The following is a 56,160-nucleotide window of genomic DNA, read 5'->3' as shown; positions in this document are numbered from 1 at the left end:
TGATGAACACCGCGCTCGACGAGACGGAGAAGAACTTCAAGGGCCTGGTCATCGGCAACGACGGCTCCAACTTCTCCGCCGGCGCGAACATCATGGCCATGCTGATGGCGGCCAAGAGCGAGGACTTCGACTCCATCCGCAAGATGGCGTCGGCGTTCCAGCAGGCCAACCAGCGCATGCGCTACAGCCCCGTGCCCGTGGTGACGGCGCCCTTCAACCTCACGCTGGGCGGCGGCGCGGAGGTCACCATGGGTGGCAACGCGGTGCAGGCCAGCGCGGAGCTGTACATGGGCCTCGTGGAAGTGGGCGTGGGCCTCATCCCGGGCGGCGGCGGCACCATGATGCTGCTGCGCAACGTGTTCGGCGCCTACGCGGCGGACAAGGACTTCGACGCGCTGCCCTTCCTCAAGAAGGTGTTCCTGGCCATCGGCACCGCGAAGGTGGCGACGAGCGCGGAAGAGGCGCGCGAGTTCGGCTTCCTGTCGCAGCAGGACGGCATCACGGGCAACCGCGACTTCCTCCTGTCGGACGCGAAGTCGCGCGTGCTGGGCCTGGCGAACGGCGGCTTCCGCCCGCCGCGTCCCACGCGCTTCCGGCTGCCGGGCCCCAACGGCGCGGCCACCATCGACATGATGCTGTACGACATGCAGCTCAACAATCAGATCAGCGCCCACGACCGGAAGATCGCGCAGAAGCTGGCGCGCGTGCTCTCCGGCGGCGACACCAGCCCCTCCGTGCTGGTGACGGAAGACAAGCTGCTGGAGCTGGAGATGGAAGCGTTCCTGAGCCTCATCGGCGAGGAGAAGACCCAGGACCGCATGATGTTCATGCTCGAGAAGGGCAAGCCCCTGCGCAACTAGCGCGAGGCGTTTACGAATGGGTTTCCAGACACGAAATCTGAAGCATGCCCGGACGCTGTCCGGGCAGGGAGACACCTGACATGTCCGGTCGAGTCGTGATTGCCAGCGCGGTGCGCACCCCCTTCACCCGCGCCCACAAGGGAGAGTTCAAGGACACGCGTCCGGATACGCTCGCGGCCCTTGCCATCAAGGAAGCCGTCGCCCAGGTCCCCGGCCTCAAGCCGGCGGACGTGGAGGACGTCATCCTCGGCTGTGCCATGCCCGAGGCGGAGCAGGGCATGAACGTGGCCCGCAACGCGAGCCTGCTCGCCGGGCTGCCGGACACCGTTCCGGGCATGACCATCAACCGCTTCTGTTCCTCCGGCGTGCAGTCGGTGGCGCAGGCGGCGCAGGGCATCAAGTCCGGCATGCTCCAGGTGGCCATCGCCGGTGGCACCGAGTCCATGACCATGGTGCCCATGGGCGGCAACAAGGTCTCCGCCAACCCGGAGATCATGGAGAAGCTGCCGGAGGTCTACACCTCCATGGGCGCGACCGCGGAGAACATCGCGTCGCGCTACGGCGTCACCCGTGAGGACGCGGACAAGTTCGCGGCGGAGAGCCAGCGCCGCGCGGCCACCGCGCGTGAGCAGGGCAAGTTCAAGGAGGAGATCTTCCCCGTCACCACGACGATGTTCGACGAGGACGGCACCCAGAAGCAGGTGACCGTGTCCGTGGACACCATCATGCGTCCGGAGACGACGGTGGAAGGGCTCGCGAAGCTGCGCCCGGCCTTCAACGCCAAGGGCGTGGTGACGGCGGGCAACGCGTCGCCGCTGACCGACGGCGCGGCCGCCGCGGTGGTGATGAGCGAGGAGAAGGCGAAGGAGCTCAACGTCAAGCCGCTGGGCTACTTCGTGGACTACGTGGTCGCCGGCGTGCCGCCCGAAATCATGGGCGTGGGCCCGGTGCCCGCCATCCGCAAGCTCCTGGAGCGCAACAAGCTGAAGATCGAGGACATCAGCGTGTTCGAGCTCAACGAGGCCTTCGCCGCGCAGGCGCTGTACTGCGTCCGCGAGCTGGGCATCCCCCAGGACAAGGTGAACCCCAACGGCGGCGCCATCGCCCTGGGCCACCCGCTGGGCGTGTCCGGCGCGCGCATGGTGGCCACCATCCTGCGCGAGCTGAAGCGCCGCGACGGCCGCTACGGCGTCGTCAGCATGTGCATCGGCGGCGGCATGGGCGCCGCGGCGCTGGTGGAGCTGGCGAAGTAATCCGCTTCACCTTCGCGCCCCCTGTCGCATGAAGGGGGCGCCGAAGGGGACTGTCAGGAGGCCGGGGCGTCCGGGTCGTGGACCGGGATGCCCGCCAGGCGCAGCACCCGCAGCGCGTTGGTGGTGTCCACCACCCCCTGCCGGAGCCGGTAGTCGAACACCATCTTCCCGTCCTCCAGGTGGTCGCGGAAGTGGACGTTCACCACGTGCGAGCCCGGCTCGTCCGCCAGCACCGCCAGGGACAGGTCATGCGTCGTCACCGCGCCGCACGCGCCGGAGGCGAGCAGCAGCCGCAGCACCTCGCGTGAGGCGATCTGCCGCTCGCGGGTGTTGGTGCCCAGGAGGATTTCATCCAGCAGGAAGAGGGCCTGGCCCTTCGCGGCGTCCGCGGCGTCCAGCACCAGCTTCAGCCGCTGCACCTCCGCGTAGAAGTACGACACGCCGCGCTCCAGCGAGTCCTTCACGCGCATGCTGGTGAGCACCTGCACCGGAGACAGCCGGAAGGTGGCCGCGCACACCGGCGCGCCCGCCAGCGCCAGCACCACGTTGGCGCCCACCGCGCGCATCAGCGTCGTCTTGCCGCTCATGTTGGAGCCGGTGATGAGCAGCGCGTGGCGCGCGCCGGGCAGGGACACGTCGTTGGGCACGGGCGCGTCCAACAGCGGGTGGCCCAGCGCGGTGGCCTCCAGGCGCGGGCCCTGGCCCTCCAGCTGGGGCCAGGCGAAGGCCGGGCGGTCATGGGCCAGCCCTCCCAGGCAGCAGAGGGCCTCCAGCTCCGCCAGTCCCTCGAACCACTGGCGCACGTCGCGGCCGTGCGCGGCGCGCCAGCCTTCCAGGGCGAAGAGGGCGTGGATGTCCCAGAGCGTGAGCCAGTGCACCAGCGGATGGAACTGGTGCCGCTTGAACTCGATGAGCGAGTACAGGCGGCTGAAGCGCCGGAAGAGCTCCGACACCGGAGGGCCCCCTTGCGCCCGCAGGCCGGACTGGAGCTGCTTCAGGCGCGGGTGTTCGAAGGCCTGCCGCTCCACGCGCTCGAACAGGGACGCGTAGCGCACGAAGCCGCGCTCGCCCCGCTCCACGGCCTCGTCCATCTGCCTCAGCGTGCGGCGCGTCACCACCGCGATGACCAGCTGCGCGAGCAGCCCCAGCCACACGGCGCTCTCGGGAAGCACGCCCACGATTCCCAGGACGAACAGGGCGAGCGTCACCGGAGGCAGCAGCACCGCCAGCGGACGGGACCAGCGGATGGTCTCCAGCGAGGGGCCGGCCTCCGCCCACTGGATGAAGAGGCCCGGGTCCGCCTTGTCCTTCGCCACCACGCGGGCCTCCACGCAGAGCTCCTGCCGGAAGTCCACGGCCGGCGCCAGCTCCCGCGCCGCCCCCTGCCGCGTCACCACCGTGTCCGCGCCCGCGGGGGAGGACAGCCACGCCGCCAGCCGCTCCTCGCCCGCGCGGGTCGCCGTCTCGTTGATGAGCTGGAAGAGGCTGCCCTGCCCAAAGACATCCAGGTCCGTCGCGTAGAGGTGGTTGGGGGAGAGGAACCGCTCTCCGGTGTCGGTGAAGGCATGCCAGCCGCCCTCCAGCCTCGCGAGCCCGCGCTCATTGAGGAGCGCGAACAGGCGCGCGCGCTGCTCCTTGAGGAACACCTGGTGGTGCAGCACCGCCAGCAGGCCGTAGACGGCGAGGGCGCCCAGCGCCGCCCACCACCAGGGCTTCGGCAGCCGGCCCAGCAACGTCAGCACCGCGATGCACGCGGCCACGACGAAGGCCACGGTGCGCAGGTTGGCGTACCGGGCGCTGACGCGGTCCAGGTCCGCCAGGTCCGCCTGGGCGGCCGCGCGGCGGTCGGTGTACGTGCGATGGGGACTGGAGGGCTCGGTAGGGGCGGGCACGATGGCCGCGCATGCTGTGCGGCCCTCCGCCCGAGGGCAAGCGCACAACGCACCCCGTCATGCCTCGCCGCCAATCGAGAACAGCCGCCGGACTGGAATAGCGATGAATCCGTCTTTTGCTGTTCTATGACTGATACGGTGTCTCGGTTGTCTCACGCGCGCTCCTCGCGCGTGAAGGGACGGGACACATGACCATGAAGGGTTGGAAGTGGAGCGCGCTGCTGGCGCTGCTCCTGGGCACGCAAGCGGCCTTCGCTGGCACGGCGACTGTCTATTATTACACGCCGTACAAGGGCTGGGGCACGGCCTACGTCCACCACGACGCGGGGGGAGCCTGGACCAGCGTGCCGGGGACGTTGATGTCCACGGAGTGCGCCGGCTGGGCGGTGCGGGTCATCACCACCGGGACGGCCAGCACCTTCCAGGCTGTCTTCAACGATGGGCAGAACCACTGGGACAACGCCGCCGGAAATGGTGGCAACTACCTCCTGCCCACGTCCGGCACGCACCAGGTCAAGAACGGCCAGGTGCTGGCGAACGCCGGCTCGCCCTGCACGTCGACGGGGACCAACAGCGCGGAGGTCTTCTATTACACGCGCACGCGGGGCTGGAGCGCGGTGAACTTCCACTACTCGCCCACGGGGGGCACGTGGACGACGCCGCCCGGCATCCCCATGAACGAGACGGCCTGCACGGACTGGGTGAAGAAGACGGTGTCGCTGGGCTCCGCCACCGGGATGAAGGCGGACTTCAACAACGGCAGCGTCTGGGACAACAACAACGGCGTGGACTACAGCCTGGGCATGGGGCTCATCACGGTGAAGGACGGCGTCGTCACCGCCAACGCCGCGTCGCCATGCGTGGTCCTGCCGCCGGACACCACGCCGCCGTCGGTGCCCACGGGCGTCACCGCCACCGCGTCCGGCACGGCCATCAGCGTCGCCTGGAGCGCGTCCACCGACGACCGGGGCGTCACCGGCTACACGCTCACCCGCACGGGCGGCACGCTGGGCACGAAGAGCGTCACCGTCACGGGCACGGCGTACGCGGACAGCGGCCTGGAGGCCCTGACGACCTACAGCTACACGGTGAAGGCCTTCGACGCGGCGGGGAACACGTCCGCGGCGAGCAGCGCCGCCTCCGCCAAGACGGGCTCCGCGCCTCCGCCTCCCGCGCCGGGGACGCCCCTGGGCGGCGACATCCGCGAGGACTCCATCTACTTCGTGATGACGGCGCGCTTCTACGACGGCGACGCGAACAACAACCGCGGCGGCAGCATGCACGTGAAGTCCGGCAACGCGGCCAACAACGACCCGATGTTCCGGGGCGACTTCAAGGGGCTCATCCAGAAGCTGGACTACATCAAGGCGCTGGGCTTCTCCGCCATCTGGATCACCCCCGTGGTGCTCAACCGCTCCGACTATGACTACCACGGCTATCACGGCTGGGACTTCTACCGCGTGGACCCGCGCCTGGAGTCCTCGGGCGCCACCTACCAGGACCTCATCAACGCGGCCCACGCCAAGGGCCTCAAGATCATCCAGGACGTCGTCTACAACCACTCCAGCCGCTGGGGCGCGAAGGGGCTGTGGACCGCGAAGGTGTATGGCGTCCGCGACAGCCAGTGGAGCTGGTACTACGACGCGCCGGTGGCTGGCTTTGAGTACGACGGCCTCACCGTGGAGCCCACGACCGGCAAGTCCTATTACAACGGCGACCTCTGGTCGACGCCGGAGCCCGCGGGCAACACCTGCCGAAGCTGGGGCGTGCCCACGTCCTATACGAGCCAGGAGGGCTACCGCATCTACAACTGCCAGTGGCCCAACCCCACCACCGGCATGTTCCCCGCGAGCCTCTTCCACCAGTGCTGGATTGGGAACTGGGAGGGGGAGGACTCGCGCAGCTGCTGGATCCACGAGGACCTGGCGGACTTCAACACGGAGAACGCCACCGTGCAGGCGTTCCTCATCGACGTGTACAACCGCTACATCGACATGGGCGTGGATGGCTTCCGCGTGGACACCGCCGTGCACATCCCCCGAGTGACCTGGAACCGCCGCTTCCTGCCGGCCGCGCACTCCCACGCGGAGGCGAAGTTCGGCGCCAAGGGCCGTGACTTCTTCATGTTCGGCGAAGTGGGCTCCTTCGTGAACGACAAGTGGAACCGGGGCTCGCCCAACCACTCCGCGCAGTTCTTCACCTGGAAGGAGCGCAAGACATACAGCAGTGACGACGTGGCGGCGGCGCTGGAGCAGTACAACTACGAGCAGACGCAGGGCACGGCCAACCAGCCCACCTCCACCAATGCCTTCCTTCAAGGCAATGCATGGCACGCGCCGGACGCCAGCCAGTTCTCCGGCATGAGCGTCATCGACATGCGGATGCACATGAACTTCGGCGAGGCGAGCAACGCCTTCTGGAATGGCAAGGACTCCGACGACAGCTACAACGACGCCACCTACAACGTCGTGTACGTGGACTCGCACGACTACGGCCCCAACAAGTCCTCCACGCGCTACGCCGGGGGCACGGATGCCTGGGCGGAGAACATGAGCCTGATGTGGACGTTCCGGGGCATCCCCACGCTGTATTACGGGTCGGAGATCGAGTTCCAGGCGGGCAAGCCCATCGACTGCGGGCCCACCTGCGCGCTGGCCACCACCGGCCGCGCCTACTACGGCGCGAACCTGGAGGGCAGCGTCACCGCCAGCGACTTCGGCGTGGTGGGCAGCGCTTCCGGCGCGGTGGCCACCACGCTGAGCAAGCCCCTGGTGAAGCACGTGCAGCGGCTCAATCAGCTGCGCCGCCGCATCCCCGCGCTCCAGAAGGGGCAGTACTCCACCGAAGGCATCACCGGCGCCATGGCCTACAAGCGCCGCTTCACCGACGCGGCGAAGGGCGTGGACAGCTTCGCCCTGGTGACGGTGTCCGGCGGAGCCACGTTCAACGGCATCCCCAACGGCACATACACGGACGCCATCACCGGCGACGTGAGGACGGTGACGGGCGGTTCGCTGAGCGCGACGGTGTCTGGCAAGGGCAACCTCCGCGTGTACGTGCTCGACCTGCCGGGCAACCCGGCACCGGGCAAGGTCGGCGTGGATGGGCCCTACCTGAAGCCGTGAGGCCCGGGATGTGACGCACCGCCCCGGGGGCGCGCGGTTGACTTTCCGTGCGTCCCCGGGATTTGAATACGACGCGTGGTTCTCCGTCGGGCCGGGCGGTGTCCCACAGAGGGGGTTTCACCCCATGTCGTTTCCCAAGGTCGTGCTGGGCGGAGGGCTGCTCGTGGGCCTCCTCGCCGCGCCTCCCGCCGAGGCCCGCTTCGGCAAGAAGTCGGATGCGTCCGAGACGTCGAAGCCCGTCCACAAGGCGTCCGCCATTGGCGCGGACAAGGACGACGACGACGACGACGACGACGCGAAGCAGGATGAGAACCAGAACCGTCCGGCCAAGCCCCCGAAGACGGTGTCCTCCACGGATGACTGCTGCAGCTCCAGCGCGTCGGATGACGCGGCCGCCATCATCCTCGGCGCCGTCTTCGAGTTGATCTTCCGGGGCCTGGGCGAGGCCATCGCCGCCACCGGCACCCACCACCTCGGCCACGGGGAGGGACCGGATGCGCCGCCTGACCGGGACTCGCTGCGGCACGCCGTTCCCTTCTCCGTTCACCTGGGCGTGCTGGCGGCGCCCCTCCAGTATGGCTCGGGGGTGGACTTCGCCATCGGCTGGGACGTGCGCCGCTTCGGTGTGGACCTGCGGCTGGTGCGGCTGGACAGCGAGTCGCTGATGGGGAACTCCCACGAAGCGCGCACCCTGGGTGAGCTGCACCTGACGTATTCGCCCATCGTCCGCGAGGAGGTCCGCATGCGCGCGGAGGTGGGCATCTCCACCCTGGACCTGCCCCAGCGCCTCTACGTGGGCCCCAGCCTGGGCATGTCCGTGGAGGCGTGCCTCCTGGGCCCCCTGGACGTGGAGGCGCGCATGCAGGTGACGCCCTTTCCCTACCGTCAGGCCGACCTGCGCGCCGGCCTGGCGCTGCACCTGGGCAGCCTCATGCTGCGCGGTGGGCTGCGCAGCCTCTTCCTGGAGTCCGAGCTGAGCCCCACGGGGCAAAGCCAGAACTTCGGCCCCGAGTTCGGCATGGGCTTCACGTTCTGAAGCGCGGGGCCCTGGAAACACCACGGGCCCGGCCGCGGAAGCTTGCTCGCGGTCAGGCCCGTTGGACGTCGCGGTCCCCGGCGGGGGGACGCGCGGCCTACTTCTCCTTGGAGGCCAGCTTGCGCAGGGCCTTCTGGTCACGCACGCAGAGGATGCGGCCGACGTTGCCCAGCACGCCCTCGCGCTTCATCTCGTTGATGAGCGTGGACACGAAGGAGCGCGATGCGCCCACCAGGTCCGCCAGGTCCTGCTGGGTGATGCCGCGCAGGTCCGTCTCACCGCCGTGCGGGCAGCGCTCGCCGTGCGCCTCGACCAGCGTGAGCAGGGTGTCCGCCAGCCGGGCCGGCACTTCCTTGAAGGTCAGGCCCAGCACGCGCTTGCGCAGCGACCGCACGCGGTCCGCGTAGGCGCGCACCACGTCCACCGCCAGGGCCGGACGGGCCTCCAGCTGGGCGCGGAAGTCACGGCCCTCGATGCTCCACACCTCCGCCTCGCCCGCCGCCACGGCCATCTCCTCGATGGGCGTGCCCTCGGGGCGGAACAGCTCGCCGAACAGGTCGCCCGGGCGCAGGATGGACACCACCGAGCGGGTGCTGTTCTTGCCGATGCGCATCAGGCGCACGCGGCCGGACTTCAGCAGGTACACGCGGTCCGACGTGTCGCCGGGGCGGTAGATGGTCGAGTTGTGCGGGAAGGACTCGACCTTGAAGTACCCCTTGAAGTCGATGGCCTCCTGGCCCGGCACCAGCTTGTTCGCCGTCACCATCATCCCGGAGGACGTCGCCTGCAGCGGCGCCACGACATTGGAACCGATGGGGCCGAGAGGGCGGTTGAAGCCGTGCATGGGAATCTCCTGGGAAAGCGAAAGGCGGTGGGGAAGGTAGGTCGCTGTTGCTGCTGCGGACGGACCTTGCCCATTCCAAGAGGCGTGCCATGGGCACTTGAACTATTCCCGGGGGAACAGTTCCAGGAATGCCGGGTACTTAGCGCTACAGCACGGTTCCAACCCTCGCACTGTGTCCGAAACCTGAAACAGAACGTTCAAACAGTCTGATCAGTTTGAACGAAACGTTCAGGCCGGCCCGGGACTGTCGGGCCTGGGACAGTGTCAGGAAGCATCCTTCACCGGATAAGGGTGAACCTGTGGACCATGCCCCTGTGCGAGACCGAACTTTTGAAGCTTTCGTTCAAGGGTCGGACGGCTGATTCCCAGAATCTGACACGTTCGACCTTTGTGGCCCTTGGTCGCGGCCATGGCCCGGGCGATGAGCTGCCGTTCGGCTTCTTCCAGGGTGGGGATGAGGCTCACATCGTCCACGGCGGGCGCGGCGAACATGGCGCTGGCGGCGCCGGGCGCGCGGGAGCCATCCGTTGGGCCGGGAGGGGCGGCTTCCAGGGCGGGCAGGTCGTCGCCCCGGAGCACGTCGCCGGGCGCGAGCACCACGGCGCGGGTGAGGACGTTCTCCAGCTCGCGCACGTTGCCGCGCCAGGGCAGCAGCGTGAGCCGCTCCATGACCTCGTGGGGCACGCGGGTGACGCGCTTGTGCACCTTCTCGTTGATGCGCTCCAGGAGGTGCTTCACGAGCAGGGAGATGTCTTCACGGCGCTCGCGCAGGGGCGGGATGAAGAGGGTGATGACCTTGAGGCGCTGGTAGAGGTCCTCGCGGAAGCGGCCCTGCGCGACCTCTTCGGCGAGGTTGCGGTGGGTGGCGGCGATGACGCGCGCGCGGAGCTTCACGCGCTTGACGCCGCCCACGCGCTCGAACTCGCGCTCCTGGAGCACGCGCAGCAGCTTCGCCTGGAGCATCAGCGACATGTCGCCAATCTCATCCAGGAACACGGTGCCGTCCTCGGCCAGCTCGAACTTGCCGGGCTTGCCGGCGACGGCGCCGGTGAAGGCGCCCTTCTCGTGGCCGAACAGCTCGCTCTCCAGGAGCGTGTCCACGATGGCGGAGCAGTTGATGCCGATGAAGGGGCGGGCTTCGTCGTAGGAGTAGTTGTGGATGACGCGGGCGATGAGCTCCTTGCCCGTGCCGCTCTCGCCGGTGATGAGCACGCTGGCGGTGCTGCCCGTCACCTTGCCAATCTCCTTGACCAGCTGCTGCATGGAGGAGCTGGTGCCCACGATGTCGCCCAGGCGGACGACGGCGTTCTCGCGGTGGACCTCGTCCGCGCGGCGGGAGAGCTGCCGGTACTCCAGGGCGCGCTCCACGACGAGGTCCAGGGCGGCCGGGTCGGGGAAGGGCTTGTGGATGTAGTCGAACGCACCGGCCTTCATGGCCCGGATGGTCGTCTCCATGTCGTGGTAGGCGGTGACGAGGATGATGCGCGCGTCGCCGCACAGGCCCTTCATCTCCTCGATGATCTCCAGCCCCGTCCGGTCCGGCAGCATCATGTCCAGGATGACGACGCTGGGCATGTTCTCCTGGGCGGCCTTGAGGCCCGCGGCGGCGCTGGTCGCGGTCACGACCTGGTAGCGCGGCTGCCCGTCCTGCTCGATCTCCTCGAAGTGCATCGTGAGGGTTTCGAGCAGCGACACGTCATCGTCGACGATGAGGAGGGTCTCCATGGGGTTCTCAGGCGGCGAACGTCAGCGTGAACACCATCCCCGGCTCCGCGCTCCCCTGGGCGGCCACGTCGCCCCCCACGCCCGTCATCACCCGCCGCAGGGCGGCCAGGGACAACCCCGCGCCTCGCGCCAGCCGCGAGCCGAAGGGATCGAACAGCGTGCCGCGCTCCTCGGGAGGCAGGGCCGCCGCGGGATCATCCAGGATGAGGCTCACGTGGCCCGGGGCGGCCTGACGCAGCGTCACCTGGACGCGGCCTTCCTCGGGGAGGCCCATGGCGACGTTGAGCAGGACCTGGGCGAGCACGGGCCTCAACCGGTTGGGATCCACCCGCACGCGGGGCAGGTCCCCTTCTTCTTTCACCTCCACCTCGATGCGGCGCTCGGCGAGTTCGGGCGCGACCATGGCGGTCGCCTCCTGGACGACCGAGCGCAGGGGGTGGGCGTCCAGGTTCGCGGCGCTCTCCCGGCCGTACTCGGAGAGCAGCCAGAGCATGCGCTCCATGGTGCGGATCTCCCGGTTCGCGATGGTGAGCCGCCGCTTGTCCCGGTCCGACAGGCCGGTGTTCCGGGCCAGGGTCTGCACGGCCATCTTCACGGAGGAGAGCGGGTTGCGGATCTCATGGCTGAGCGACGACGACAGCTTGGAGATCTGCACGGGCGGTGCGCCCTCCAGGACGGCGCCCAGGTCGAGCACGCCCGCGGCGGCCTCCTCGCCGTCCATGCCCAGCATGAGGCGCAGGTGGGAGGGGGGCGGGCCGCCGGAGGCTCCTCCGGCGGACACGGTGACGAACTCCACCGCGCGGCGGTTCTCGCGGGCGCGGGCGTCCAGCTCGCGGGCGCGCTCCTGGGTGACGCCGAGCGCCGAGTGCAGGGGCATGCCCACCAGGCTCTTCGCCTCGCGGCGCAGCACCTGGGCGCAGTCGCCATCGGCGCGTGTCACCCGGAGGTGGGGAGACCAGGCGAGCTGAGCGGCTTGCAGAAGTTGGGCGTTCATTGGTGGGCCTGAAACATACCGGTTAACGTCGCGCGCTGTCCTTATGCCCAGCACTCCACGTCCTCCGAAGAACCTTGTGGCTGCCCTCCTGTTCCTGTCCGGGGCGACCGCGCTCGTTTACGAACTGGTCTGGTCCAAATACCTGGGGAACGTCCTGGGGAACAGCGGCCAGGCGCACGCGGTGGTGCTGGCCACCTTCATGGGGGGCCTGGCGTTGGGGGCCTTTGTCTTCGGGCGGACAGCGGACCGGGTGAAGAGTCCGCTGGCGCTCTACGGACTGCTGGAGCTGGGCGTGGGGCTCTATGCGCTGGCGTTCCCCTACGTGCTGGGCGCGCTGGAGCACCTGTGGCTGGCGCTGGCGCCGCACGTCCCGGAGGGACTGCGGGTGGCGCCCAGGCTCCTGGTGTCGTCACTGTCGCTGGTGGTGCCCACGCTGCTGATGGGCGGAACGCTCCCCGCGTTGGTGCGCCACTTCGCGGCGAGCCTCGCCAGCGTGCGGCGGGAGCTGGCGCGGCTGTACGCCATCAACAGCCTGGGGGCGGCGGTGGGGGTCTACGTGGCGGGCACGCGGCTGGTGCCGCTGGTGGGCCTGTCGGCGTCCGCGCAGCTGGCCGCGGGGCTCAACGTGTTCCTCGCGCTGGCGGCGCTGGCGCTGGCGAGGCAGCACCCGCCCGCGGTGGTGGTGGGGGCGGCGCCGGCGGTGGAGGACGTGGCCTATCCACGGCGCGCGGTGCGTGCGGCGCTCATCGGCGTGATGCTGTCGGGCTTCACGTCGATGCTGTACCAGGTGACGTGGATCCGCCTGCTGTCCATCGTGCTGGGCGCCTCCACGTACGCCTTCACCCTCATCCTGACGGCGTTCATCCTGGGCATCGGCCTGGGCAGCTTCTGGCTGATGACGCGCAAGGAGGGCGGGGACTCGCTGAAGCTGTATGGCTGGACGCAGGTGGGGCTGGTGGTGAGCCTGTGCGTGGCGCTGCCCCTGTACGTGCGGCTGCCGCACCTGTTCCGCTGGTCGGAGTGGATGCTGACGCGCGCGGTGGAGACCTGGCCCATCTTCCAGGCGGTGACCTTCGGGTTCTGCTGCGTGGTGCTGCTGGTGCCCACGTTCATCATGGGGGCGGCGTTCCCCGCCGCGGCGCGGGTGGCCACGGCGAAGGTGTCCGAAGTGGGACGCGAGCTGGGCGGCGTGTATCTGTGGAACACGGCGGGCACGCTCACCGGCTCGGTGCTGGGTGGGCTGGTGTTGATGCCCTTCTGGGGCATGCAGGGCAACTTCATCGCGGGTGCCGTGGCGAACCTGGTGGCCGCGGGGTTGGCGTTCAGCGCGCTCAACGCCCGGAAGGAAGGGGAGTCCGCGCCCGCGGTGCCGCTGTGGCGCACGCTGGCACCGGTGGGCGTGGCGGCGGTCCTGGCGGCGGTGGTGTTGGGGAGCATGCAGGGGTGGCCGCAGCGGCTGTCCAACATCGCGGCGGTGCGCGCGTACAAGAAGCCGCCGGAGAGCTACGCGAAGCTGGTGGAGGACACGGAGAAGCAGATCATCCCCCGGTTCTACGCGGACGACACCTTCGCCACGGTGATGGTGGGGGATCTGGCGCACGAGGACCTGCGCTTCATGAAGATCAACGGCAAGACGGACGCCACCAACGGGGGCGACATCGAGACGCAGGTGATGGCGGGCCACCTGGGCGTGCTGCTCCATCCGCGTGAGCCGAAGAACGTGCTCCTGGTGGGCTCGGGGGCGGCCATCACCGCGGGCAGCGTGCTGGCCCACCCGGTGGAGCGGCTGGACATGGTGGAGATCTCCCCGGCGGTCATCGAAGCGGCCCGCTTGTTCAAGGCCGACAACCGCAACGCGGTGGATGATCCGCGCACGCACGTGCACATCGACGACGCGAAGACGTTCATGGCGCTGGCGCCCATCAAGTACGACCTCATCGTCAGCGTGCCGTCCAACCCGTGGGTGACGGGCGTGTCGGGCCTCTTCACGCGCGACTTCTTCCAGTTGGTGGACAAGCACCTGACCGACGACGGCGTGCTGGTGCAGTGGATCCACACGTACGAGAGCAACCGCGAGCTGGTCCGGCTGGTGATGCGGACGCTGCACGACACCTTCCCGCACGCCACGACGTGGCTGGGGCCGGAGGACCTGGTGATGGTGGCCAGCCGCAAGCCTCTGTCATTCGACGCGGCGGCGGTGGCCGCGCGCATGGCCCGCCCGGACGTGAAGGCGGATCTGGCCCGGGTGGAGATCCACGACCTGTTCGGTCTCCTGTCGAAGCAGGTGCACACCGAGGCCGGTCAGAAGGACTTCGCGGGGGAGGGGGCCATCAACACGGACGACCAGAACCTGCTGGAGTATGCCTCGCCGGTGGCCTTCTTCCTGGCGAACCTGGACGTGCGCGTGAAGGACGAGCGCCGTGCGCCGGACAGCGGCCCCGGGCTGCTGTTGCATGACTACATGCGCGAGCACCCGCCCACCGCGGAGCAGGTCGCGGGGCTGTACCGGAACGTGGAGCGTTACCATTCGGAGAAGGATCCGGTGGTCCGGGGCGTGGCGGCGCTGTGGCGCTCCCTGGCTCCGGAGGATCCCGCGTCCGCGTTCGCGCTGGGCCGCGCGGTGCTGGCGCAGGGCGACCTGACGTTGGCCGCGTCGCTGCTGGAGCCAGAGGTGGCCCGGGGAGGGCGCTCACCGGCGCTGGTGACGGAGTACCTGAAGCTGGTGACGGCTCAGGCCTGGTCGACCCGCACGGTGTGGACGCCGCGAAACGCCGAGGGCGCCCTGGCGGTGGGCCGGGAGGTGGCGGCGCGGTATCCCCAGGACGACAAGCTCCAGAAGGCCTTCAAGGCCTACTGCGAGGCCCTCCCTCCGGCCGCCTGCGAAGGCACTTCCGGTGCGCCGACGGCGGCGCCTGGCGCGCCGTGAAACATGCGCTGGAGCGGCTTGAGTGGCTCTAGACCCGCGATATTCCTTGATCCGACCCCCCATCCTCCCGATGACGGATGGAGGTGCTTGCTCGCCCGGTGTACTGTCCGTATCGACCCTGACTTCCCGCAGGGTGTGTCTCTCCACCGCTGCAACGACCCCTGGAGTCTCCCATGAACGCGATCGCGAAGGCCCCGAAGAAGCAGTTCCGCAAGAACCGTGGTCAGGGCATGACCGAGTACATCATCATCGTGGCCCTCATCGCGATCGCCGCCATCGGCGTGATCACGCTGTTCGGCGACAACATCCGCAAGCTGTTCGGCGCCTCGGCCGCCGCGCTGGCCGGTGAGGACAACGTGCAGAACGACGGCGCGCTGGCGACCGACGCTCTGAAGAAGAAGACGATGAAGAACTTCGGTCAGAACAACACCTACAACTGAGCCACCTCGGTTGTGTGGAAATGGCAGGTCCCTCCAAGTGGAAGGGCCTGCCATTTTTCTTTGCGGGGCAGGGGGGCCCGGAAGGGTGCGCGGCCGGCTACCGCGTGCCTGAGGCCGGGCGGGGCATGGGGGAGAAGCCCAGGCGGCGCAGCATCACCTGCCGGATGGAGGGGATGCGGAAGCGGAAGATGAAGGCATCCGCGAAGTAGTGGGCGAGCACCGTCGCGAAGCCGAGGCACGTCAGTCCACGGAGCAGGGGATGCGCCTGCGTGCCCCCGCCGATGCCCAGCGAGCCCTTCATGGGGCCATCCAAGAGGAACCCGTGGACCACGCCCAGCGCGAACAGCGGAAGCATGGACGCGACCATGGCGGGCCAGATGAGCTTCTGGCGGAGGCGGGGGGCGTCACCTTCACGCGGCTCCAGCATGCGGGCGCTGAGGACGTAGTACTCCAGGCCATGCATGCCTGGGAGCATCACGTAGCCCCAGGAGGGGGCCACGAGCGCGAGCCCGGTCGCGGTGGCCATGCCCAGCAGGTAGAGCACCTTGGGTCCGCTGGCGGTGCCGGAGCGGAGCACGGAGCGGAAGAGCAGCAGGAAGTAGCCCAGCCAGAGCGCGATGAGCAGGGGCAGTGTCTGCCACGGGAGGACGGCGCCCTGACCCACGTCGAGGTAGGCGGGGGCGTCAGGGGCGGCGGACTCGGCGACGAAGAAGATGCGCGTGAGGAGGATGGACAGGAGCAGCGGGACGTAGAGCTGCTGGAGCTTGCGCTCGAGCGGTGAGGGCGCAGGCAGTCCCTCCTGGCTGCCACGCAGGCCGTGCAGCGACCACAGGCCCCGGTGCTGGGACAGGGTGTGGTGCATGCCGAAGACGTTGAAGATGACGGCCACGGCGAAGGTGTGGATGGAACGGTCCACGTAGAAGGTGAAGAACAGCGCCGCGCCCACCGCGAGCATGGCGACCGCGCCGGCGAGGACAGTTCGCGGCTGGTTGGGGGCGGCGGTGAGCACGTCGCGGTGCACGCCGAAGAGCAGGAACGTAAGCACCACGTGCGTGGCGTTGCCGAGGAGGTTCTGGGCGGTCCAGCCCAGCAGCCGGTGCGCGCCATCCGCGGCCCCGGGCGCGAGGACGGCGCTTGCGCCGGCGGCGACGAGGGTCAGGGCCAGCGGAATGCCCAGGATGGCGAGGTCGGCCCGGGGAGAGAACAGCCACAGACGGTGAAAGCGAAGGGCACCAGGGGCTTCCGGCGTGGCTTGCTCCTTGGCGGTGGCGACTCCGGTGGGCATCGAGGTCATGGCACGTGGAGTATACCGGGTCATCCCGGCCCCAAGAATCCGCACCCCCATTGGGCCGCCGTGGCTTCAGGGCGAAGAGCTGCGCCGCCATGGAATAGCCATGGATGATAGGGGGCGATGCGAGCTTGTACCGGAGTTTTGGGTGTCTGTGTGTGGGTTGCCTGTGCTGCTGGCCCTGTTGTCGTTTCGCAGGAGGGGGGACGTATTGGCACTGCAGCCGGTTCGGAAGCTGCCCAGGCGACTGGCGTGAGTCGGAGGTGCTTATCGGTGAAGTTGGCATTCCCCCGGTCCACATCGCCTTCACGAACAGACCCAATGACGACACGATTATTTGTGGACGTCGTTGGCGCTGTGGATGTGACGACGAGCAGCCCTGACTCAAGCGTCGGCTAATCGGGCCACTCTCCAGGGGGCGTTATCATGTCGTGAGTGCGTCTTGTGTAGTGACGGTTGTTTGTTGGTTTTGGAGGTGCAGGGTGAGGTGGTCCTTCATTGTTGATGGAATGATGACGAAGATTGGGCAGCTTGATCCAGGGGTGGCGGCGCTGTCGCCCGAGGAGTCAGCGGAGTTTCGTGCGCGCTGGTGGATGGTCTTTTTGCCTGGGATTCCGCCGGACTGGAACGTACGTGACGCAGCGATTTCCATGTCTAAGTACGTGAGTGTGCCAAGGGCCTCCAAGGCAGAGGTTCGATATTCGCGGCAGGTTGGTGGTTCTTTTTATTTGATGTCCGAGCCGCAGGTGCCGGTGTTTCGGTTTTCTTCTGGTGTGCCCCCGAATCTGGGTGGTCTGTCCAGTTTGATCTGGGGGCCGGGCGGGACGCCGTGGGTTGATGGGTGTGTGGTGTGCGATGCCGCGTTGTCCTGGTCCTTGGTCGTTGCCCACGATGGCCCTTTCTTCCTGACGCGGCGAAGCAGTGGCGACGACTCCGCCGATTAGCAGGGCCTCATCTGACGAGATCGTCGAGGCCTGGTCTTCTCGGGAGATGCGCGAAGTGCGTGCCACTCCGGAGCCGCGGCGCCGAGCCATCATGAGGGCCATCCGTGGTGAGGGCTTGTCGTGCATATGCGGATTGCCCACCTGCTGGGCATTGGTGCGGTGACGGTCAGTCGCGTCCTGCTGGTAGCCTTGATGAGACCGAGGAGCCAAATGCTTATGGGAAAATCACAGGGTGCGCTTGAGGGCAGGGTCTAAAAGTAAGTCTCCGAAGGAGTGGTTCGCGGCGAGTGTGATCATCTATTTCGAGTTTGAAGGTAAGTCGGGTGGGGCGCTGTATACATGGGAAAATGTTTATGTGGTGCTTGCGAAGGACGGGAGAGGAGCAGGGCGGAGGGCTGCTGAGTTGGCGAAGGCGGGGTGCTATCCGTCGGTATGGATGATCAAGTTTCGCGGACGTTGGGCGAGGATTGTGTTTGGAGGGGTTCGCAAGGTTGCTTGCTGTATGCTGCCGACAGCTGCGCCGCCTGTGCGGGATGCTTCGGTCGTTGATGGTACGGAGGTTACTCATTCGGCCTTCAGGTTGTCTGGGAAGGCTGGGTTGCGCGCGTTGATTGCGGGCCGGCCGGTCAAACTTCGTTATGAGAAGTGATGTGGCGGGTCGCAATGCTCACGGCTTGGTTTTGCCACTGCCTTCAGCCCAACTGAACCTGGCGTTTGGAATCACGAGGGGCGGGTTGGCTTGTTTCCGCCTACACTGGGGGTCGGTGCCGCATGAATGCAGTGCACGGAATCTCAAAGGATGGCTACTGCGGCCACGCATGCACCTGCTGGTTGCTTTGAAGTGAGACATAAACTGCATGGCCCCTGGGGCATCGGATGAATGCTGATCGTAGCGATGATGGGCTGTGTGTTCGGGAGGGTCGGTCATGTGGCTGATGGTCTTGGGGTTTGCTCTGCTGTTCTTGGCTGGGTTTGGCGGGTGATGGCGAAATCCAAGGCTGGATTGAGGCAGAGGGGGCTGGATTTTCATGTTATGAATGGATAGGGTTTCTCTGGGGAGATGATGGACATGGGAGCATTGCGAAGAACCGTTCTGGGCGTGGCGGGGGACTTCTGCCTGCACCTGGACAAGCGTCAAAACCTTGAGAATGTCCTGGCGAGCGCTTGGCGCTCCTCAACTCACTTCGCGCTCGTCCGACGTGGTCGGATGCCAGTTGACGGCGCGGACGTGGTGGTGCCCACGCCTGAGCTGAAGCGGCTCCAGAAGGACTTCGAGTTGCTCCGTTCCGTGGCCGAGGAGGCATTGTGGGTCTCGTCGTGGCCAGGCACGTCTTCAGGTTCCTCCGCCGTCTTGTGGGCGAAATGCCGCGTCGAGGGACGAGGTGTGCTCCCGCTGGGGGATGCGCTGCTGTGGAAGGGCGTGGAGGGGTGGGATGACTTGCAGTTGTTTGAGGGGCCGAGGTTGAAGTTGTTTGTTTGCAGTCACGAAGGGTTCGGCGCGGTCTGGGGTTCGGAGCGTTTCTTCCAGGGGCTCCCGGGTGTCCCAGCGCGGCGGGGGAGGGAGACGCACGAATTGGTGGGGGCACCCCTGGTCCCCGCGCTCTGGACGTTACTCAACCAGGGCCCCCTGATGGAGGATGGCGGACTTTCATCTTGAGCGAAGCCCTGACTCAAGCCCCGTGGCCGCTGGACGAGCGATGAGCATGGAACACCCGATGGCACAAGCGAGCGCTGTGGAAGCGGCAAGTGAGAGCTGGCCTCGCATCGGTATGCGGTGGCGGACCTGGAGATCCTGACGATGTCAGTTGTTGCCGTGTTGCTCCCCGTGGCAGGTTTGATTCGGCGGTAGAACGCGCAGGTTACGACTGGGGTGTCCCGGCTACTCGTGCGTGAGAAAAGGAAATCGTGAATGCCCAATTGCGCACTTCCACGGACCGACTCTTGTGACAGGTATTGTTGAGGTTGTGACTTGTGCTCTCCCGTTGTGTTGCGCTGTTGCAAGGGAGTTGCAGCGTTTTTTATGGGGTGACATCCGAGTCCACGCTCTTGACTGGGGATCCACCAGCGGCGGACCTCCAGTGAGGCTCCCATGCAGTTCGTCCGGTTCATCTGGGTCTTCGTGGGGGCATTCCTGGGGCTCCAGGCGCTCCTGCTGCTCCTGCTCCTTCGTCCTCGGAGATGGAGCCAGTGGTTGACGGAGGTGGACGTCCCCTGGGGGCCCGGTGGCTTTCCATTGATCGTGCCGGTATGGCTGACGTGTGCGACTTTGGGCGCACTCCTCGCGGCCTGGGGCTGGAGGCGACTGGCGAAACAATCCTAGATTTCACACCTGAGATTGGCGGAACTGCACCGCTGGGGGCGACCTGGCGCCGTGCAAGCCCCTGCTCCTGGCGTGGGTTTGCTCCGAGTCCCAGAGCCGGGGCCGCTTGGAGTGGCAGTCCCCACGCCCGCCGCCCTGCATGGTTCCGCCCCGGCGCGTCTCTAGGTGGAGACGGGGTTCATCCTCCACCCACCCCGTGCTAAAACGGGGATGTCCATGGAAGGCCGACTGCTTCTGAAGAACTGCGCCGTGTTCCGTGCGGACGGTCGCGTCCGCCACGGCATGGCCGTCGTCGTCGAAGAGGGCCTCATCCGCCGTGTCGCTCCAGACGCGGAGGTGCCCGTGCTGCCCGGTGACTGGGAGGTGGCGTGTCGTGGCCGCCTCGTCGCTCCGGGCCTCGTGGATTGTCACTCGCACATGGTCAACGGGCAGCTCCTGCCTCCCAATGGCGACTTCCTCCTGCGCCAGCCCCGCTCCCGCCTGGATCGCATGCGCCAGGTGGCCAACCTCCTCACCCCCGAGGACGTCGAGGTCCTGACCCGCTTCGCCGCCGCCCGCGCGCTGCTGGACGGCGTCTCCCTCGTCGTCGACCACCTGTCGAGCCCCACGGATGTCGCGGGCTCCCTGGAGGCCCAGGCCCGCGCCGCGGACCGGCTCGGCCTTCGCCTCGTCGCGTCCCACTCCACCCACAGCCTGGACGGCTCCGCCGCCGCTGAAGCCCAGGCGGACGCCAACGCCGACTTCGTCCGCCGCTACCGGGAACACCCGCGCGTGCGCGGCGCCCTGGGCTTCCATGCGTCCTACACCTGCGAGGACGCCCTCCTGTCCCGCATCTCGCGCCTGCGCGAGGAGCTGAACGCCTCCGTCGTCTTCCACCTCGCGGAGAACGAGGACGACCTCTCCACCACCTACGCCACACACGGCCGCCGCGTCGTGCCCCGCCTGGATGCCCTGGGCCTCCTGGGCCCCCATGCCATCGCCGGCTACCCTCGCGCCGTGGAGCGCTCCGAGGCCGAACGGCTGGCCACCTCCGGCACCTTCGTCGCCCTCACGCCCCGCGCCACCCGGTCGCTGGAGCGCGCCGGCGAGTCGACCGATGGCGCCCTGTCCAGCCTCCACCTCGTGGGCCTGGGCACCGGTGGCCACGGCACCCTCCAGGAGGAACTGGCCGGCGCCCTGGTCGGCATGCTCCAACTGGCCCGCTCCGGCCGCATGCCCGACCTGGATGACTCGCTGGCGCACCTGTTCGTCAGCGGCCCCGCGGAGCTCTGCACCCGCCTGTTCGGCCGTCCCTCCGGGGGCGTGGACGAGGGCAGCCTCGCCGACCTCGTCGTCTACGACGCCGTCCCCGCCGCCGACCCGGAGACGGGCTACGCGCCCTTCCTCCTGGGCCAGCTCGTCGCCTCCCGCGTGGCCTGGACCATTGTCGGTGGCCGCGTCTGTGTTCGCGAGGGACAGCTCCTGGGCAGTGACTACGTGGAGCTGGCCCGCGACGCCGCCGCCGCGCTCGCCCGCGTCTGGTCCCGCGCGCGGCTGGGTTCGTAGGGTAGAAGGGGCGCGTGAGTGCCCTGCCTCCCCGCCTCGTGGACACCCTGCGCGTCTCCCGCGACCGCCGGGGCCCGCTGCTCGCCGACCCCCGCACCTCCGCCTTCCGCCTGCTGAACGGCGCCGCTGACGGCGTGCCCGAGGTGACCGCGGACGTGTTCGGCGACGTCGTCGTCGTCAGCCTCTACCGCGACCTGTCCGACGCGGAGGAGGCCACCCTGCTCGACGCCGCCGTCTCCGCCTGGGCGCCCCAGAGCGTCTACCTGAAGCGCCGTCCCCGTGAGGCCCGCGTGCTCGCCAACGTGGCGAAGGACGCGCTTGCTCCGGAGTCCGCCGCGCGGGGAGCGCCCGTGGAGGACTTCGCCGCGCAGGAGAACGGCCTGTCCTTCCACATCCGCCCCGGCCAGGGCCTCTCCGTGGGCCTCTACCTGGACATGCGCGACACCCGCGCGTGGCTCCAGGCCCAGGCCCGGGGCCTCACCGTGCTCAACCTCTTCGCTTACACCTGCGCCTTCGGTGTCGCCGCGACCGCGGGCGGTGCGAAGCGCGTGCTCAACATGGACGCCAGCCGCCGCGTGCTCGAATGGGGCGAGGAGAACGCGCGCCTCAACGGCCAATCCGTGGAGCGCTACGACTACGTGGCTGGCGATGTCTTCGACTGGCTCGGGCGGCTCGCGAAGAAAGGGGAAGGCTTCGATGTCGTGGTCGCCGACCCGCCGTCCTTCTCCACCACGAAGTCGACGCGCTTCTCCGCGGCTCGCGACTACGCGCGGCTGGCGGAGGCCGCCGTCCGGGTGGTGGCCCCCGGAGGCCGCCTGGTCGCCTGCTGCAACCTCGCGGGACTGCCCGTGCGCCGGTTCGAGACGATGGTGCTGGAGGGCGTGACGCGGGCGGGCAGGGTGGGGCGGACGGTGGGGTCGCTCGGCCCCTCGGGGCTCGACTTTCCAACACCTTCCGGCGAGGAGCCGGCGCTCAAGGTCCACGTCGTCCAACTTCGTTAGCGCTGCTGGCGGAGGCGCGGCTACATTGCCCCCATGGCTCCCGCCGCCTCTTCACCCCCGCGCGACGCGTTCCGCTTCGGCAACTACCGGCTCATCGACCGGATCGCCGTGGGAGGCATGGCGGAGATCTTCCTCGCGCATCAGGTGGATGACCGCGGCGACGAGACGCCCATCGTCATCAAGCGTATCCGCCCGCATCTGTCCAAGCACGCCGCCTTCGTGAAGATGTTCCTCAACGAGGCGCGGCTCGCCTCCCAGCTCAATCACCCCAACATCGTGCAGATCCACGACCTGGGGAAGATCGTCGACAGCTACTTCATCGCCATGGAGTACGTGTCCGGTCGCGACATGCGCCGCGTCGTGCCCAAGGCGGAGGCGCTGGGGATCCCCTTCCCCATGGTGTACGCGCTGAAGATCGCCTCCTGCGTCTGCGCGGGCCTGCACTACGCGCACCAGAAGAAGGACCGGCACGGCAATCCGCTCAACATCGTCCACCGCGACGTGACGCCGGAGAACATCATCGTCGCGTTCGACGGCTCGGTGAAGGTGCTCGACTTCGGCATCGCCAAGGCCGCCAACCAGGTGGAGGAGACGCGCTCGGGGGAGATCAAGGGCAAGCTCAGCTACCTCTCCCCGGAGCAGTGCCTGGGCCGGCCGCTGGACTGCCGCAGCGACATCTTCTCGCTGGGCACCGTCCTCTACGAATGGCTCACCGGCTTCAAGCTCTTCACCGGTGACTCCGACGTCGCCGTCATGCGCAGCATCACCGAGGCGAAAATCTACGCGCCGTCCTACTTCCGCGAGGACCTGCCGGAGCGCGTGGAGGCCATCCTGATGCGCGCGCTCGCCCGCGACCGCGAGCGCCGCTACCAGACCGCGCTGGAGATGCAGCGCGACCTGGACGCCTTCCTGGCCGCGTATGACTTCACGCCCACGCCGCTGCACCTGGCCAACTTCGTCAAGCAGCTCTTCGAGGACGAGCGCCCGCAGGAGCTGCGCCGCCTCTCCACCCGTCAGTCCTCCGCGCCCACGTCCGAGATGGCCCTGGAGGTCGCGGAGGTGGCGGCCTCCGTGGACGGCCCCCCCACGGAGGCGATGCGCCTGGATGAGGGCACCAGCACCGAGCCGCGCCTGCTCGCGCTGCCGCTGGACCCCGCGCTGTACGAGAAGCTGGAGGCCCAGGCCCGCAAGGCCCATGTCTCCCCCGCGAAGCTGGTGGCGGACCTGTTGGAGGGCTGGCTGAAGACGCGCTGACGCGCACGTCCCGGCGCCGCGCCCATGCCCCGGCTCAAGCTGACGCTCGAATACGAAGGCACCCGGTACGTGGGCTGGCAGGTGCAGCCCAACGGCCCGTCCATCCAGTCCACCCTCCAGGACGCGCTCCACAAGCTCCTGGGCGAGCGCGTGTTCGCGGCCTCCGCTGGCCGCACCGACGCGGGGGTGCATGCCTCGGGGCAGGTCGCGTGCTTCGACGCGTCCCGCATCCTGCCCATGAAGGCGTACACGATGGGGCTCAACGGCATCCTCCCGCCGGACATCGCGGTGGTGGCCGCGGAGGAGGTGGCGCCGGAGTTCGACCCCCGCCGCTGGTCCCGTGGCAAGCGCTACCGCTACCGCCTGAGCAACCGGCGCATGCGCTCCCCCCTGCTGCGCACGACGCACTGGGAGGTGTTCGCCCCGCTGGACGTGGAGGCCATGCGCCGCGCGTCCCAGGTGCTGCTGGGCCGGCACGACTTCTCCGCCTTCCGGGCCGCGGACTGCCAGGCGAAGCACGCGGTGCGCGAGCTGCGGCAGGTCCGGGTGGAGGGCGCCTCCGGCGACAGGGTGGACGTGGTGGTGGAGGGCACCGCCTTCCTCAAGCACATGGTGCGCAACCTGGTGGGCACGCTGGTGGAGGTGGGGAAGGGGCGCCGCCCCGAGGCCTGGGTGGGCGAGGTGCTGGCGTCCCGCGACCGCAAGCAGGCCGGGGCCACCGCGCCGCCGCAGGGGCTGGTGCTGGAGGAGGTCTTCTACGGCGATGGCCCGCCCCCTCGCTCGGTGGGGGAAGCGGCCGTCGGGGAAGAGGACGAAGGGTGAGAGTGCGCTAGGCTTTCGGACCGTGAGTCCCAAACCCGGTGTCCTCGAGCCCCTGCGCGTCCGCATCCGCCGCTTCCAGTTCATCGTCGGGCTGGGCTTCCTGTCGTTGGTGCTGGGGGCCATGCTCAGCGTGTCGCTGGTGCTGCGCCTGCACGAGCGGGTGAGCGCAATCCCCTTCGACCTCGTGCGCATCGTCGTGGCGGTGGTGCTGGAGGACCTGTGGGTGCTCGCGGTGCTGCCGGTGCTCTGCTACGGCGGCGCTCGCATCGTCGCCCTCCGCCCCTGGAGCACGGCGGTGGGGGCCGCGGCGTCGGGGGGCGTGTTCGTGCTCGCGCTCAACTTCGTGCGCGGCGGCGCGGAGGGGATGACGCAAGGGTGGGGGCTCGCGTCGGTGCTGCGCATCGTGGCCTTCATCGGAGGCACGTTGCTGAGCGCCCGGGCCATCCGCGCGGGCCGCGCCGCCGCCGAGCGCGGCTCCTCCGCCGCTCAGGAGAAGGCCGCGGCGCGCAAGTCGGAGTACGACGAGTTCCTCAAGGCCGCCGAGGCGGGCGGCGTGCGCCTGGAGCAGCGCGAAGGCGCGTCCGCTGGTGCCGAGGCGCCGGTGACTCCCGAGGCGAGGCCTGCCGCCGAGACGGCTGCTTCCGAGGGGGCGCCTGCCGCCGCCGCTGAGTCCCCCGCCTCGTCCGAGGCGAGTGCTTCTCCCTCGGATGACGTGCCGAAGACGCCCGCGGCCTGAGTGGGGGCATGGGGCATCCGCTGGCCCGGACGTGACGTGAACGAAGGCGCCCACGGCCTGCGTGGAGCCTGATCCGTTTGCTGGCCGCGAGCGTGAAGCGGAGCGAAGACGCCCGTGACTTGAGCGGGAGCGTCCGTTGGCCCCGAGCGTGGCACGGAACAAAGACGCCAGTGCCTCGAGTGGGGCCGGGGCCGTCCGCTCGATCCAGGCGTGACGCGATGCTGGCCCCGGGCGAGATGCGGCGGACGCCCGGGGCGCGAGGTCCTACGGGTAGCAGGCCGCCTGACGCAGGCCGGTGTCCTCGGGGAAGCCGAGCGCGACGTTGAAGTTCTGGATCGCCTGCCCGGCCATGCCCTTCACCAGGTTGTCCAGCGCGGCCATCACCGCCACCGAGCGGCCCTTCGTCGCCACGGAGATGTCGCAGAAGTTGCTGCCCGTGACGGCCGCCACGCGCGGCGTGCCCTCCACGATGCGCACGAACTTCGAGCCCTCGTAGTAGCGGCGGTACTTCTCCGTCAGCGACTGCGTCACCACCGCGCCGCCGTGCTCCGGCCACTCGAACTGCACCGTGGCGAAGATGCCGCGCACCATGGGCGCCGAGTGCGGCACGAAGGCCAGTCGGTGCCGCTGCGCGCCGTGCGCCACCAGCATCACCTCCACCTCCGCTTCGTGCTGGTGCTCCAGCGGCTTGTACGCGCGGAAGTCATGCGCGCGCGTCGGGTGGTGCGTGCCCTCGCCCGGCAGCGAACCGGAGCCGGACGAGCCCGTCACGCCCGACACGGCCAGCAGCCCCAGCCCCGGCGTGGCCGCGATGGGCAACAGCGCCAGCTGCACCGCCGTCGCGAAGCAGCCCGGGTTGGCGATGCGCTTCGCCGTCTTCACCTGCTCGCGCTTCCACTCGGTGAGGCCGTAGGTGAACGTGCCCAGCAGCTCCGGCGCCGGGTGCGGACGGCCATACGCGCCCGCGTAGCGCCCCGGGTGGTCCAGCCGGAAGTCCGACGACAGGTCCACGAGCAGCATCCGCTCCGTGAGCCCCACGTCCGCCCACTGCTTCTCCATGCCCGCGAACTGCGACGCCAGCTCGCCGTGCCCCAGCGCGCTGAACACCACCGGCCGGGGCGAGTCCGCCAGCCAGCGCCAGTCCGGCTCCGCCTCGAAGCGCGCGTCCACCAGCCCGCGCAGGTGCGGGTGCACCTTGTGGATGGGGGAACCCGCGTGGTGCCGCGACACCGCGCGGACGCCGGCCACGCCGGGATGCCCCGCGAGCAGCCGCAACAGCTCGCCTCCACCAAAACCGGAGGCCCCCAGGATGTAGATGTGCGCCGGTGACGTCATGACTTCCTCCCCGCGCCCAGCTTCGGCGCGAGCTTGTCCACGATGAGATTTCCCAGCGCGTTCGGATCCGCGCGCGCGTTGCGGGCGGGCAGCCCCACCACCTGCTCCACGAAGCGCACGCCCACCGCGTTGTCCGTGGCGGGCCCCGCAACCATGTCCATCTCGATGCCGTACACCTCGCGCAGGTGCCGCACGCCGCCGGCCGCCCCCACGGGGTCGTTCGCGCAGAGGATGAACGCGCCGCCCAGCGCCTTGAGCTCCGGGTCTGCCAGGATGGCCTGCACGCCGTACTCGCCCATGATGCCGTCGCCCGTCTCCGCGACGATGACATCCACGTCCTGGGCCGCCATCTCCGAGAAGACGATGCGCGCCACCTTGGACGCCGTGCGCGCCCCGGTGCACACGACGCCCGCGTCGGTGAAGTCCATCACCACGTCCGCGCCGCTGTCCTGCATGGACAGCGTGTCGCGCATCAGCGACACGCCCGTGAGCTTCGCGCCGCCCACGCGGTAGCCCGCCTGGGTCAGCTTGCGCACCACGACGCTGGCCGCGTACGTCTTGCCCGCGTTCATGCACGTGCCCACCACGTACACCACCGGGCACGTCACCGCCTTCGCCGTGCCCTTGAGCGCGCCGGTGGAGATGTGCGCGTGCTGGCCCGCGCGCGACTGGAACTCCGGGAAGGTGAGGACCTGGCCCAGCACCTCCGCCTCGAACGGCGCGCCCACGCCCGGGTTGTGCGACGTGCACTTCCCGATGACGCCGCCCATGTTGAGGATGTTCAGCCGGTCGCCCACCGCGACGGACGCGGGCACCACGCCCTCGTAGCCGTGCAGGGCGTTGCGGTGGCCCAGCGCGCCCACGACGATGTCGCCCGCGTGGAGCGTGACGAGCCGGCCGTTCACGTCCTCCAACTGGTTGTAGACGCTCTTCTCTCCGTGGATGCGCACCGCGATGACGGCGCCCTCCTCGCACTTCACCTCGTCCGTGAGGTGGACCGTGCGGCCCACCTGGAGGTTGCGCGTGACACTGCCCACCTTGTCGACGTGGATCTTCATGTCGTCACTTCGCTTTCTGCGAGAGCATCTGCGCGACGCCGTAGAGCTTGGCGAACCCCGCCGCTTCCGTCCCCGTCCACAACACGTTGGCCTCTCCGTACGTGGCCACCTTCGCGTCCATCAGCGAGTGCGGCGAACGCACGCCTTCCACGACGTGGGCGCGCGGGGTGAGCACCAGCTTCACCTCGCCCGTCACGCGGTCCTGCGAGGAGGCCAGGAACGCCTCCAGGTCCTTCACCAGCGGGTCGAAGAAGTGCCCCTCGTGGAGCAGCGACCCGTACAGGTTGCCCACCGTCTCCTTCCAGAAGAGCTGCTTGCCCGACAGCACCAGCTTCTCCAGCTCGCGGTGCGACGCGATGAGCAGGTGCGCCGCGGGCGCCTCGAAGCCCACCCGGCCCTTGATGCCCAGGATGGTGTCGCCCAGGTGCACGCCCCGGCCAATGCCGTACGGCCGCCCCAGGGCGTTGAGCTTCTCCACCACCGCCACCGCCGACAGCGCGTGGCCGTCCAGCGCCACCGGCACGCCCTTGTCGTAGGAGATGACCAGCGGCAGGGGCTTCAGGTCGGCGGGGATCTCCCCGCCGGGGAAGGCCGCCTCGGGCAGGGTGCTCCACGAGTCCAGCGTCTCGCGGCCGCCCACGGACGTGCCCCACATGCCCTCGTTGACGGAGTACGCGCCCGTCTTCGCCGGCAGGTGGAAGCCGCGCTCCGCGAGGAAGGTCAGCTCCTGCTGACGCGAGAGCGCCAGGTCGCGGATGGGCGTGATGAGCTGCAGCTGGGGCGCGAGCGTGCGGAAGGCCACGTCGAAGCGGACCTGATCATTCCCCGCGCCGGTGCTGCCGTGGGCCACGGCCTGCACGCCCAGCTTCTCCGCCATGCGCACCGCCTCCACGGCCTGGCAGGCGCGCTCGGCGGAGACGCTCAGGGGGTAGAGCTGGCCGCGCAGCACGTTGCCCGCGACGAGGAAGCGCAGGTAGCCCTGGAAGAGGGTGTCGCGCGCGTCCACCGTGTGGTGCGCCACCGCGCCCAGCTTCTGGGACAGGGCCTGGATGCGCTCCAGCTGCTCGGGCGGGAAGCCGCCCGTGTCCACGGTGACGGTGATGACGTCCCAGCCCTGCTCGCGCAGGTACACCGTGCAGAAGGCGGTATCGAGGCCACCGGAGAACGCCAGCACCACGGACTTCTTGCTCATCTTCAGGACTCCTGTTGCTGCGAAAAGGGTGGGGATGCTTCAGGGGGCCCAGACGCGGCCCGCGGCCTGGGACTGCTGGGCGTGGGTGCGCGTGAGCCAGTCGCGCGCTTGCGCCAGCTCCTCGCGCGCGGTGGCGAGGCCCAGGTTGCCGGCGCCCCCCAGGTGGGTGGCCGTCAGCGCGCCGCGGTCCGGCTGGAAGGTGCCTTCGTTGAGCTGGCGGCCCACCTCCCGGTACGCGTCGCGGAAGGGCTGGCCCTGGGCCACGAGCGCGTAGGCGTGGTGCGCGGCGTAGAGCGTGTCGTCGCACGCCGCGCGAGCCTTGTCCGCGTTCACCTTCAGCGCGGGCACCAGCCGCGACAGCACCTCCAGCAGCGCCTTCGTGCTGGCGAGCGCCTGGAACGTGGGGCGCTTCAGCAACTGGAAGTCACGGTGGTAGCTGGACGGCAGGCCGCCCGCGACCGCCTCCACCTGGTGCGCGAGTCCGCGCAGCTCGCGGCAGCGGCCCCGGGCCAGCTCCACCACGTCCGGGTTCTTCTTCTGCGGCATGATGGACGAGCCCGTGGTGAAGGCGTCCGGCAGGGCCAGGAAGCCGAACTCGTCCATGCTGTAGAGCTGCACGTCCCACAGCCACTTCTCCAGGGTGCCCGCCACCGAGCACGCCCAGGTGAGCAGCGCCGCCTCATGCCGCCCCCGGCTGTCCTGCGCGTCGATGGGGCTGCGTTGAACCCGACTGAAACCGAGCAACCGCGCGACATATTCACGGTCGATGGGCAGCGGCACGCCGAAGCCCGCCGCGGCGCCCAGCGGGCACCGGTCCAGCCGGCCCCACACGCCCTTCAGCGCCTCCAGCTCCTCCAGCAGCCCCTCCGCGAACGCCATGCCCCACAGGCCGAAGGTGGACGGCATCGCGCGGCGCAGGTGCGTGTAGCCGGGCAGGGGCAGGTCCGCGTGCGCTTGCGCGAAGTCGAGGAACGTCCCGGCCAGCTCCGCCGTGCGCGCCCCCAGCGCCAGCAGCTCCTCGCGCAGGTACAGGCGCAGGGCCAGCAGGACCTGGTCATTCCGCGAGCGCGCCAGGTGGATGCGCTTGCCCGCCTCGCCCGTGCGCTCCACGAGCGCCGCCTCCAGCGCGGTGTGTCCGTCCTCCTGCTCCGGGCGGATGGTGAAGCGGCCCTGGCGGGCCTCGTCGTGCAGCGCGTGCAGCGCGGCCACCAGCGACGTGGCGGCCTCCGGCGTGAGCAGCCCCACGTGCGCGAGCATGCGCGCGTGCGCGGCGCTGCCCAGCGCGTCGTGCGGCACGAGCGACAGGTCCACCACCGGGTCGTCGCCCACGGTGAAGGCGTGGATGGCCGCGTCCAGCGGCTGGCCCTTGCCCCACAAAGTCTCAGCCACGCGCCACCTCCCCGGCATAGCCGTGCAGCAATCGTCGATAGAACGCGAGCCCCGCCTCCAGCTCCGCGCGCGTGAGGTACTCGTTCGCCTGGTGGCTGCGCAGCGTGTCCCCCGGCCCCACCTTGACCGCCGGCACGTCGCCCAGGAAGGCCCAGTCGGACGTGGTGCTGGAGCCCACCGTCGCCTGTCCGGACGCCGCCACCGCCGCGCGCACCAGCGGGTGCGCCGCGTCCGTGCCCTTGGGCAGGTAGCGCGCGGAGTGCACCACCACCTCGCTCTCCAGCGCCGCGCCCACGTCCCGCGCCACCGTCGCGTGGTCCATGCCCGGCGTGGTGCGCAGGTCGACGAAGAACTCGCACCGGTCCGGCACCTGGTTGCGCGCCAGGCCCCCGGACACCTGCGTCACCTGCGCCCGCGCCTCACCCAGCAGCGGGTGCGCGGGGAAGCGCAGGGCGGACACGGCCTGGATGTCCCGGGCCGCCTTGAGGATGGCGTTGTCCAGCCCGCCCGTGTGCGCGTGCGCGACGTGGCCGCTCTTGCCGTGCGCCACGCAGCGCAGCAGCAGCATGCCCCGCTGCGCCGTGCAGGGCTTGAGCGACGTGGGCTCGCCCACGACGGCGGCGTCCAGCGGCCCCAGCTCGGACAGGAGCGGCCCCAGGCCCTTGCCGCCCGTCTCCTCCTCGGCGGTGAGCGCGAAGACGTACTCCACACCCTGGGGCGCGCCTTCCTCCAGGAGCGCCTTCGCGGCGAGGAGCATGGCGGTGACGCAGCCCTTGGCGTCGTTGGCGCCCAGGCCGTAGAGGGTGTCGTCCTTCCACACGGCCTCGTGCGGCTCGGTGTTCCACCCGGCGCACGGCTTCACCGTGTCCAGGTGCGAGTTGACGAGCAGGCGCTTCGGCCCGCTGCCCACGCTGAACCAGACGTTGTGGCCCTGGCGGTGCACGCGGGCACCCCAGCCTTCCGCATGGCTGGCCACGAGGTCCGCGATGCGGGCCTCGTCGCCGGAGACGCTGGGCGTGGCGACCAGCGCGGTGAGCAGCTCGGTGGGGTTCAACCCTTGGCCTCGCCGTGCTTCACCGGGTGCTCGCGCACGACCATGGTGCCGCTGCCCTCGTTGGTGAAGACCTCCTCCAGGAGCGCGTCGGACTGCTTGCCGCTCACCAGGTGCACGCTGCCCACTCCGCCCACGAGCGCGTGGCGCATGGCGTGCGCCTTGGGGCGCATGCCGCCCGTCAGCCGGCCCTCCGCCTCCAGCGAGGCCAGGTCCGACAGCGTGGCGAGCGAGATGAGCGACGACGGATCCGACACGTCCTTGAGGAGCCCCGGCACCTCCACCATGAAGAAGAGCTTCTCCGCGTGCAGCGCCGCCGCGAGCGCCGCCGCCACCGTGTCCGCGTTGGTGTTGTAGACCGCGCCGTCCTGGCCGCCGGACAGCGGGGCGATGACGGGCACGAAGTCCGCGCTGCGCAGGTGCTCCACCACGCGCGTGTCCACCGACTCGATGTCGCCCACGAGGCCGTAGTCCACCATGCGGCCCTGCGTCTCACCGGGCTCCGTGACGAGCACGGGCGGACGCTTGCGCGCCTTGATGAGGCCCGCGTCCACGCCGGACAGGCCCACGGCGGGGACGCCCGCGGCCTGGAGGTCCGCCAGCAGGTCCGTGTGCAGCTTGCCCGCGAGCACCATCTTCGCCGCGTCCAGCACGGGCGCGGAGGTGACGCGGCGGCCGGCCACCTTCTCGATGGGCAGGTGCAGCGCGTCGCAGAGCGCGTCCAGCTCCGGCCCGCCGCCGTGCACGACCACGGGGCGGATGGAGAAGGCCCACAAGAGGGCGATCTGCTCGCACGCCGTCTTGCGGGTGCGCGGGTCCGTCAGCACCGCGCCGCCCAGCTTCACCACGAACGTCTTGCTGCGGAACTGCTTCACGTACTTCGCGGCGTTGCGAAGGGCGGCGTACGGGTCGGGAGACAGGGGCACGGTGGACCTCGGAAAGGCGAAAAGGAACGAAGAAGGGTGGGGCGGCGGGCCGCGGGCTTCAGCCGCCGCGCATCCAGGCCAGGAGGGAGCGCTGCACGTGGTAGCGGTTGCCCGCCTCGTCCACGACGCGGCTGCTCGCGTGGTCCAGCACCTCGTCGGCGACCTCCACGTTGCGGCGCACGGGCAGGCAGTGCAGGAACGCCGCGTCCTTCGCGGCCTTCGCCATGTGCCGGCGCGTGGGCATCCACCCCGAATACGACGCCAGCAGCGCCGCCACGTCCGCGGGCGAGTTCGCCGTCTGCGCGGTGGGGCCCCAGGACTTCGCGTACACGGCGCGGCTGCCCACCAGCGCCTCGTCCTGGTCGTGGGTGTAGGTGATGCTGCCGCCGGTGGCCTTCGCGTACGCCTCCGCCTCCGCGCGCACCGCGGGGTGCAGGTCGAAGCCAGGGGGATGCGCCACGCGCACCTCGCAGCCCGCCGCCGCCGCGGACAGCAGGAAGGAGTTGGGCACGGCCTTGGGCAGCGGCTTGATGTGCGGCGCCCAGGTGAGCGTCACCGGCAGCTTCTTCGTGGTGCCGAACGTCTCGCGCAGGGTGAGCGCGTCCGCCAGGCCCTGGCACGGGTGCTCGCGCGCGGACTCCATGCTCACCACCGGCACGGTGGCCCACTTGCGGAAGGCGTTGATGACGGGGTCGGCCTCGTCCTCCTCGTCACCGCCACCCTGGGAGAAGGTGCGGATGCCCAGCATGTCCACGAAACGCGACAGCACCGGGGATGCTTCCTTGATGTGCTCCGCGCGGTCCGCGTTCATCACCGCGCCCGGCCGGTCCTCCAGCTTCCACACGCCGGAGCCCACGTCGAGCACGATGGCGTGCCCACCCGCGCGCAGCATCACCGCCTCGAAAGAGGTCCGCGTGCGCAGCGACGGGTTGAAGAACACCATGCCCAGGAGCTTCCCCGGGAAGAGGGCCCCCGGATCCTTCTGCTTCCACGCGGCCGCCTGCGAAAGGACCGCCTCGACGCCTTCCGGCCCCAGGTCCTGGATGCGGGTCACATGCTTCATGGGCTTCGTGCTCCCCCGGCCGCGCCGGATGGATGGGGACTGCTGAATATGCATTGGAATTCGTGCATATTCGTTGAGGAGGCGCGGATATTATGCAGAACGGCGCAGTGCACAAGAAGATTCTTGGGGATTTTTCATGCGCCTTGCGTGCGTATTCAGCCGCATGCATGGTGAGGGTGAATGAACCTGGACGAGGCCATCCTTCAGCTCATCTCCCAGCAGGACGTTCCGGATCAGGCCGTACTGCAGACACTGCTGGAGGAGGCGGGGCACGCGCCCAGTCAGTCCACGCTGTCGCGGCGGCTGCGGAAGCTGAGCGTGCAGAAGGTGAACGGGCGCTACCAGCGCATGGAGGTCCCGGCGCCGGCGCCGGCGGCCGCTCCGCGCGTGTCCATCATCGAGGCGCCGCCCAACATGCTGGTGCTGAAGACGGCGCCCGGCTACGCGCAGATCTTCGGGCTGGCGCTGGACCGCGAGGAGGTGGAGGGGCTGGCGGGCACGGTGGCGGGCGACGACACCATCTTCATCGCGGTGAAGGACCCCTCGCTGCTGCAGGACGTGCGCGCGACGGTGGAGCAGCTCATCCAGCGCGGTCCGTGAGCGGTGGCCCGGTGGCGGAGTTACCAGGAACACGCGGAAACTGAAGTCCCCCGGGAAGGCCTGCTAGGGTCACGGCCCCTATGCGAACCCTCGTCGGACTGACGGCATCGGGCTGGACGGAGAAGGCCCGGTGGGCGTTGGACCACCACCGCGTCGCCTACCGCTTCCAGGACTACGTCCCCCTCCTCCAGGAGCGCTGGCTGCGCAAGCAGGTGCCGCCCGGCGTGAAGGGCACGGTGCCGTTGCTCGTCGACCCGCCCGGCGCGGCCACGCAGGGCTCGTTCGCCATCGCGAAGCGCGCCGAGGAGCTGGGGCAGGGCCGCCCGCTCTTCCCCGCGGAGCACGTCGCGGCCATCACGCGGTGGAACGACACCAGCGAGCAGGTGCTGGACACGGCGCGCGTCTACGCGATGCCGCGCATGCTCGCGAACTCCCGTGCCCAGGCGGAATCGCTGCCCAAGTTCCTTCCCCTCTGGCTGCGCCAGCTGAGCGCGCCGTCCGCGCGCATGGGCATGCGCTACATCATGAAGAAGCACCAGGTGCCGGTCTCCACGGAGGAGGCCATCGAGGCCGCCGTCACCCCCGCCTACGAGCGCCTGCGCGCGACGCTGGGCGACGGCCGCGCCTACCTGGAGGGAGGCACCTTCACCTACGCGGACATCACCGCCGCGGCGATGCTGGTGCTGCTGGGCCCGGTGGCGGACCGGCACCTGCCCATGGGCCCGGGCACGCGCGAGGTGTGGACGCACGCGGGGCTCGCCTCCCGCTTCCCGGACCTCCTCGCGTGGCGCGACGCGCTCTACGACAAGCACCGGCGCACCTGAGGCCCTCACACGGCGACGGGCCGCCTCCCATGGGGAAGCGGCCCGCCGTGTGCTGCCTGGGGTGAAGCCTGTTACGCCGTCTTCTTCACGCCCTTCGAGTTGTCCACCAGCACCTTGGCGAAGGTGAGCCCGTCGGGGCCCGCGTCCGCCTGGATGTGCTCGCCCGGGGCGAACTCGCCGCTCAGGACCTTGAGGGCGAGCGGATCCAACAGGTACTTCTGCACGGCCCGCTTCAGGGGCCGGGCGCCGTACGTGGGGTCATACCCGCGCTCCGCGAGGAGCTCCCGCGCGGCGTCCGTCAGGTCCAGCGTGAGGCGCTTGGCCTGGAGCAGCTTCTGGAGCTTCCCCAGCTGGATGTCGACGATGCGGTAGATGTCCTTGCGGCGCAGCGGCTCGAAGACGACCACCTCGTCCACGCGGTTGAGGAACTCCGGGCGGAAGTGCGCGCGCAGGGCCTCCATCACCTCGCCGCGCGTCTTGTCGTTGAGCGTGTCCGTGCCCGCCATGCCTTCCTGGATGGCCTGCGAGCCGATGTTGGACGTGAGGATGAGCACGGTGTTGCGGAAGTCCACCGTGCGGCCCTGGCTGTCCGTCACCCGGCCCTCGTCGAGGATCTGGAGCAGGATGTTGAACACGTCGTGGTGGGCCTTCTCGATTTCGTCAAAGAGGACCACCGTGTACGGCCTGCGGCGCACGGCCTCCGTGAGCTGGCCGCCCTCCTCGTAGCCCACGTAGCCCGGGGGCGCGCCCACCAGCCGCGACACGGCGTGCTTCTCCATGTACTCGGACATGTCGATGCGGACCATGGCCGTGTCGTCGTCGAAGAGGAACTCCGCCAGCGCCTTCGCCGTCTCCGTCTTGCCCACGCCCGTGGGGCCCAGGAAGATGAACGAGCCGATGGGCCGGTTCGGGTCCTGCAGCCCGCTGCGCGCGCGGCGCACGGCGTTGGACACGGCTTCAATGGCGCTGCGCTGCCCAATCACGCGGTCGGCGAGCCGGTCCTCCATGTGGACCAGCTTCTGCATTTCGCCTTCCAGCAGCTTGGAGACGGGGATGCCCGTCCACTTGGCCACGACAGAGGCGATGTCCTCGGAGTCCACCTCCTCCTTGAGGAACTTCTGGTTCTTCTGCAGCTCCGCCAGCTTCGCGTTCTGCGCGGCGACGTCCTTCTCCAGCGAGGGGATGACGCCGAACTTCAGCTCCGCGGCGCGGTTCAGGTCGCCCTGGCGCTCCGCCGCCGCCTGGTCGTTGCGCGCCTTCTCCTGCTTCTCCTTGAGCGTGCGCAGCGCCGCGATGGCCTTCTTCTCCTCGTCCCAGTGGGCCTTGAGCGAGTTGAACTTCTCGTTCAGGTTCGCCAGCTCCTTCTCGATGGTGGCCAGGCGCTCGCGCGAGTGCGGGTCCGTCTCCTTGCGCAGGCCCTCGCGCTCGATCTCCAGCTGCGTCACCTTGCGGCGGATGTCGTCGATCTCCGTGGGCATGGAGTCGATTTCGATGCGCAGGCGGCTGGAGGCCTCGTCCACCAGGTCGATGGCCTTGTCCGGCAGGAAGCGGTCGGAGATGTAGCGGTGGCTGAGCGTGGCCGCCGCGACGAGCGCGGAGTCCTGGATGCGCACGCCGTGGTGGACCTCGTAGCGCTCCTTGAGGCCGCGCAGGATGCTGATGGTGTCGTGCACCGACGGCTCGCCCACGAACACCGGCTGGAAGCGGCGCTCCAGCGCGGCGTCCTTCTCGATGTGCTTGCGGTACTCGTCCAGCGTCGTCGCGCCAATGCAGTGCAGCTCGCCGCGCGCGAGCGCCGGCTTGAGCATGTTGCCCGCGTCCATGGCGCCCTCGGCCTTCCCGGCGCCCACGAGCGTGTGCATCTCGTCGATGAAGAGGATGATCTCCCCGGACGCGTCCGCGACCTCCTTGAGGACCGCCTTGAGGCGCTCCTCGAACTCGCCGCGGTACTTCGCGCCGGCCACCATGGCCCCCAGGTCCAGGGTGATGAGGCGCTTGTTCTTCAGGCCCTCCGGCACGTCGCCGTCCACGATGCGGCGCGCCAGCCCCTCCGCGATGGCCGTCTTGCCCACGCCCGGCTCACCGATGAGGACGGGGTTGTTCTTGGTGCGGCGGCTGAGCACCTGGATGCAGCGGCGGATCTCCTCGTCGCGGCCGATGACCGGGTCCAGCTTCCCGCTCCGCGCGGCCTCCGTGAGGTCGCGCCCGTACTTCTCCAGGGCCTGGTAGGTGGACTCCGCGTCCGCGCTGGTGACGCGCCCGGAGCCGCGGACCTCCTTGAGGCCCGCCTGCACGCGCTCGCGCATCACGCCGGAGGACTTCATCGCCTCGCCGACCGCGCCCTTGTCCTGGGTCAGCGCCAGCAGCAGGTGTTCGGAGGAGGTGAACTCGTCCTTCAGCGCCTTGGCCTCGTCCTCGGCCTTGTCGAAGGTCTTCATCAGGCGCTGGCTGAGCATGGCGCTCTCGCCGCCCTGCATGCGCGGCAGCTTCTGGAGCGCCTCCCCCAGCCGGCCCGCGAACAGCTTCACGTCCACGCCAATCTTGCGCAGCAGGGGTTCGACGAGGCCGTCCTTCTGACCCAGCAACGCCGTGGCCAGGTGCTCCGGCTCGTAGTGGGGATTGTCGGCCCGGCGGGCCAGGGACTGACCCTCCTGGATCGCCTCCTGCGCCTTCACCGTATATTTGTCGAGTCGCATGCCTTGAACGTAAGAGCCGGGGCCCCCTTGGCAAGACGACACTGCCTGTATGCCTTGCGATTTCCCCGGAATACTTTGAGCCGCTGGAAGCAGCCGGGTATTCGTGGTGGCGCAGTTGCCAGGGGGTGGGGGGCTCGGTTATAGGCGGCGCCCATCCTCGGGGGCTTCACTCTGGACGCACACGGCGGCTATCTCGTTCGACTCGACACCTTTTCCGGGTTGGCGCTGGTGCGTCTGGCCCGGGAGGCGCTGTCGATGGACAGAGCCCCGGCCGCCACGGCGCTGCGCGTCACCATCAACCGCCGCCGCAAGGTGGTGCGGCTGGCCTTCCTGGGGCCCTTCTCCCAGGGGCGGCAGGGTGCGCATTGGTACGCGGCGCACCACGCCCTGGCCCGCCTGCTGTCCGCCGCCGCCAACGCCACCGTGCACGCCTACGTGTACGACGCGGACGAGGGCGAAGAGGTCATCGCCTACGGCAATGGCCGGCGCGTAGGGGGAGAGAAGGTGGTGTACGAGGACGCGGAGCTGCCGTGTCCCCTGGAGGAGCTGGACGACGCGGCCTTCAGCCGGCTCCAGTCCCGCTGGCCCATGGGGCACCTGGCGTACGTGTTCGGCCTCACCCGGGACGAGCTGCTGCGCATGCCCCGCGCCGCGCTGGCCCAGGTGCTGCCGCTGGAGGGCACGGCCGCCGGCCCGGAGTCCGACGCCATGGCCTCCCTGGAGGCGCTCCTGCTGGGCCCCACGTCGCCCCGCGCGGTGACGGACGCCGGCTGAAGCGGACGGCCGGCCTTCGCGCCGCGCCGCGTCACTGCTAGAGATGGAGTCGCGGCCGACTTCGCCGCCTTCAGGGCTCCTCGGTGGGCCCGTCGAGCGTGACGATGGCCGCGCGGACGCCCTCGCTGCGGAAGTACTGGGCGAGCAGGGCGAAGCCGCCGGCCACGAGCACCGTGGGGAGCACCGCGCTGGCCGTCATCAGGGACGGGACGAGCGCGTAGAGCTGTTCGGCGGCGGCCGGGTCCTTGAACTCCGGCAGGCCCTTGAGGCCCTCCACCATGGCCTGGCTGGAGTGGCGGGCCACCACGGTCCATTGGGCCCCGTCGATGGTGCGCATCAGCGCGGCGAAGATGCCCGCGCCGCCCAAGAGCTGCCGGAAGCCGTCCCGGGGCATGCCCTCCGGGGAGCGCAGCATGCGGCTGGAGGCGAAGAAGAGCAGGGTGCAGGCCACCGTCAAGCCGCACAGCACCAGGGCGCGCGACTCGCGCATCGGGGACAGCGCGGACATCTGCGCCTCCACCAGGGCCTGGGTGACGGCGGGGTCCTTGCCCAAGAGGGACACGGTGGGGGGATTGTCCCGCTGGGCCTGACGGTGCGCCTCGAAGTTCATCATGACGGAGGCTTCGCTGCAGGCGAGCATCCCCGTCAGGGTGGAGAGGACCAGGCACAGCGCCGCGGCGATCCGCACGCCCCGGGGCAGCGCCCCTGGGCGGGTGACTTCAAGGGGCTTCACTTCCGGGTCGCCTCCACGTAGCGCAGGCGCAGGTCGGACAGGAGATTGTCCACCAGCTTCTCCTCCTCGGCGGTGAGGTTTCCGCGCGTCTTCTCGCGGAGCATCGCCAGGAGGTCCAGGTTCTGCCGGGCCGACGGCAGGTCCTTCTCCATGCGGCCCGTCTCCGGGTTCGGCGCCCCCCCCAGGTGGATGAGGACGGCGGAACCCAGGCCGACGATGAAGGTGCTGAACGACAGGGACTCCTCGGAGGCGGGGCTCGCTTCCCCCGTCATCACGAAGGTCTCACCCCGCTTCTCCGAAGGGCTCATTCGGACGCCTTGTCCTCTTCCTCGGCGTCGTCGTCCGCGTCGTCTTCCGCGTCGTCGTCGTCGTCGTCGTCGATGTCGTCGTCGTCCTCGTCATCCTCTTCGTCGTCGAACTCATCGCCCATCAGCGTTTCGATGGGGACGGCCTTGTCGGCCACGTCCGGCAGCTCCTCGAGGTGCTTCTTGTAGGCTTCCTCGTCCACCTGGCCGCCGCGCTGGTAGCGATCCGCGGTCCGCTTGTCGAGGTGCTTCGGGTTGATGCCATCCGCCATGATTCAAATCCTCGGAATTGCTTGGAAAACAGCGCGGCACCTTATAGCAGGAGGGGCGCCTGTCAACGCCGCTGTCCCGGGCACCTGGAACCGATGAACGTCTCGCCCCGCCCCCCGCTTCCCCAAGGCCCCTACCTGCTGTGCGATGACAGCGTCCGTCCGGAGCTGTCCCTGGTGGACAAGGCCGAGCGCCTGCTCCTGGGGGGCGCCCGCATCCTCCAGCTTCGCATGAAACACACCCCGCCCCGAGAGGCGCTGGCCGCGGCGCGCGCGGTGGTGGCCCGCTGCCGGCAGGCGGGCGCCCTCTGTCTGCTCAACGACCGGGTGGACCTGGCGCTCCTGTCCGACGCGCACGGGGTGCACGTGGGGGACGAGGACCTGCCCCCGGAGGCGGCGCGAGAGCTGTTGGGCCCCGGCCGGTGGGTGGGGGTCACCGCGCGGGGGGCGGAAGGGGCCCGGGTGGCCCGGGCGGTGGGGGCGGACTACGTGGGCGTGGGGCCCCTGTTCGGCACCACCACGAAGGTGGTCCAGGCGCCGGTGCTGGGGCTGGAGGCGTTCGCCCGGGTGGTGGCGGAGAGCCCGCTGCCGGTGGTGGGCATTGGCGGGGTGGGCCTCGGGAACATCGCCCAGGTCGCCGCGACGGGGGCGCATGGCGCGGCGGTGGTGTCCGACGCGCTGCTCGCCCAGGACATCGCCGAGCAGGTGCGGCGGCTGACGGCCGCGTTTGACAGGGGCGCACGGGGGACTAGCCTCGATGCAGGGCACTGACGCCACCATGAACCATCCCCCTTCGCGCCATCACGGGACGACGCCGCGCCGTCCCAACATCGGCCTCAGCCCGGACTGGGTCCAGCCGGCAGACTCGGCCTTCCCCCGCTACGAGCTGAAGGTGCCCTACGCGGAGGCGGTGCTGCGCGCGGGGGGCCTGCCCTTCGTGTTGCCCTACACGGACGACGCTTCGTGCGTGGACGCCTACCTGGAGCGGGTGTCGGGGCTGGTGGTGACGGGCGGCGCGTTCGACATCCCCCCGTCCGCGTACGGGGAGGAGGCGCGCGACGGCATGGGGCCGCTGAAGGAGGGGAGGACCGCCTTCGAGGCCCAGCTCATCCGGGGGGCGCTCAAGCGCAACCTGCCGGTGCTGGGCGTGTGCGGCGGCATGCAGCTGCTCGCCGTGGTGCTGGGCGGCACGCTGTTCCAGGACATCCTGCGCGAGGTGCCGGGCGCGCGCGACCACGAGCAGAAGCACGACCGCACCCAGCCGCAGCACCCGGTGGAGGTGAAGAACGGCACGCTGCTGGCGGAGGCCGTGGGGCACGGGCAGCTGATGGTGAACTCCACGCACCACCAGGCGGTGAACAAGCCGGGCACGGACGTGACGGTGAGCGCGCTGTCGCCGGACGGCGTGGTGGAGGCCATCGAGTCCACCGCGCATGCGTTCGCGCTGGGCGTGCAATGGCACCCGGAGCTGATGCTGGGCACCATCCCGGTGCACCTGGGCGTCTACAAGGCGCTGGTGCAGAAGGCACGAGAGCACCGGAGGTGAGGCCGCGCGTCCTGCTGCTGGCGGGCCTGGAGCCCACGGGCAGGGCGGGGCTCCTGGCGGACGTCGCCGCGGTACGGGCGCGCGGAGGCGACGCGGTGGCGGTGCCCACGGCGCAGACCGCGCAGGGCACGCACACCTTCGCCGTGGTGCCGGCGTCTCCGCGCATGCTGGCCGCGCAGGTGACCGCCGCGCGCGAGTGGGGACCCGTGCACGCGGTGAAGTGGGGCGTGGTGCCCGGCCCGTCGCAGCTCTCCGCGGCGCGGGCGGCGCTCAAGGGCGCGGACGCGTGGTGGGTGGTGGATCCGGTGGTGCGCTCGTCGCGCGGACAGGCCCTGTCGCGCCTGTCGCCCCGGCACTACCTGGCGCTGACGGGCCCGCGCGTGCTGGTGACGCCCAACCTGGAGGAGGCCGCGTGGCTGCTGGGCCGGCCGGCGCTGGGCACGGTGGAGGAGGCCCAGGCGGCGGCGGAGGCCCTCTGTCAGCGCGGCTTCGGCGCGGTGCTGGTGAAGGGCGGGCACCTGCCAGAAGGGCAGGGCCTGGCGGACGTGCTGGCGTACTCCGGGCGCACGGTGGTGATGCGGGGGCGCAGGCTGAAGCGGCCCCCGGAGCGCCGGGGCACGGGCTGCCGGCTGGCGTCCGCGCTGGCGGCGGAGCTGGGCCGGGGCTCGGGGCCTGAAGCCGCGGTGCGCGCGGCCCGGGAGCACGTCACGCGCTACCTGCGCACCGGCCGGGACTGACGCGCGCGGGCCCGGACGTCCCCGCCTGGGGGTTACTCGCTCCGGGCGCGGCTCTCGAAGCGGGTGTACTCCGCCAGGAACACCAGCTCCACGGAGCCAATGGGGCCGTTGCGCTGCTTGGCGACGATGAGCTCCACGGGGATGACGGTGTTGCTCTGGCCTCCGCCGCCTCCACCCCCGCCGCCGCCGCCTCCTCCTCCGCCGCCTTCGCCGCCCTCTTCCTCCTGCTCGCGGTGGATGAACATCACCACGTCGGCGTCCTGTTCGATGGAGCCGGACTCACGCAGGTCCGACAGCATGGGCTTGCCGCCCTTGCGCTCCTCCACCTTACGGCTGAGCTGGCTGAGCGCGATGATGGGCACCTCCAACTCCTTGGCCAGTTGCTTGAGCGCGCGGGAGATCTCCGCCACTTCCAACTGGCGGCTCTCCACCTTGCCCTTCTGGTGCATCAGCTGGAGGTAGTCGATGACCAGCAGGGACAGGCGCGGATCCTTCTGCTTCACGCGCCGCGCCTTCGCGCGCAGGTCGAACGGGGACAGGCCGCCCGAGTCGTCGATGTAGATGGGCGCGTTGTAGAGCGCGCCCGCCATCTCCTGGAACTTCTCCTCGTCGTGCGGCGACAGCCGGCCGCCGCGCAGCTTCTTCATGTCCACGCGCGCCGTGGACGCGAGCAGACGCATGAGCAGCTGATCCGCGGGCATTTCCAGGCTGAAGATGCCGACCGCCTTGTTCTCCTTGAGCGCCGCGTGCACCGCGATGTTCATCGCGAAGGACGTCTTGCCGACGCCGGGGCGCGCCGCGAGGATGATGAGCTCGCCGGCGTGCAGGCCGGTCAGCTGCATGTCCAGGTCGATGTAGCCCGTGGACAGACCGGTCACGCCCGTGGACGCGGTCTTCATCTTGTCCAAGAGGTCGAGCGTCTGCTCCATCAGCTCGCTGACCGGCCGCAGGTCGCCTTCGCGCTTCTTCTCCGCGAGGAGGAAGACCTTGCGCTCGGCCTCGTCGAGCAGGACCTCCAGCTCTCCGGTCTCCTGGCTGGCGAGGTCCTGGATCTCCCGGCCCACGTTGGCCAGGCGCCGGCGCAGCGCCTGGTCCTTGACGATGTGGGCGTACTGCACGGCGTTGGCCGCCAGCGGGACGACCTGGTCCAGGCCCATCAGGTAGGCGGGACCGCCCACCGCGACGAGCTGCCCGAGGATCTTCAGCTCCTCCGCGAGCGTCAGGTGGTCGACCTGCTTGCTCTGCGCGTCCAGCCGCATCATCGCGGCGAAGATCTGCGAATGGGAGGGACTGGCGAAGTCGTCGGCGTGCACGACCTCCGCCACGGGCGTGATGAGCCCGTTGTCCGCCAGCACGGCGCCGAGCACCGCGCGCTCCGCGGCGAGATCCTCGTGGACCCGCCGACCTTCCCTACCGTCCAGGACGTTCAACATGGCTGCTTGGAACCTCTACAGGCAGCGTCTGACACGTTCCAGCGAACGTCCAGTTTCCAGGCAACAACCCTGTAGCACCCGGGAGGTCGGGGTCGGATGCCGCGACCCGCCGTGGCCCACGGGGCCAGACCCCGGGTGAACCGCCGCCCGCGCGAGCGCTATTCGGCCGCGCCCCACTGCTGGAGGAAGGCCTCCCGATAGGTGCGACTCAGCACCACCGTGGAGCCGTCCTTCAGCACGAGGATGCCGTCGCCGTGCGTCCACGGCTCCAGGCGGGCCACGGCGTCCAGGTTCACCAGGTCGCCCCGGTGCACGCGCACGAAGCGGGTGGGGTCCAGGCGCTCCTCCAGGGCGCGCAGCGTCCGCCGCACGAGGTGCTGCCCCTGCTCCGTGTGGAGCCGCACGTACTTGTCCTCCGAGGACAGGCGCCACACGGTGTCCAGGCGCAGCGGGACCCAGCCTTCGCCCACCTTCACCACCAGCCGCTCCAGGGGACGCTCCGGCCGTGCCTGGGCCACCGTGGCCAGCAGGGCGTCCAGCGCGGCGGCGCCACGCGTCCCCGCGCCCAGCAGCGCATGCGCCCGGTCCAGGGCCTTGGTGAAGCGGCCGGCGTCATAGGGCTTGAGCAGGTAGTCCGCCGCGTGCGCTTCGAAGGCCTGGAGCGCGAAGCGCTCGTACGCGGTGGAGAAGATGACCAGGGGACAGGCCTCCGGGCCCAGGGTCTCCAGAACCTCGAAGCCGGTGAGGCCGGGCATCTGCACGTCGAGCACCACCAGGTCCGGCCGCAGCGCTTCGATGCGCGCGAGCGCCTCCTGCCCATCCGAGGCCTCGCCCACGCAGGTGAAGCGCGCGTCCTGTTCCAGCAGCCGCCGCGCCTTCGCCCGGGCAGGTGCCTCGTCGTCCACCACCAGCACGCGGAGCACCGTCATGGGGCCTTCCTCCAGGGCTGCCACACCGTCACCCGCGCGCCGCCCTCCGGCCCCGCGCCGCGCTCCAGCCGGCCCCCGCTCGCGTGCAGCAGCCTGAGCACGCGCTCCAACTGGGAGAGCCCCACGCTGGGGCCCGCCACGGGGGAGCGTGCCCCGAAGCCGCGCCCGGTGTCCTCCACCTCCAACGCCCAGCGGTCCGCTTCGCCGCGCGCGCGGATGCGCACCTCCAGCGGGCTGCGCTGGTCCTGGTTGTGCTTCACCGCGTTCTCCACCAGCGTTTGAAGCGCGAAGCACGGCACGCGCTGGGCCTCCAGCTCCGTGTCCACCTCCCAGCGCACCTCCAGCCGGTCGCCGAAGCGCGCTCGCAGCAGCGCGACGAAGCGCTCGGTGTGCCCCCGCTCCTCCGTCAGCGTCCAGGTGGGCTCGGTGCGCTCCAGGCTCGCCCGGAGGAGCTGCCCCAGGTCGCTCAGGAGCTGATCCGTGCGCGCCAGGTCCTCGTACATCACCGCCCCGATGGTGTGCAGCGCGTTGAAGAGGAAGTGCGGGTGCAACTGCCCGGTGAGCGACTGGAGCTGCGCGGCCCGCAGCTCGCCCTCCAGCTCCGCGGCGCGCAGGGCCCGGGCCTGCCGCTCCCGCCACGCATACAGGAGCGCGATGACCGCGCAGACCAGGCCATAGGTGATCAGGTCCTTCTGGGCCTCCATGGGGAGCGCGTAGACCGGCGGGCCCAGGTCGTAGTCGCCCAGCTCCAGGAGGGCGTAGACCGCGTGCCGCAGCCCCGCCATCCCCGCGATGTGCAGCGAGGAGAAGAGGGCGAAGGCCGCCGTGTGGATGCCCACGAACCGCGCCCAGCTCCCGCGCGGCGTGGGCGCGTTGAGCACCGCCGTCATCAGGATGGGGAGCAGCAGGCCCACCGTCACCGCGCTCGTCACCTCCCAGATGAACGCCTCCTCCCAGGGGCCGGGGCGCGGCCGCATGAGCTGGGTCAGCCGCACGGCGCTGCCCTGCCACACGCCCAGGGCCAGACAGAACACGAATACCCGCAGCGCCGTCCGCCACCGCAGCGCGGGCCAGCGCCACCGCCCGGACGGAGCTTCATCCCAAGCGCTCACCCCACGGCCTCCGGGGCCAGGACGGCCGGACGCGCGGCCCGGGCCTTCATTCCGAAGCAGGGCCGCAGCCACGACACGCGGGAGACGGTCTCGCACAACGCCAGGGTGAGGACGAACGACCCCGTGAGCACCGCGAGCAGCATCATCCAGGGACCCACGGGCAGCCGCAGGCAGGCGTAGCCCACGCAGACGATGACCGTCTGGTGGAGGATGTAGAACGGGTACGACAGCTCCTGCGCCCGGGGCAGCCACGCCGGGGATGCGCGCACGTGGTGCCGGGCGTAGGCCAGCGCCACCAGCAGGCCGCTCCAGAGCAGCAGGGTTCCCCCCAGGATCGCCGGCACCAGCGGCAGCACCGGCCACGGCCACACCAGCTCCACGACGAGCGCCGCCACCGCCAGGGCCAGCAGCCCGTGGCGCAGCTCCACCAGTCGGGCCCACACGCGAGGGCAGCGGCCCAGCAGGTGTCCGTCCAGGAACAGCAGGCCGTAGAGGAGGAAGGTGCGCGGATCATCCAGCAGCGCGTGCGTCTCCGGGAAGTCGCGCAGCAGCACCCGGGTGAGCGCCAGCGGCACGAAGAGCCAGAGCACGTTCCAGCCCCGCGACAGCCAGGCGTCCACCCATGCGAGGAACCGCTCCCCTCGCGCCGTGCGCAGCGCCGCGAAGAGGGGCAGGGCCATCAGGCAGTAGACGAACAGGTAGGCCACGAACCACAGGTGGTGCCAGCTGAGGCTGCCCGCGGGGTAGGGCACGAAGCCGAACACCGACGGGTAGAACTCCGCGTAGCTGCCCTGGAACTGCCCGCGAAACAGCCGCTCCACGTAGATCTGCGGCGGCACCACCACGAGCATGCCGAACACCAGCGGCCCCAACAGCCGCTTCGCCCGGTCCTTCGCGAAGGCCCCCAGCGTGCGGCGGCGCAGGGCGAGCGCCGTGCCCGCGCCGGAGATGACCATCAACAACGGCATGCGCACCAGGTGCAGCACCCCCATGACGGGCTCCAGGACCGGCAGCGCCTGGGGGCTCTTGATGTGCCAGTCCCAGGTGTTGAACATCATCCCGGTGTGGAACACATGCAGCACCACGATGGCCAGCACCCGGAGCCAGTCCAGGTCGGCGTGGTGCGCGTCAACGGGGCGGGTGGATGCTGTCATGCGAAGGGGCCTCCAGGGGGTTGGCTCCGGTGAAGTACGCATGCCCGGACCCATGATTCCACGCGGATGCCGTGGGGCGGACCGGCGACGGCGCCAGCCGGACTCGCGCGCGCGTCCGCGGGGAGGCCAGACGCGAAAAGGGCCGCCCGGTTGCCCGGACGGCCCTTCCCGTGAAGCGGAGCGCTTCAGGTGATGCGGTGGACTACTCGGCCACCACTTCGACCTTGATCTTCGCCGTCACCTCGCGGTGCAGGCGCAGCTCCACGTCGTAGCTGCCCAGCGACTTGATGGGGTCGGCCAGGTGCAGCTGGCGGCGATCCACCTGCTGGCCCTGGGCCGCGAGCGCCTCGGCGATGTCCAGCACCGTCACGGAGCCGAACAGCTTGTCCTGCTCGCCCACCTTGCGCTTGATGGTGACCTTGACGTTGCCCAGCTTCTTGGCCTGCTCGTCGGCGGCGCCCTTCAGCTTGGCGCTCCGAGCGGTCTGCACGGCCTTCTCGTGCTCCAGCTGGCGCAGGTTCTGCTCGCTGGCCAGAACCGCCTTCTTGCGCGGCAGAAGGAAGTTGCGGCCGAAGCCGTCCTTCACCGTGACGAGCTCGCCGGACTTGCCGAGGTTGTCGATGTCCTCACGCAGAATGACCTTCATGTTCAGTCTCCTGATGCGGACCCGGCGGCTAGCCGACCACCGCGTTGTAGGGGAGGAGCGCGATGCCACGGGCGCGCTTGATGGCGACCGCCACCTCACGCTGGTGCTTCGCGCAGTTGCCGGAGATGCGGCGGGGGATGATCTTGCCGCGCTCGGTGACGAAGTACTTCAGCGTCGCCTGGTCCTTGAAGTCCACCGACGCGTTCTTCTCCGCGCAGAAGCGGCAGACCTTCTTGCGGCCGAAGCCGCGGCCGCCGCGCTTGTCGTCGTCGCCGCCCATGCCACCGCGGTCGCCGCGATCACCACCGCGGTCGCGGTCGCCACCGCGATCACCACCCCGGTCGCCACCGCGCGAACCGCCGCCGTAGCCACCGCCACCACCGGGGCCGCGGGAGGCGCCCGTGCCCTGCTTGCTATCCATGCCGTTGCTCATGAACGTTCTCGTTTCCTGGAAGGTTGGGGGAAGATCCCGTCAGGAGGCTCACGCCTCCTCGGCGGACTCCTCTTCCGAGTCGCCACCGGCGAACTCGGGGGCCTCGGACCGGAAGCCACCCTCGCGCTCGGCGGGGGCGCCCGGACGGGTCTCCTCGACGTCGCCGGCCAGCTTGAGGTCCTCGAGCACCGGACGCGTCTCGGGGTCCACCTCGTCCGCCACCTTCACGGAGATGTAGCGGGTGACCTCGTCGAGGTTGCGCAGGTTGCGCTCGATCTCCGCCACCAGCTTGCCGTCACCCAGGAAGCTCGTGTGGACGTAGATGGCGCGCGGCTGCTTGGCCACGGGGAACAGCGTCTTCTTCTTCCCCCACACCGTGAAGCGGAGGACCTTGCCGCCCTCGCGCGAAACGATGCCGCGGACGCGCTCCTTCAGCTTGTCCACGTTGTCGTCGGTGAGGTCCGGCTTGACCAGGAAGATGGTCTCGTACTCACGAAGCCGCTTGGCGGCCTGCGTCTCTGCCATGTTTCTCTCCCCTTGGGGTCGAGTGCCCCCCGGACCATCCGGGGAGCGGGGAAACGGTTGAAAGCCCTCGAAGGCCATCACCGGGGACGGGGAATCTTCGCGCGCCCGTCACCACCGCGCCTTGGCCCGCGCCGAAGCGCGGGAAGCTTTGAAAGAACATCCCCCACACGGGACGGACGAGGGGGAAGGGGCTTCTAAGAGGACCCCCCTCGCAAAGTCAAGCGGAGCCAGGGGGGCGGCCGTCCGTCCGGTGGCTCCCGGAGGTCTCGGCGCCGCTCCGGGGCTTTCTCAGGCCCGGCGGTTGTGGCGGTTCATCGCCGTGGCCAGCCCGTCGCGCACCCAGCTCTCCGCCATGTCCGCCGCCCGGGCGATGAGCTCCTCCAACTGGCGGCGCTCGCCGTCGTCGAAGTTGGACAGCACGTAGCCCGCCACGCGCTCCTTGGCGTTGGGGCCCTCCGGCTTGCCAATGCCCACCCGCACGCGGATGAAGGCGTCCTCGCCCAGGCACGTCACCATGCTCTTGAGGCCGTTGTGCCCGCCCGCGCCGCCGCCCGCCTTGAGCTGCAGCCGCCCGAAGGGCAGGTCCAACTCGTCGTGGATGACGAGCACGTCCTGGACGGGGACCTTGTAGAAGCGCGCGGCCTCCGCGACGGAGCGGCCCGACAGGTTCATGTACGTCTGCGGCTCCACGAAGAGGATGCGCTCGCCGCCCAGCGTGCCCTGGCCCACCCGCGCCTGGAACTTGTCCTGGGTGAGCTCCGCGCGGGCGCGCGCGAGCAGCGCGTCCACCACCATGAACCCGATGTTGTGCCGGTGGCGCTCGTACTCGCGCCCGGGGTTGCCCAGCCCGCAGATGAGCTTCATGGAAGGCTCCGAGGAGGGGCCCTGGCTTCATGGCCCGGGCCCGGAAAAGACGGCGGGGCAGGCCCTGGAAGAGGCCCGCCCCGCGATGAGACAAGAAACGGCGGAAGAGGACTACTTCTTCGCCGGGGCCTTGGCCGCGGCCGCCGCGGGGGCCTTCGCGTCGCCCGCCTTCGCGTCGCCCGCCTTGGCCGCCGCAGGGGCCGCCGCGGCGGCAGCCGCCGGGGCCGCCTCCGCCGCTTCCGGCGCGGAGAGGACGGCGATGGTGTAGTTGACGTGCGTCTTCACCGACACGCCGTCGGGGAGCTTCACGTCGTTCACGTGGATGGCTTCCGCGATCTTCAGGTTGGTGACGTCCACTTCAATCTGGAGCGGGATGGCGCCGGGGAGCGCCCAGACCTCCAGGTTGCGGCGGATCTGCGTGAGCAGACCGCCGTCCGCCACGCCCGCGGCCTTGCCGGTGAGGACGACGGGCAGGTTCACCTTCACCTGGTCGTTGTCGCGCACGGCGATGAAGTCCGCGTGCAGGATGTCCCGGGTGAGCGGGTCCATCTGGTAGTCCTTCAGCAGGACCTGCTGATCATTGCCGGCCAGCTTCAGCTGGATGAGCGTGTTCAGCTTGTGCGGGGTGTTGATGGCCGTGCGGATGGCCTTCGGGTCCACGGAGATGTGCAGCGGCGCCTTCAGGTGCTTGCCGTAGACGACCGCGGGAACCTGACCCGAGGCGCGCAGGCGGCGGGCAACGCCCTTGCCGGAACCTTCACGCGCCTTGGCTTCGAGGGAGCTCTTGTCGGTGGCCATGGAGAATCTCTCTTTTCAGTGGGGACTGCGGTGTCACCGGCCCGTCGGGCATCCTCGGCATCCCACCCCCATGGTGGGCCCCGAAGACGATGCCCGGGCCTGCGAAGCCCGTGGAACCGGTGGAGGTGGCCGGACATGCCAGCCCCCGGGGTGTGCCGTCAAGCCGCCCGGCGAACGGGCGGCCCCGCCGCTAGACGAACAGCGAGCTCAGCGAGTCCGCGCGGTGGATGCGCGCGATGGCCTCGCCGAAGAGGGCGTCGGTCTGGAGGGCGCGGATCTTCGGGCAGGCCTTCGCGGCGGGCGCCAGCGGCACCGTGTCCGTGAAGACGACCTCCTCCAGCACGGAGTCGGTGATGCGCTGGATGGCCGGGCCGGACAGGATGGGGTGCACGGCGTAGGCGAGCACCCGGCGCGCGCCCTTGTCCTTCAGCGCGGCGGCCGCCTGGGCGAGCGTGCCCGCGGTGTCCACCATGTCGTCCACCAGGATGGCGTCCTTGCCCTTCACGTCGCCAATGAGGTTCATCACCTCCGACGCGTTGGGGCGCGGCCGGCGCTTGTCGATGATGGCCAGCCCCGTGTTCAGCCGCTTGGAGTAGGCGCGCGCGCGCTCCACGCCCCCCGCGTCCGGGCTCACGATGACGACGTCGTTGGGCTCCGGGAAGCGCTTGCGCATGTCCTCCAGGAACACCGGCGAACCGTAGAGGTGGTCCGAGGGCATGTTGAAGAAGCCCTGGATCTGCCCGGCGTGCATGTCCATGGACACCACCCGGTTGACCCCCGCGACCTCCAGCAGGTCCGCCACCAGCTTGGCGGTGATGGGCGTGCGGGCCGCCACCTTCCGGTCCTGCCGCGCGTACCCGTAGTACGGCATCACGGCGGTGATGGAGCCAGCGCTCGCCCGCTTGAGGGCGTCGCACATGATCAACAGCTCCATCAGGTGATGGTTCGTCGGAGGGCAGGTGGACTGGACGATGAACACGTCCTGTCCCCGTACGTTCTCGCCGATCTCGACGTGGATCTCCCCGTCGGAGAAGGAGTCCACCGTCGCCTTGCCCAACGGGCGCTGGAGGTACTCGCAGATGCGCTGCGCCAACGCCGGGTTGGAGTTCCCGGCGAACACCTTGAAGTCACGCGGCTGCTGCATGGGGGCGCTGACTAACCCGTGCGAGCCTCGAAGGGAAGATCGTTAGTCGAGTTCCGCTGCCACCGGGCCGAGCGTCCCGCTCTGCGCCTGGTGAAGGTGTTTCTCGTACTCAATGAGGATGACCCGCTCCATCTGGCTGCGGGTGTCCGCGTTCAGCGGATGGGCGATGTCCTTGTACGTCCCGTCCTTCCGCTTTTTCGCGGGCATCGCGATGAAAAGCCCGGTGGAGCCGTGGATCACCTTCAAGTCGCGCACGACGAAGCAGTGATCCAAGGTGATGGTGACGTACGCCTTGAGCTTATCCTCTTCGACCGGAAACACCCGGACGTCGGTGATGTTCATGGTCCCCCCCCGAACCTGGAAGGCCGGAGCTACGGGGAAGCCTGGGACAGACCGACGGTGAAAAGCAAGCACCCCCTACCTGATGCACCGGGTGACCGTTCACTGGCCACCCTGCCGCTATGCCCCGGAGGGCCAATGACTCACCAGGTGGGCAAGGAACGCCAGATGGTAGACGACGATGATGGCGTAGACGACGGCGCCCGCGCGGATGGCGAAGCGGCTGGCCTTGAGCCGGCGGTGCAGGCACAGCAGGCACAGCCCCGCGTTCACGATGAGCAGCTTGGAGAACATGAAGAGCAGCGGTGACTGCTCATACGCCACGCGCATCACCGGGTTGAGCTCCTCCGCCACCCCCAGCTGGAGGAAGAGCAGGGTGAAGAGCCCATCCATCAGGTTCAGCATCAGCAGCGCCACCGACGCTGGTGAGGTGTAGAAAGAAGCCCCCTGCGACCAAGTGCCTGCCTGAACCTCTTCCGCCGTCGCCGCCACGCCCGACCCCCTTGTTCCCGTCCGTGCTGCCCGGGGGAAGGGCTATACAAATCCCTTGCCAGCACTTCCGGGGTTGTCCGGGAGCAGCCGGGCAGGCGGGGGGGCCGGGGGGCTTGCCGGGCGGGAAACGAAATTGACGGGATGAAGGCCGTGGCCGAGATTGGCCCCGATTCCGCCCCTCCCCGACGAGCGTCCCTTGCATCAATTCCCCAAAGATATCGGGTGGATAGAGGTTATTTGCGGTTCGATGTTCTCCGGCAAGACGGAGGAGTTGATCCGCCGCGTCAAGCGCGCGCTGTACGGCCGGCAGAAGGTGCGGGTGTTCAAACCCCGCATCGACACCCGCTATGACGAAACGCAGGTGGTGAGCCACTCCCAGTTGAAATTGACGTCCCTGCCCATCGAGAGGGCTGAAGAAATTTTCCGACACCTGTCCCCCGACACGCAGGTGGTGGGCATTGACGAGGTGCAGTTCCTGGGCGGCGAGGTGGTGCAGGTGTGCGAGGCGCTCGCCCAGCGGGGCCTGCGCGTCATCTGCGCGGGACTGGACCAGGACTACCAGGGCCGCCCCTTCGAACCGATGCCGCAGCTGATGGCGGTGGCGGAGTACGTGACGAAGGAGCTGGCCATCTGCGCGGTCTGCGGCAATCCCGCCAACCGTTCACAGCGCATCATTGGAAGCGAGGAGCGGGTGGTGGTGGGCGCCTCGGGCGCCTACGAGCCGCGCTGCCGCAAGTGTCATGTGGCGGAACCCGCGGAGGCGAGCCCTCCCCAGACGCTGAAGCTGTTCGACTGAAAGCCCCCTTCCGCCAGACGCCGGAGCCTTCCGATGCGGGACACCCTGTACGCGAACGTACCCTTCAAGCTGAATGAGATGACCCACCACTATGGGCCGCACGTGCACCTGGTGGGGAACCCGTTCCTTCTCTCCCAGCTGGCCACGCTGTGCGCCAAGGGCACGCTCCAGCCGCAGATCAACCGGCTGGTGGAGCAGCTCTACGCGGACCTGGTGAAGACGGTCATCAACGCGGAGTTCCCGCGCAAGATGGTGACGATCCCCACGCGGATGATCGACTCCACGCCCCTGGGCATCTACCAGGGCGAGGTGGTGGATCCCCAGCTGCGCGTGGTGACGGTGAACATCGCGCGGGCGGGCACGCTGCCGTCGCAGGTGACGTACGACCTGCTCAACTTCACGGTGGACCCCTCCCTGGTGCGCCAGGACCACATCATCATGAGCCGGATGATCGACGCGGCCCAGTCCGTGGTGGGGTCGGAGATTGGGGGCGCGAAGATTGGCGGGGACGTGGATGACGCGTTCGTGCTCTTCCCGGACCCCATGGGCGCCACGGGTGGCAGCCTGTCCACGGCCATCCAGCTCTACAAGACGAAGGTGCCCGGGCGGGCCCGGCGCATCATCACGCTCCACCTCATCGTCACGCCGGAGTACCTGCGCCGGATGACGACGGAGCACCCGGACGTCATCATCTACGCGCTCCGGCTGGACCGCGGCCTGTCCCCTCCGGAGGTGTTCGGCACCGCGCCGGGCCTGCTCTGGGACAAGGAGCGGGGCCTGGATGACCGGCAGTACATCGTCCCCGGCGGCGGCGGCTTCGGGGAGATCATGAACAACGCCTACGTGTAGAGAGGGAGTTCCCGGTGACGTTCCACGAGAAGGATGTCGGTGTCCTGATTTCCGAGGAGGCCGTGCAAACGCGCGTGAAGGAGCTGGGCGCGCAGATCACCCGCGACTACCAGGGCAAGGAGCTGACGCTCATCTGCGTGCTCAAGGGCTCCGCGTTCTTCGCCATCGACCTGGCGCGCGCCATCGACCTGCCGCTCACGCTGGAGTTCCTGGGCGTGTCCAGCTACCACGGCGGCACGGAGACCACGGGCGAGGTGCGCATCACCACGGACGTGTCCAAGCCCATGGCGGGCAAGCACCTGCTCATCATCGAGGACATCATCGACACGGGGCTCACCATGAGCTTCCTCCTGGAGAACCTCCAGGCGCGCCACCCCGCGTCGCTCAAGCTGTGCTCGTTGCTGGAGAAGCCCTCGCGCGCCCGGACCCAGGTGCACATCGACTACAAGGGCTTCGTCATCGACGACCACTTCGTCGTCGGGTACGGCCTGGACTACGGCGAGAAGTACCGGAACCTGCCCTTCATCGGCATCTGGAAGAACCCCTGAGCCGCCCGGGCCCCTGAATGCGCCGTGTCCCGCCTTCGCGCGGGGCCAGCGCAAGGGGCCGTTGGCTGCCTGGGCGTCCCTCCCCGAGGGGTGGGGGCCTTGAGACTCCGAGGGCCTTGTCCACGCGCCGCAGTGCGGCCGTGTCGAAGGCCCATGCATGATTCACGACAGACGGGTGCGCAGCATCTCCTTCGGACATCCATGACGCCGAGGGACGGCTTGCGCCCGTCCGGGACGGTCCCGGAAGCGCACAGCCCCTGACTGCGTGAGGAGGCTGTGCATGCAAGAGGAGAAAGTGAGGGTCGCCCGGACGGCGCCCTCGAGTGGCGATGCGATGCAGAAGTACCTGGCGGAGCTGGTGGGTACCTTCGTGCTGGTGCTCGGCGGCGTCGGGGCGGCGGTGCTGGCGGGCGACCGCATCGGCTTCCTGGGCGTGTCCTTCGCCTTCGGCCTGTCGCTGCTGGCGATGGTCTACACCATTGGCCCCATCTCCGGCTGCCACGTGAACCCCGCGGTGACGGTGGGCCTGCTGATGGCGGGCAAGTTCGACCGGCGTCATGCCGCGGGCTACATCATCGCGCAGTGCGTGGGGGCCATCCTCGCGGCGGGCCTGGTGCTGCTCATCGCGAAGGGCGCGCCGGGGGGATACTCCGCGAGCGCGCAGGGGCTGGGCAGCAACGGCTATGGGGCGGCGTCGCCCGAGGGGTACGGCGGCGGCGCGGCCTTCCTGGCGGAGGTGGCGCTCACCTTCCTGCTGGTGCTGACGGTGCTGGGGGCCACGGATTCGCGCGCGCCCGTGGGCTTCGCGGGCCTGGCCATCGGTCTGGTGCTGACGCTCATCCACCTGGTGGGCATCCCCATCACCAACACCTCGGTGAACCCCGCCCGCAGCCTGGGCCCGGCCCTCTTCGCGGGAGGCGCCGCGTTGGGGCAGTTGTGGATGTTCATCATCGCGCCCCTCTTGGGCGCGGCCTTCGCGTCGGCGGTGTACCGCCTGGTGAACCGCCCGGCGGTGGAGATCACCACCACGCGCGCGGAGCAGGCGACCCTGGAGGAGCGCAGGGAGCGGCTGGGCCGGCGCGACGTCGAGCACCCCGTCTAGGGCGCATCGTGGAGCGCTGAAGCACGAAGGCCGTGCCTCGCGCTGTTCTCGCGGGGCACGGCCCTTGTCTTGTCGCGGGGGAGGGAGGCCTAGAAGGCGGCGTCGAAGACGACGTCGTTCGCGGCGCCCACGCCCACGGCCACCTGGTAGGAGGACACGCGGCGCTCGAAGAAGTTGGTGAGCTCCTGCACGTCCTGCAGGTCCATGAAGTGCAGCGGGTTCTTGGTGTGGAAGACGGGGCTCATGCCCAGCATCTGGAGGCGCTGGTCGGCCACGTACTCCAGGTAGCCGCGCATCTCCTGCACGGAGAGGCCGGCGACGCCGCCGCTCAGCAGGTCCTGGGCGAACTGCGTCTCGCACTCCACGGCCTCGCGCAGCATCTGCACCACGTCCTTCTCCAGGCCCGCGTCGAAGAGCTCCGGCTCCTCCTTGCGCGCGGTCTGGATGGCCTCGAAGGCGAAGGCCATGTGGGCGCTCTCGTCGCGGAACACCCAGTTGGTGCCCGCGGCCAGCCCGTTGAGCAGCCCCTTGCTGCGCAGGAAGTACACGTACGCGAAGGCCGCGAAGAAGAAGAGGCCTTCGATGCAGCCCGCGAAGCAGATGAGGTTCAGCAGGAACTGCTTGCGGTCCGAGCGCGAGCGCACCTGATCCAACGCCTGGATGCTGTCCATCCACTTCATGCAGAAGCGCGCCTTGCGCTGGATGGACGGGATGTTGTCCACCGCGGCGAAGGCCTTGGCGCGCTCGGCCGGGTCCGGCACGTAGCTGTCCAGCAGCGTCAGGTAGAACTGGACGTGCAGGGCCTCCTCGTAGAGCTGGCGCGACAGGTACATGCGCGCTTCGGGCGCGTTCAGGTGCTTGTAGAGGTTGAGCACCAGGTTGTTGCCGACGATGGAGTCGCCCGTGGCGAAGAAGGCCACCAGCCGGTGGATGAGGTGACGCTCCGCGTCCGTCATCTTCGAGCGCAGGTCCACCAGGTCCGTGGAGAAGTCGATCTCCTCCACGGTCCAGGTGTTCTTGATGGCGTTGCGGTACATCTCGAAGAAGACGGGATACGCCATGGGGCGCAGCGTCAGGTTCATTCCCGGGTCGAGCAGCATGGCTTCGGCGACTCCCTTACGAAGGACGGATGGGGCGGAAGGAGGGCGGGGCGCGCGGCTACTGGCACGCCTCGCACGCCTCGGGGTTCTCCAGCGAGCACGCCACGGCCTCGGCCTCCGCGGTGACGACCTGCGACACCACCGGCGCGGGCGCGGCGGCAATCGTCGGGCCGCCCTGTCCCACGGTGGCCTTGGCGATGCGGGTCGCCGGGCGCGAGCGCAGGTAGTACGTCGTCTTCAGCCCCTTCTGCCACGCGTAGAAGTACATCGAGGACAGCTTCCCGATGTTCGGCGTCTCCACGAACAGGTTGAGCGACTGGCTCTGGTCGATGAAGGCGCCCCGGTCCGCGCCCATGTCCAGCAGCGAGCGCATGGGGACCTCCCACGCGGTGC

At 69.6% G+C, this 56,160-nt stretch carries 53 protein-coding genes (2 of these 53 running past the window's edge); 23 read left to right on the top strand and 30 right to left on the bottom strand.

The window, feature by feature from the left end:
• Positions 1-860, top strand: partial view of a 3-hydroxyacyl-CoA dehydrogenase/enoyl-CoA hydratase family protein gene (locus GTY96_RS30655; RefSeq protein ID WP_161666575.1) — the 3' end only. The gene continues 1,531 nt to the left of window position 1, outside the view; 860 of the gene's 2,391 nt are visible here — the last part of the coding sequence; its start codon lies off the left edge, out of view; its stop codon occupies positions 858-860.
• Positions 861-940: 80 nt separating this feature from the next.
• A complete protein-coding gene (locus GTY96_RS30650; protein ID WP_143909369.1) occupies positions 941-2,113 on the top strand; it encodes a thiolase family protein in 1,173 nt (390 codons plus the stop codon).
• Positions 2,114-2,166: 53 nt separating this feature from the next.
• On the opposite strand, the gene GTY96_RS30645 is transcribed toward GTY96_RS30650, so the two are convergent.
• Entirely contained in the window at positions 2,167-4,005 is a 1,839-nt protein-coding gene (locus tag GTY96_RS30645) for a MutS-related protein (protein ID WP_161666574.1), read from the bottom strand.
• Between the two features lie 188 nt (positions 4,006-4,193).
• On the opposite strand from GTY96_RS30645, the gene GTY96_RS30640 reads away from it, so the two are divergent.
• A complete protein-coding gene (locus GTY96_RS30640) occupies positions 4,194-7,130 on the top strand; it encodes a carbohydrate binding domain-containing protein (protein ID WP_161666573.1) in 2,937 nt (978 codons plus the stop codon).
• Positions 7,131-7,254: 124 nt separating this feature from the next.
• Complete coding sequence (locus GTY96_RS30635; RefSeq protein WP_161666572.1) at positions 7,255-8,166, top strand: hypothetical protein; 912 nt, start codon at positions 7,255-7,257, stop codon at positions 8,164-8,166.
• Between the two features lie 97 nt (positions 8,167-8,263).
• Here the strand turns inward: GTY96_RS30635 and mrpC are convergent, their stop codons facing one another.
• The 3 genes from mrpC to GTY96_RS30620 form a co-directional block, all read right to left on the bottom strand.
• A complete protein-coding gene (mrpC, locus tag GTY96_RS30630; protein ID WP_014395195.1) occupies positions 8,264-9,010 on the bottom strand; it encodes a Crp/Fnr family transcriptional regulator MrpC in 747 nt (248 codons plus the stop codon).
• 264 nt (positions 9,011-9,274) lie between these two features.
• Positions 9,275-10,735, bottom strand: coding sequence for a sigma-54-dependent transcriptional regulator (locus tag GTY96_RS30625; protein ID WP_143909361.1), 1,461 nt, complete (start codon positions 10,733-10,735; stop codon positions 9,275-9,277).
• 7 nt (positions 10,736-10,742) lie between these two features.
• Positions 10,743-11,729 carry a sensor histidine kinase gene (locus tag GTY96_RS30620; RefSeq protein ID WP_161666571.1) on the bottom strand — a complete coding sequence of 329 codons (987 nt, stop codon included), beginning with the start codon at positions 11,727-11,729 and terminating at the stop codon, positions 10,743-10,745.
• A 76-nt stretch (positions 11,730-11,805) separates the two neighbouring features.
• Here GTY96_RS30620 and GTY96_RS30615 point away from each other — a divergent pair, with 76 nt between their 5' ends.
• Both GTY96_RS30615 and GTY96_RS30610 read left to right on the top strand, forming a co-directional pair.
• Positions 11,806-14,655 carry a fused MFS/spermidine synthase gene (locus GTY96_RS30615; RefSeq protein WP_255443046.1) on the top strand — a complete coding sequence of 950 codons (2,850 nt, stop codon included), beginning with the start codon at positions 11,806-11,808 and terminating at the stop codon, positions 14,653-14,655.
• A 173-nt stretch (positions 14,656-14,828) separates the two neighbouring features.
• Positions 14,829-15,095 (top strand): hypothetical protein, encoded by a 267-nt coding sequence (locus GTY96_RS30610; protein WP_143909355.1) that lies wholly within the window; start codon positions 14,829-14,831, stop codon positions 15,093-15,095.
• 97 nt (positions 15,096-15,192) lie between these two features.
• Here GTY96_RS30610 and GTY96_RS30605 read toward each other — a convergent pair whose 3' ends face one another.
• On the bottom strand, positions 15,193-16,389 hold the full coding sequence (locus tag GTY96_RS30605; RefSeq protein ID WP_161666570.1) for a hypothetical protein: 1,197 nt from the start codon (positions 16,387-16,389) through the stop codon (positions 15,193-15,195).
• Positions 16,390-16,865: 476 nt separating this feature from the next.
• Between GTY96_RS30605 and GTY96_RS30600 the strand changes: the two genes are divergently transcribed.
• The 7 genes from GTY96_RS30600 (at position 16,866) to GTY96_RS30570 (ending at position 25,005) form a co-directional block, all read left to right on the top strand.
• The gene (locus GTY96_RS30600) at positions 16,866-17,327 is read left to right on the top strand and encodes a hypothetical protein (protein ID WP_143909351.1); all 462 of its coding nucleotides are present in this window, start codon (positions 16,866-16,868) and stop codon (positions 17,325-17,327) included.
• Positions 17,328-17,616: 289 nt separating this feature from the next.
• Positions 17,617-17,976 (top strand): hypothetical protein, encoded by a 360-nt coding sequence (locus GTY96_RS30595; RefSeq protein ID WP_161666569.1) that lies wholly within the window; start codon positions 17,617-17,619, stop codon positions 17,974-17,976.
• A 1,887-nt stretch (positions 17,977-19,863) separates the two neighbouring features.
• Positions 19,864-21,192 (top strand): amidohydrolase family protein, encoded by a 1,329-nt coding sequence (locus GTY96_RS30590; RefSeq protein WP_161666568.1) that lies wholly within the window; start codon positions 19,864-19,866, stop codon positions 21,190-21,192.
• Between the two features lie 14 nt (positions 21,193-21,206).
• Positions 21,207-22,193, top strand: a complete 987-nt coding sequence (locus GTY96_RS30585) for a class I SAM-dependent rRNA methyltransferase (protein WP_161666567.1) — start codon at positions 21,207-21,209, stop codon at positions 22,191-22,193.
• A 33-nt stretch (positions 22,194-22,226) separates the two neighbouring features.
• Entirely contained in the window at positions 22,227-23,447 is a 1,221-nt protein-coding gene (locus GTY96_RS30580; RefSeq protein WP_143907433.1) for a serine/threonine protein kinase, read from the top strand.
• 24 nt (positions 23,448-23,471) lie between these two features.
• Positions 23,472-24,269, top strand: a complete 798-nt coding sequence (gene truA / locus GTY96_RS30575) for a tRNA pseudouridine(38-40) synthase TruA (protein WP_161666566.1) — start codon at positions 23,472-23,474, stop codon at positions 24,267-24,269.
• A 22-nt stretch (positions 24,270-24,291) separates the two neighbouring features.
• Positions 24,292-25,005 (top strand): hypothetical protein, encoded by a 714-nt coding sequence (locus GTY96_RS30570; protein ID WP_161666565.1) that lies wholly within the window; start codon positions 24,292-24,294, stop codon positions 25,003-25,005.
• Between the two features lie 264 nt (positions 25,006-25,269).
• Here the strand turns inward: GTY96_RS30570 and argC are convergent, their stop codons facing one another.
• The 7 genes from argC to GTY96_RS30535 are packed head-to-tail and all read right to left on the bottom strand — an operon-like array spanning position 25,270 to position 33,019.
• Positions 25,270-26,340 (bottom strand): N-acetyl-gamma-glutamyl-phosphate reductase, encoded by a 1,071-nt coding sequence (gene argC / locus GTY96_RS30565; RefSeq protein ID WP_161666564.1) that lies wholly within the window; start codon positions 26,338-26,340, stop codon positions 25,270-25,272.
• Positions 26,337-27,398 (bottom strand): DUF1611 domain-containing protein, encoded by a 1,062-nt coding sequence (locus GTY96_RS30560; RefSeq protein WP_143907426.1) that lies wholly within the window; start codon positions 27,396-27,398, stop codon positions 26,337-26,339. The genes argC and GTY96_RS30560 overlap by 4 nt, the downstream gene beginning before the upstream one ends.
• 4 nt (positions 27,399-27,402) lie before the next feature.
• Positions 27,403-28,590 carry an argininosuccinate synthase gene (gene argG / locus GTY96_RS30555; RefSeq protein WP_161666563.1) on the bottom strand — a complete coding sequence of 396 codons (1,188 nt, stop codon included), beginning with the start codon at positions 28,588-28,590 and terminating at the stop codon, positions 27,403-27,405.
• A 39-nt stretch (positions 28,591-28,629) separates the two neighbouring features.
• Positions 28,630-29,979: an argininosuccinate lyase gene (gene argH, locus GTY96_RS30550; RefSeq protein ID WP_328701060.1), complete on the bottom strand. Its 1,350-nt coding sequence runs from the start codon at positions 29,977-29,979 to the stop codon at positions 28,630-28,632.
• Positions 29,972-31,033, bottom strand: a complete 1,062-nt coding sequence (locus GTY96_RS30545; protein WP_161666561.1) for a M20/M25/M40 family metallo-hydrolase — start codon at positions 31,031-31,033, stop codon at positions 29,972-29,974. The genes argH and GTY96_RS30545 overlap by 8 nt, the downstream gene beginning before the upstream one ends.
• Positions 31,030-31,956 (bottom strand): acetylglutamate kinase, encoded by a 927-nt coding sequence (gene argB, locus GTY96_RS30540; protein WP_143907418.1) that lies wholly within the window; start codon positions 31,954-31,956, stop codon positions 31,030-31,032. Before argB ends, GTY96_RS30545 begins: the two co-directional genes overlap by 4 nt.
• Positions 31,957-32,014: 58 nt before the next feature.
• Complete coding sequence (locus tag GTY96_RS30535) at positions 32,015-33,019, bottom strand: N-acetylornithine carbamoyltransferase (RefSeq protein ID WP_143907415.1); 1,005 nt, start codon at positions 33,017-33,019, stop codon at positions 32,015-32,017.
• 180 nt (positions 33,020-33,199) lie between these two features.
• Here GTY96_RS30535 and GTY96_RS30530 point away from each other — a divergent pair, with 180 nt between their 5' ends.
• The gene (locus tag GTY96_RS30530) at positions 33,200-33,619 is read left to right on the top strand and encodes an arginine repressor (protein ID WP_143907413.1); all 420 of its coding nucleotides are present in this window, start codon (positions 33,200-33,202) and stop codon (positions 33,617-33,619) included.
• A gap of 80 nt (positions 33,620-33,699) precedes the next feature.
• Positions 33,700-34,443 (top strand): glutathione S-transferase C-terminal domain-containing protein, encoded by a 744-nt coding sequence (locus GTY96_RS30525; protein ID WP_161666560.1) that lies wholly within the window; start codon positions 33,700-33,702, stop codon positions 34,441-34,443.
• 71 nt (positions 34,444-34,514) lie between these two features.
• Here GTY96_RS30525 and clpB read toward each other — a convergent pair whose 3' ends face one another.
• Positions 34,515-37,139 (bottom strand): ATP-dependent chaperone ClpB, encoded by a 2,625-nt coding sequence (gene clpB / locus GTY96_RS30520; protein ID WP_161666559.1) that lies wholly within the window; start codon positions 37,137-37,139, stop codon positions 34,515-34,517.
• A gap of 255 nt (positions 37,140-37,394) precedes the next feature.
• Here clpB and GTY96_RS30515 point away from each other — a divergent pair, with 255 nt between their 5' ends.
• On the top strand, positions 37,395-37,913 hold the full coding sequence (locus GTY96_RS30515; RefSeq protein WP_186002134.1) for a hypothetical protein: 519 nt from the start codon (positions 37,395-37,397) through the stop codon (positions 37,911-37,913).
• A 70-nt stretch (positions 37,914-37,983) separates the two neighbouring features.
• Here the strand turns inward: GTY96_RS30515 and GTY96_RS30510 are convergent, their stop codons facing one another.
• Genes GTY96_RS30510 through GTY96_RS30500 form a run of 3 tightly spaced genes read right to left on the bottom strand, consistent with a single transcriptional unit; the run spans position 37,984 to position 39,223 of the window.
• Positions 37,984-38,646 (bottom strand): hypothetical protein, encoded by a 663-nt coding sequence (locus GTY96_RS30510; protein ID WP_186002133.1) that lies wholly within the window; start codon positions 38,644-38,646, stop codon positions 37,984-37,986.
• Positions 38,643-38,954: a DUF1844 domain-containing protein gene (locus tag GTY96_RS30505; protein ID WP_143907404.1), complete on the bottom strand. Its 312-nt coding sequence runs from the start codon at positions 38,952-38,954 to the stop codon at positions 38,643-38,645. The genes GTY96_RS30510 and GTY96_RS30505 overlap by 4 nt, the downstream gene beginning before the upstream one ends.
• Positions 38,951-39,223, bottom strand: a complete 273-nt coding sequence (locus GTY96_RS30500; protein ID WP_161666558.1) for a hypothetical protein — start codon at positions 39,221-39,223, stop codon at positions 38,951-38,953. Before GTY96_RS30500 ends, GTY96_RS30505 begins: the two co-directional genes overlap by 4 nt.
• A gap of 93 nt (positions 39,224-39,316) precedes the next feature.
• On the opposite strand from GTY96_RS30500, the gene thiE reads away from it, so the two are divergent.
• Genes thiE through thiD form a run of 3 tightly spaced genes read left to right on the top strand, consistent with a single transcriptional unit; the run spans position 39,317 to position 41,503 of the window.
• Positions 39,317-39,991 carry a thiamine phosphate synthase gene (thiE, locus tag GTY96_RS30495; RefSeq protein ID WP_161666557.1) on the top strand — a complete coding sequence of 225 codons (675 nt, stop codon included), beginning with the start codon at positions 39,317-39,319 and terminating at the stop codon, positions 39,989-39,991.
• A 7-nt stretch (positions 39,992-39,998) separates the two neighbouring features.
• Positions 39,999-40,766, top strand: coding sequence for a gamma-glutamyl-gamma-aminobutyrate hydrolase family protein (locus GTY96_RS30490; RefSeq protein WP_143907398.1), 768 nt, complete (start codon positions 39,999-40,001; stop codon positions 40,764-40,766).
• Complete coding sequence (gene thiD / locus GTY96_RS30485) at positions 40,763-41,503, top strand: bifunctional hydroxymethylpyrimidine kinase/phosphomethylpyrimidine kinase (RefSeq protein ID WP_143907396.1); 741 nt, start codon at positions 40,763-40,765, stop codon at positions 41,501-41,503. Before GTY96_RS30490 ends, thiD begins: the two co-directional genes overlap by 4 nt.
• 32 nt (positions 41,504-41,535) lie before the next feature.
• On the opposite strand, the gene dnaB is transcribed toward thiD, so the two are convergent.
• The 12 genes from dnaB to GTY96_RS30425 all read right to left on the bottom strand — a co-directional run bounded on the left by dnaB (position 41,536) and on the right by GTY96_RS30425 (position 51,372).
• Entirely contained in the window at positions 41,536-42,936 is a 1,401-nt protein-coding gene (gene dnaB, locus GTY96_RS30480) for a replicative DNA helicase (RefSeq protein ID WP_161666556.1), read from the bottom strand.
• A 158-nt stretch (positions 42,937-43,094) separates the two neighbouring features.
• Positions 43,095-43,865, bottom strand: a complete 771-nt coding sequence (locus GTY96_RS30475) for a LytR/AlgR family response regulator transcription factor (RefSeq protein ID WP_143907392.1) — start codon at positions 43,863-43,865, stop codon at positions 43,095-43,097.
• Positions 43,862-44,977, bottom strand: a complete 1,116-nt coding sequence (locus GTY96_RS30470; protein ID WP_161666555.1) for a sensor histidine kinase — start codon at positions 44,975-44,977, stop codon at positions 43,862-43,864. The genes GTY96_RS30475 and GTY96_RS30470 overlap by 4 nt, the downstream gene beginning before the upstream one ends.
• A complete protein-coding gene (locus GTY96_RS30465; RefSeq protein ID WP_143907389.1) occupies positions 44,974-46,131 on the bottom strand; it encodes an acyltransferase family protein in 1,158 nt (385 codons plus the stop codon). The genes GTY96_RS30470 and GTY96_RS30465 overlap by 4 nt, the downstream gene beginning before the upstream one ends.
• Positions 46,132-46,333: 202 nt before the next feature.
• Entirely contained in the window at positions 46,334-46,777 is a 444-nt protein-coding gene (gene rplI, locus GTY96_RS30460; RefSeq protein ID WP_161666554.1) for a 50S ribosomal protein L9, read from the bottom strand.
• Positions 46,778-46,805: 28 nt separating this feature from the next.
• Positions 46,806-47,210, bottom strand: a complete 405-nt coding sequence (rpsR, locus tag GTY96_RS30455) for a 30S ribosomal protein S18 (protein WP_143907385.1) — start codon at positions 47,208-47,210, stop codon at positions 46,806-46,808.
• A 48-nt stretch (positions 47,211-47,258) separates the two neighbouring features.
• Entirely contained in the window at positions 47,259-47,735 is a 477-nt protein-coding gene (rpsF, locus tag GTY96_RS30450) for a 30S ribosomal protein S6 (RefSeq protein WP_143907383.1), read from the bottom strand.
• 288 nt (positions 47,736-48,023) lie between these two features.
• Positions 48,024-48,599, bottom strand: a complete 576-nt coding sequence (gene pth, locus GTY96_RS30445) for an aminoacyl-tRNA hydrolase (protein ID WP_161666553.1) — start codon at positions 48,597-48,599, stop codon at positions 48,024-48,026.
• Positions 48,600-48,710: 111 nt separating this feature from the next.
• Positions 48,711-49,397, bottom strand: coding sequence for a 50S ribosomal protein L25/general stress protein Ctc (locus tag GTY96_RS30440; RefSeq protein WP_143907379.1), 687 nt, complete (start codon positions 49,395-49,397; stop codon positions 48,711-48,713).
• Positions 49,398-49,587: 190 nt separating this feature from the next.
• A complete protein-coding gene (locus GTY96_RS30435; protein ID WP_143907377.1) occupies positions 49,588-50,541 on the bottom strand; it encodes a ribose-phosphate pyrophosphokinase in 954 nt (317 codons plus the stop codon).
• Between the two features lie 42 nt (positions 50,542-50,583).
• Positions 50,584-50,883, bottom strand: coding sequence for a septation regulator SpoVG (gene spoVG / locus GTY96_RS30430; RefSeq protein ID WP_120564020.1), 300 nt, complete (start codon positions 50,881-50,883; stop codon positions 50,584-50,586).
• Positions 50,884-51,000: 117 nt separating this feature from the next.
• Entirely contained in the window at positions 51,001-51,372 is a 372-nt protein-coding gene (locus tag GTY96_RS30425; protein WP_143907375.1) for a DUF5658 family protein, read from the bottom strand.
• 196 nt (positions 51,373-51,568) lie between these two features.
• Here GTY96_RS30425 and GTY96_RS30420 point away from each other — a divergent pair, with 196 nt between their 5' ends.
• From GTY96_RS30420 to aqpZ, 4 genes are all read left to right on the top strand, one after another.
• On the top strand, positions 51,569-52,168 hold the full coding sequence (locus GTY96_RS30420) for a thymidine kinase (protein ID WP_143907374.1): 600 nt from the start codon (positions 51,569-51,571) through the stop codon (positions 52,166-52,168).
• A 33-nt stretch (positions 52,169-52,201) separates the two neighbouring features.
• Positions 52,202-53,017 carry a uracil phosphoribosyltransferase gene (locus tag GTY96_RS30415; RefSeq protein ID WP_143907371.1) on the top strand — a complete coding sequence of 272 codons (816 nt, stop codon included), beginning with the start codon at positions 52,202-52,204 and terminating at the stop codon, positions 53,015-53,017.
• Positions 53,018-53,031: 14 nt separating this feature from the next.
• Positions 53,032-53,565, top strand: a complete 534-nt coding sequence (gene hpt / locus GTY96_RS30410) for a hypoxanthine phosphoribosyltransferase (protein ID WP_143907369.1) — start codon at positions 53,032-53,034, stop codon at positions 53,563-53,565.
• A gap of 280 nt (positions 53,566-53,845) precedes the next feature.
• Positions 53,846-54,667, top strand: coding sequence for an aquaporin Z (gene aqpZ / locus GTY96_RS30405; RefSeq protein ID WP_143907368.1), 822 nt, complete (start codon positions 53,846-53,848; stop codon positions 54,665-54,667).
• Positions 54,668-54,756: 89 nt separating this feature from the next.
• Here the strand turns inward: aqpZ and GTY96_RS30400 are convergent, their stop codons facing one another.
• Together GTY96_RS30400 and GTY96_RS30395 are read right to left on the bottom strand one after the other, a co-directional pair.
• The gene (locus tag GTY96_RS30400) at positions 54,757-55,767 is read right to left on the bottom strand and encodes a ribonucleotide-diphosphate reductase subunit beta (protein ID WP_143907366.1); all 1,011 of its coding nucleotides are present in this window, start codon (positions 55,765-55,767) and stop codon (positions 54,757-54,759) included.
• Between the two features lie 58 nt (positions 55,768-55,825).
• On the bottom strand, positions 55,826-56,160 hold the 3' end of the coding sequence (locus GTY96_RS30395; protein WP_407926989.1) for a ribonucleoside-diphosphate reductase subunit alpha. 2,179 nt of this gene lie beyond the right edge of the window; only the last 335 of its 2,514 coding nucleotides appear in the window; the start codon falls outside the window, past its right edge — the gene reads right to left on this strand; it ends in the stop codon at positions 55,826-55,828.

The organism is Corallococcus silvisoli (genome assembly GCF_009909145.1).
Classification (GTDB): domain Bacteria; phylum Myxococcota; class Myxococcia; order Myxococcales; family Myxococcaceae; genus Corallococcus; species Corallococcus silvisoli.
The sequence above is the reverse complement of the archived record's forward strand: the minus strand, read 5'-3'. Positions and strand labels throughout refer to the sequence as shown.

What these genes read in the sequence shown, in the direction of transcription:
- GTY96_RS30650 (WP_143909369.1), top strand. Translation starts at nt 941, where the DNA reads ATGTCCGGTCGAGTCGTGATTGCCAGCGCGGTGCGCACCCCCTTCACC.
- GTY96_RS30640 (WP_161666573.1), top strand. Translation starts at nt 4,194, where the DNA reads ATGACCATGAAGGGTTGGAAGTGGAGCGCGCTGCTGGCGCTGCTCCTG.
- GTY96_RS30635 (WP_161666572.1), top strand. Translation starts at nt 7,255, where the DNA reads ATGTCGTTTCCCAAGGTCGTGCTGGGCGGAGGGCTGCTCGTGGGCCTC.
- mrpC (WP_014395195.1), bottom strand. Translation starts at nt 9,010, where the DNA reads ATGCACGGCTTCAACCGCCCTCTCGGCCCCATCGGTTCCAATGTCGTG.
- GTY96_RS30625 (WP_143909361.1), bottom strand. Translation starts at nt 10,735, where the DNA reads ATGGAGACCCTCCTCATCGTCGACGATGACGTGTCGCTGCTCGAAACC.
- GTY96_RS30620 (WP_161666571.1), bottom strand. Translation starts at nt 11,729, where the DNA reads ATGAACGCCCAACTTCTGCAAGCCGCTCAGCTCGCCTGGTCTCCCCAC.
- GTY96_RS30610 (WP_143909355.1), top strand. Translation starts at nt 14,829, where the DNA reads ATGAACGCGATCGCGAAGGCCCCGAAGAAGCAGTTCCGCAAGAACCGT.
- GTY96_RS30605 (WP_161666570.1), bottom strand. Translation starts at nt 16,389, where the DNA reads ATGACCTCGATGCCCACCGGAGTCGCCACCGCCAAGGAGCAAGCCACG.
- GTY96_RS30590 (WP_161666568.1), top strand. Translation starts at nt 19,864, where the DNA reads ATGGAAGGCCGACTGCTTCTGAAGAACTGCGCCGTGTTCCGTGCGGAC.
- GTY96_RS30580 (WP_143907433.1), top strand. Translation starts at nt 22,227, where the DNA reads ATGGCTCCCGCCGCCTCTTCACCCCCGCGCGACGCGTTCCGCTTCGGC.
- truA (WP_161666566.1), top strand. Translation starts at nt 23,472, where the DNA reads ATGCCCCGGCTCAAGCTGACGCTCGAATACGAAGGCACCCGGTACGTG.
- argC (WP_161666564.1), bottom strand. Translation starts at nt 26,340, where the DNA reads ATGACGTCACCGGCGCACATCTACATCCTGGGGGCCTCCGGTTTTGGT.
- GTY96_RS30560 (WP_143907426.1), bottom strand. Translation starts at nt 27,398, where the DNA reads ATGAAGATCCACGTCGACAAGGTGGGCAGTGTCACGCGCAACCTCCAG.
- argG (WP_161666563.1), bottom strand. Translation starts at nt 28,590, where the DNA reads ATGAGCAAGAAGTCCGTGGTGCTGGCGTTCTCCGGTGGCCTCGATACC.
- GTY96_RS30535 (WP_143907415.1), bottom strand. Translation starts at nt 33,019, where the DNA reads ATGAAGCATGTGACCCGCATCCAGGACCTGGGGCCGGAAGGCGTCGAG.
- GTY96_RS30530 (WP_143907413.1), top strand. Translation starts at nt 33,200, where the DNA reads ATGAACCTGGACGAGGCCATCCTTCAGCTCATCTCCCAGCAGGACGTT.
- GTY96_RS30525 (WP_161666560.1), top strand. Translation starts at nt 33,700, where the DNA reads ATGCGAACCCTCGTCGGACTGACGGCATCGGGCTGGACGGAGAAGGCC.
- clpB (WP_161666559.1), bottom strand. Translation starts at nt 37,139, where the DNA reads ATGCGACTCGACAAATATACGGTGAAGGCGCAGGAGGCGATCCAGGAG.
- GTY96_RS30515 (WP_186002134.1), top strand. Translation starts at nt 37,395, where the DNA reads ATGGACAGAGCCCCGGCCGCCACGGCGCTGCGCGTCACCATCAACCGC.
- GTY96_RS30505 (WP_143907404.1), bottom strand. Translation starts at nt 38,954, where the DNA reads ATGAGCCCTTCGGAGAAGCGGGGTGAGACCTTCGTGATGACGGGGGAA.
- GTY96_RS30500 (WP_161666558.1), bottom strand. Translation starts at nt 39,223, where the DNA reads ATGGCGGATGGCATCAACCCGAAGCACCTCGACAAGCGGACCGCGGAT.
- thiE (WP_161666557.1), top strand. Translation starts at nt 39,317, where the DNA reads ATGAACGTCTCGCCCCGCCCCCCGCTTCCCCAAGGCCCCTACCTGCTG.
- GTY96_RS30490 (WP_143907398.1), top strand. Translation starts at nt 39,999, where the DNA reads ATGAACCATCCCCCTTCGCGCCATCACGGGACGACGCCGCGCCGTCCC.
- dnaB (WP_161666556.1), bottom strand. Translation starts at nt 42,936, where the DNA reads ATGTTGAACGTCCTGGACGGTAGGGAAGGTCGGCGGGTCCACGAGGAT.
- GTY96_RS30475 (WP_143907392.1), bottom strand. Translation starts at nt 43,865, where the DNA reads ATGACGGTGCTCCGCGTGCTGGTGGTGGACGACGAGGCACCTGCCCGG.
- GTY96_RS30465 (WP_143907389.1), bottom strand. Translation starts at nt 46,131, where the DNA reads ATGACAGCATCCACCCGCCCCGTTGACGCGCACCACGCCGACCTGGAC.
- rplI (WP_161666554.1), bottom strand. Translation starts at nt 46,777, where the DNA reads ATGAAGGTCATTCTGCGTGAGGACATCGACAACCTCGGCAAGTCCGGC.
- rpsR (WP_143907385.1), bottom strand. Translation starts at nt 47,210, where the DNA reads ATGAGCAACGGCATGGATAGCAAGCAGGGCACGGGCGCCTCCCGCGGC.
- rpsF (WP_143907383.1), bottom strand. Translation starts at nt 47,735, where the DNA reads ATGGCAGAGACGCAGGCCGCCAAGCGGCTTCGTGAGTACGAGACCATC.
- pth (WP_161666553.1), bottom strand. Translation starts at nt 48,599, where the DNA reads ATGAAGCTCATCTGCGGGCTGGGCAACCCCGGGCGCGAGTACGAGCGC.
- GTY96_RS30440 (WP_143907379.1), bottom strand. Translation starts at nt 49,397, where the DNA reads ATGGCCACCGACAAGAGCTCCCTCGAAGCCAAGGCGCGTGAAGGTTCC.
- GTY96_RS30435 (WP_143907377.1), bottom strand. Translation starts at nt 50,541, where the DNA reads ATGCAGCAGCCGCGTGACTTCAAGGTGTTCGCCGGGAACTCCAACCCG.
- spoVG (WP_120564020.1), bottom strand. Translation starts at nt 50,883, where the DNA reads ATGAACATCACCGACGTCCGGGTGTTTCCGGTCGAAGAGGATAAGCTC.
- GTY96_RS30415 (WP_143907371.1), top strand. Translation starts at nt 52,202, where the DNA reads ATGCGGGACACCCTGTACGCGAACGTACCCTTCAAGCTGAATGAGATG.
- aqpZ (WP_143907368.1), top strand. Translation starts at nt 53,846, where the DNA reads ATGCAAGAGGAGAAAGTGAGGGTCGCCCGGACGGCGCCCTCGAGTGGC.
- GTY96_RS30400 (WP_143907366.1), bottom strand. Translation starts at nt 55,767, where the DNA reads ATGCTGCTCGACCCGGGAATGAACCTGACGCTGCGCCCCATGGCGTAT.